Here is a 57671-nt window from a genome sequence, read left to right as displayed (position 1 = left end):
AATTAGCGAAGAAAGCGATTTCGGGCACATTGATATTGAACTAAATAAAGCGATGAACGAAAGAGTTCAAAACTATTTAGAACAAACTGTGTTACCTAACCTTGCTCGCTCTATGCAAGATTGGATTGTAACTTCTAATAACGAGTTCCTTCAAAGTCAATCGTACTTAGAAGAAATCAGTGAAGGACTTAATTCTTTATGTGGAGAAAATCGAATACAGTTAGAATGTGACTTTAAAGTGCTCGATGATTGGCGTAGAGATACGGATAGAATGACAACTAGAATACAAATGGAAGAAGTGAATATCTTACGCCGATTTACACCAGCACAATTTTTACTGAAAAGTGCCGGTAAATTATTTGGAGTTCTTCCTAAAAATAAAACAATGCTATATAACAAATACACACAGTATTTAGAAAATGAAGATTATACCGATGTAACTGCTTCTATTATGAACAAATTTTTCTTGCAGTTTGAGCTATTTGAAAACGCACTGGAGCGGGATATTACTATGTTCTTCAGAAATCCATTTGGTACGTTAAAACAAGCTGTAGAAGACACACATTTAGAAATACAAGAAAAACAAAATACACTACATAAAATGAAATCAAGTCCTGAAGTTTATCATGATCCTATAACGCTCTTTGAATTGAGATTACGCCAGTATGAAGTAATCGTAAATATGGATAAGGATAATTCCTATACAGATTCAACTTTAGAAACAAGCATAGATGAAATATCCACCTTTTAAATTTCTCATATAGTAGTAAATAAGAACAAAAAAGCAGCCAATATTGGCTGCTTTTTTACTAAACTCTTATGTGAAGGTAACTGATGACATATGCCCGATTGTTGAGAACTTCCATCAAGCTCCCCACTGATTAAAGTTTCACTTTATATCCCAAATCACATCATCGACCTTTGCTTCCACGCGAATTTGCTGAATAAATTGTTGTCTATCGTTTTCGTTACGAATTAGTTTATGTATATACCGCCGCTTACTTAACAAATTCCGATAACGTTCTTCCGTATGAATGACATTTCGGCATTTTACATCTTCATATATAACTTTGAACCAATCATGCCCTTTTAACTTTTCAATATGACGAGCAAATCTTCTTTGCTTTCGCTTTTCTCGTCCTTCTATGCTTTCTAACGCTTGTTCCACAATTTCCTCTGCTATATTTTCTCCTACAACTTTTACAATTCCAACTGTTCCGCGAGCGATAACCTTTGTAGCATCTGCTGCCGCTTCTCCTAGTGCAACTGCTCCTCGTACGACCCCAGCGAGAATGTGACCAATAATATCTTCCATAGCTTCTCTCCTTCTAATTTACTATTTGTATTCGTTTAAGAGGATAATATATTGCAACCAAACTTCCTAATACATCATCTTTATCAATTAGCCCTAGCCCATTACGACTATCTCGGCTCACTAATCGATTATCCCCCATCACAAAGATTTTATTTTTTGGAATAATTATCGGGCCGAAATCCTCTGTTAAATTCATCATAAGTTGTTTTGCTTGCTTCTTATTTTTTTCCAAATATGATTCCTTTTGTAATTGACTATTGATATACAACTGATCATTTTTCATTTCAATTTTATCTCCAGGTAAACCGATAATACGCTTCACATAAAAATTATCTGTTTTTATCACAATTACATCACCATGGTGATAGCTATCAACTTTCCTTGCTAACTTATTTATAATGACTTTATCCCCTTCATAAAGCGTAGGCTGCATGGAAGCTCCTTGTACCGTCGTCGAAAAAAATACAAATACTTTCATAAAAAAAGCAATCATACATGCAATCACCAATACTTCAATCCATTCCCGAAAGCGACTTTTCTGTCTCATGCTTATCTCCTTTATCCCTTATGTACATATATTATAGAATACTTTTGTAAATAAATTCTATATTATCAGTAAATTACATATACTATCTACAATAAAAATAAAACATTCTATATATACAAATTATTTAACTAAAAAAAAGAACTACTAATAAGCAGTTCTTCTTTCATTTCTATATAGATGGCAAATATTCATCCATCAACTTTATCCGGCATTAACGAACAATAATACTCCCCCCTCAAAATTCGATGAAAGCATTTTCCAGCTCTAGCGGCTAGAATCTCCGGTCGTTTCGCCCCCTCGGACGAGGCAAAAAGCGCCTCTCTGCCTTGGTCGCGGGCGCCCTGCGATTCTGAGCGAGTCGCTTCCGCTTTTCTAAAGAAGTTAGGTGGGAGATAAACTGCCCGTAAAGCCCGATTGGTGAGGTCTAATAATCATTGGGGAATCAAGAAAATCCCAATGATTAAAGTTTCACTTTATCAAATCTTACAATTATATTCTGAAAAATATCCTTATATATAGTTTTTTGATATAATGTTTCTGGTCTTTTTTATTTGATACATAAAATGCAAGGAGGATTTATTTTTATTATGAAAGTTATGCTAAAAAACGAACGAACTGGACAAATTAAACAAACAAAACTAGGGTTTAGCTGGACTGTATTTTTCTTCGGCTTCTTTCCAGCACTATTTCGCGGGGATTGGAAATGGTTATTAATTATCTTAATTGCAAGTGCATTCACATTCGGTTTTTCTAATTTAGTTTTCTGTTTTATTTATAATAAGTTATATATTAATGACCTTTTATCTCAAGGTTATAAACCTGCTGACGAATATAGCTTAGCTGCTTTACAACAAAAAAATATCATGGCAGCATAAATAATAAAAAGTAAGCAAGCTGGTTATGTACCAGCTTGCTTTATTACATTCCAACATAAATAATACACATTTGCGCTCCAATATATGTTGCCCAAACCCAAAGAGGATCATATTTTATATTCCTTCTTCCGATATCAGTAACACCAATAATAAAATCGGAGATGGCAAACAACAAACCTCCAAACGCTGGAATCCACCATATTCCACCGTTCAAATAAGCAAGTGCAAATGCAAAACATGCCATTCCACTAACCCAAAGCCCGTATACAAGTGCTCCTATTGTAAATAACTTATCTTGCTTATTATTTCGAATAAAAAAGAACCAACCGATAATTAAGAATAACCCGTATCCTACTAAACTAAACCATAACCCCGTCCATGAAATACCTGTTTCTAAAAAAGCTGTCACATACAAGCAATGTGCAATAGCAAATGTCGCCATTCCGCCAATTAAACGGTGCCCAAATGGAATCAAGCCTGCCATAAATAAATCGCCGATTGTTGATAAAAGCATACCGATTGCAACCCACTGCCGATAAGGTGTCACAGGGTCTTGCACCCACATCCATGTCGCAGCTCCAGTTAATGAAAAACTCAGGAGTAAACGTATAAATAAAGGTAATGGTTCGTTTTTCTTTGTTTGATTTGATTGTCTTATTGCATAAATTGTACCGAACAGAAATAAAGTTACTTGTCCAATCAGCAGTACGTACATTTCATTCATATTTTTCTCCTTGATGGATTAATATTTCTATGTTATTCGATATAAAAACGTCATTTTCCTTCCTTCTATCTACAAGTTTCAACAAAAAATATGTGTGTTTCTATTACTCCATCACTTTCTCAAAAAATCCATTTCATGTTTCCTATCCTTACATATAGAAAAGAGGCTCTTACTGAGCCTCTTCACACTGCTTTTGTATTTGCTCCGTTTTTTGCACTATAGGTGTACGATTCACCACAATGATTCCAGTCGCTACACATGCCAATCCAAACAATACGAAGGAATGAATTGCTTCACCTAAAATTAAGCTTGATAATATTACACCAAACACTGGAATGAAGAACATGTACATCGATACTTTTCCAACTTTGTTGTATTTCATCACTGTATTCCAAATACAAAATCCTGCTGCTGATAAAAAAGATAAGTACAGTAACATAAGCAACGTTTGCATATGAAATGTAAATGGCATGAATCCATCTTGTAAAATCCCGATGAATAATAAACCTAAAGAACCAATAATCATTTGATATGCAGTCATGTAGCCTACATCCATCGTTTTACTGCCTTCTTTCGCCAAAATGTTACCGTACGAGTACAGCATTGCCGCAGCTAACAATAACAATTCACCAATGCCAAAGTGCAAATCCATATTTCCTTTTGGAATGTTTACAAGAATGACACCGCAAAAACCGATTGATACACCAACGATTTTTCTCATATTTAATGAATCATCTTTATATAGAAAATGTGCTAATACAATTTGAAAGAATGACGATGTTCCAGAAATAACTGCTCCTTCAATCCCAGTACTATAGCTCAAACCGATATAAAAACAAACATATTGTAAAAACGTTTGAAACAAACCAATCTGAACAAGTTGCTTCGCTGTACCTTTTTGGAAAGATACATTTTTTCCTAATACTTTAAAAAAGAATAAGAGCATAACTCCTGCTAGGAAAAAACGATAGCCAGCAAATAAAATTTGTTCACCTACTTCATGAGGTTGAATATCTAACTGTACATAACTTAATTTAATAAATGGAAACGCACTGCCCCATAGAAAAGTTGCGCTTAATGCCGCAACAAATACACCGAGCGGATGTGTAAAAAATCTTTCTGTCTTCACTGATGTCTTCCTTTCCGTACTTTTTACGAACAATATCCATATATAACAAAGCGGAGTCAAAAACACAAGTATTTTCACTTCTACTTATTCAAGTAATACTTAACTTCCTTGCTTCTTCCTCAATCTTAAGGTGGGTACTTACTCTCAACGAATAGCGGAATAAGTAAAAATCTTTTCTTATAAGGAAACATATGTTACAATCTAGAATAATAATAAAGTAAATAACTACACAGAATGTGTTTTCTAAGAAATGCTGCTATCCGTATGGATGGCAGCTTTCGTCGTTTTATAGGGGTTTCGATGATGATTCTTTTTCTCAATGAGAGGAGTGAAACGAGATGAATTCACAAATAAAAATATTTTCAACGCAAAAGAAAGTTGTAACTTAAAAGAATGCTGCTATCCAGATGGATGGCAGCTTTCGCCGTTTTATAAGGCTATCGATGATGATTCTTTTTCTCAATAGAAAGGAGCGAAAAACTATGAATGCTGAAATAAAAGCATTATTAAAACAAACGGAAACACCACCTTAAAAGAAAGCTACTATCCATCTTTCACTGGTTTCCATAATAAATTTTTTCTCAATAGAAAGGAGCAATAAGTCATGAATTCTGAAGTAAAAGCATTATCAAAACAACAAGTAACGCCAACTTCTCTATCCTGGTTGGAAACATTCCAAAAACATTATGAACTCATTTTTGCAATCACATCTGGAATTTTTATTTTGGCAGGTTGGTTACTAACAAAGAATGACCTCACAACTGCTGCAACTATATTTTACGTATTAGCTTATATAATTGGAGGTTATGCAAAAGCAAAAGAAGGTATTGAAGACACAATCGCAGAAAAAGAGCTGAACGTCGAAATGCTCATGCTTTTTGCAGCTATTGGCTCAGCAATTATTGGCTACTGGACAGAAGGTGCTATATTAATTTTTATCTTCGCTTTAAGCGGAGCTATGGAAGCTTACACGATGAACAAAAGTCAAAAGGAAATTTCCGCACTGCTCGACTTACAACCAGAAGAAGCACTGCGTATCTCTCGTGGAGTAGAAGAACGTATTTCAGTCGAACAGCTGCAAATTGGTGACATCATTTTAATTAAGCCAGGTGAACGCATTCCCGCAGACGGCATGATTCACACTGGTGAAACAAATATTGATGAAGCTGCCATTTCAGGTGAGCCAATTCCAAGTGAGAAGAAACCTGGTGATGAAGTATTCGCAGGAACTGTTAACTTACGAGGTGCTATCGAAGTAGAAATCACAAAACATAGCGATCAAACGTTGTTCCAAAAAATTATTCGTCTCGTGCAAAATGCACAAAGTGAAAAATCTCCTTCACAACTTTTCATTGAAAAATTTGAAGGAACATATGTGAAAGGCGTACTTATTGTTGTAGCACTCATGATGTTTGTTCCTCACTATACTCTTGGCTGGAGCTGGAACGAAACATTTTACCGTGCGATGATTCTGCTCGTTGTCGCTTCTCCATGTGCACTCGTTGCAGCCATTACACCAGCTACGTTATCGGCAATTTCAAACGGTGCACGCCATGGAATCTTATTTAAGGGCGGTGTTCATTTAGAAAGACTCGCTTCATTAAAAGCAATCGCCTTTGATAAAACAGGTACATTAACACAAGGAAAGCCAACAGTAACAGATGTATATACGCGTGACGGAATATCTGAAAAAGAGTTATTACACATTACAGCATCTATTGAAAGTCATTCTACACATCCTTTAGCAGCATCAATTGTTAAATATGCAAAACATGCATATGACATGACATTAACAAAACCAGAAAACGTTGAAGATGTAACTGGATTTGGCTTAAAAGGAACACTGCAAAACGAAGCTTACAAAATTGGGAAAGCTGATTTTATGAGTAAAGAAACAAAATCATTCCATAACGACATTTCAACGAAATTAGAACAAGAAGGAAAAACTGTTGTATACGTAAGCGATGAGAAAGGTATTCTCGGTCTTATTGCCTTAAAAGATACACTGCGCCAAGAAACAATTGCAGCAATTCGTGAGCTTCAAAAACTTGGTATCGAAGCGGTGATGATTACAGGTGATAATGAACAAACAGCAAAGACCATCGCTGCTGAAAGTAATATTAAAGAATACTACGCATCTTGCTTACCAGAAACAAAAGTAGAAGCAATAAAAGAATTGAAAAAGAAATATAGTACAGTGGCAATGGTCGGTGATGGCATTAATGATGCTCCTGCATTGGCAACAGCGAGCATTGGAGTTGCCATGGGAGAAGGAACTGATGTTGCTTTAGAAACCGCAGACGTTGTCTTAATGAAAAATGAACTTTCTCGCTTAGCACAAGCAATTCGCTTATCAAAACGAATGAATCGTATTGTAAAGCAAAATGTTATCTTTTCATTGACAGTAATTATGCTGCTCATTTGTTCAAACTTCCTACAATTTTTAGCACTTCCATTAGGTGTCATCGGTCACGAAGGAAGTACTATTCTCGTTATTTTAAATGGGTTACGATTATTAAAAGCAAATAATTAAAAGGGTTCCAATATGGAACCCTTTTTTTAATGATAACCGTTATGTCCGTTTGCACTGCTGCTCGTTTTATGTTTTGGCTGTGAGCTGCTGTGTTGTTTACGTTGGTTTTTGTCGTTTTTACTATTACCAGTCTTATTTTGACCCATGAATAATCCCCCCTATTCCCTCTTAGTATGAAACAGAAGGTTACTTTTGATTACGGGAATTATTGTCACTCGTTCGATAATAATTCAAAAGTGCGTTAATTTCTCCACCAAGCAAAATCACCCAGCCAGTTAAGTAAAACCATAATATTAAAATAATAATAGCACCGAGGCTACCATATGTATTCGAATAATTTGCAAAGTTATCGACGTAGAATGCAAATGAATACGATGCCACAATCCACCCAATTGTAGCAAATAATGCTCCTGTCATTACTTCTCTTCTCTTTACATGACGATTTGGGGCAAATTTATACAAAAAGCAAAATAAACCAAATAATACGAGAAAACTTAATAATAATCGAACAATACTCCAAACAAACGAAAATTCATGAGATAAACCTAGAACTTTAAAAATCGCTGATCCAATTATTTGTCCAAATACAGGTAAAATTAAAGCAAAGACAATCATAAAAATCGTTGCTAATGTTAATACAACTGACAATGCTCTTGTTGTAATAAATGAACGTGTTTCAGTAATATCATAGGCACGGTTAAATGCCTTCATCACAGCATTTACGCCATTCGAAGCAAAATATAACATTGCAAGTAAACCAAACGATAATAACCCACCATTTTGTTCACTCACTATTTTATCTACATTTGTTTCAATTAAACTCAATACATCTTCAGGAGCATAATTCTGTAAGAAGGATAATACATCTTCCGTCTCAATTGGGATATATCCAAGAAGCGTTATTAAAAAAACAAGTGCTGGAAAAAGAGAAAGCAAGAAGAAATAGGCAAGCTGCGCTGCTAAGCCTGCCACATCATCTCGCATTGTTCGATCATATAAATCTTTCCCAAATGTGAAAACATGATGAGTTCTTGCTTTTTGTAAAAATGTTTTCATCTTTTTTAAACGCTTTTCTTTTCTTCTTGATTTTGTTTTAGCTCAATAAACGCTTCTGATTTCTTCTCTTCTACAATAGATTCCTTTTTGTCGCTATCTTCTGCTACAATCAGTTCTTCTTCCGTCTTTAACTCTTCTGTCGGTACAACCGCTTGAATTTCAATTGTTTCTGGTTGTTCTTTCACATTATTCTTCTTCTTGTTAAAAATATCTTTCGTCTCTTTTAATGTTTCAACAACAGCTGGCGTTAACTTTTTAATTTCTGCCACTTTTGCTTTTACAACATTAAAATCAGCAATTTCGCGCCCTTTATCTGTAACTGTTTGCATCTTTTCTTTTAGCTTTGCATTTTCACCAATTTCAATCATTTTTGTTTTCGCTTTTCCTGCTGTATACTTCACTTTTTCACGATTTTCTTTCTTTAACATAGAAACCGCCACACCTGCTGCCACACCGATTGCAATATTGCGTACAATATTTCCCTTCTTTGCCATATTCCTTCACCCTTTCATCTATTTTGTTAGAAAGTTATCTCGCTCAAACGGACAATGAAACCTTAAAGGTGATAGCCTTGAGGTATCTCCCCATAAGAGCTCGATTGGTTTAACTAACCATAAGTAGCAATGCTCACTAATGGAAGTTTCACATTATACTTTCTGAACTAACATCCTTATATTCCTTGCTCATTTCGAATGAACGCTAGCAATTTTGCACATCCTTCTGTTACAAGGTCATATACTTCTTGAAAGTTCCCTGTAAAATATGGATCCGGAACATCTGTCCAGCCACCGTCTGGAACAAAATCGGATAGTCTGCCAATATAGCCGCCTGCTTTTCCTAAAGCCTTTAAATCGTCTAAGTTTTTATTGTCCATTGCAATTATGTAATCAAACTTTGTTAAGTCTTCTTTTTCTACTTGACGTGCTTTAATTCCTTCAAAAGATACTTCATTTTCTGTTAAAATTTTTTGTGTGCCGTGATGAGGCGGATGCCCGATATGCCAATCTCCAGTTCCAGCCGAATCAACAGTAATCGCTTGTTCTAATTCTTCTTTTTTTACAAGCTCACGAAAAATTGCTTCTGCCATCGGAGAACGACAAATGTTTCCTAGACAAACAAATAAAACTCGAACCATATTTGTTTCTTCCCTTCATGATGCATTTGTTATATTTAGTATAAACAATCAACAATTACTTATAAAGGAAATAAGCGCTAATTTAATATGATTTCAAACTTCCGTTAACGAAAATGATAAAAAATGTTAAGATAAGTCTATGTTACTTTAAAGGGGGGTACTTCCGTGGATTTATCCGTAAAAACGCAAGAAAACGTTGAATATATGGTAGAAGCAATTAAAGAAAAATTACGCATGGTAAACGCTGGAGCAATGAGAGCTTCAAACTTCAATGAAGATATGTATGAAGATTTGCGTGACATTTATGAACACGTTATGAAGCGCGAAACATTTAGCATTAGTGAAATGCAAGCTATTACAGAAGAATTAGGTTCATTAATTAAAAAATAAAAAGGCAACGAGGAGCATCCTCATTGCCTTTTTATTTTTTAATTATCCCTGCATTTCCTTTTTAATTCTATCCGTTAATTCTGCCATGCGCTTACGGCTTTCTTCACGCTCACGTTTGTTTTGTTCTTCAATTTGTTTTGTTTCTTGAACACCTTTAGAAATAATATTCCAAGTCTCTTCAAGAGTTTCCATCTTAATACTTGAAGAACCCGCCAATTTTGCTACTTCTACACTTTGCGTCGCGATATTTTGTGCATTTCTCTTCAATAACTCGTTTGTACGACGGTCAAGTTCTGCCATTGAATCCGCAACAAGCTTTTGACGTTTTGCATTTACGGCTTGAATAATACCATTTTTAAAAATAGGAATTGTCGTAATAAACGCTGTATTAATTTTCCCTATTAACTTGTTGTTACCACGTTGAATCATTCGAATTTGAGGCGCTGTTAGTAATGCAACCATACGCGCTTTTTCTAAATCGTCAATACGCTGCTCTAAAATTTCTACAGAGTTTTTTAATGATTCCAGCTCGATTCCTGCAAGTTGATCATTGTTACGAACACGCTCTTCATACATCGGAACTAATTCTGTTTGCAGACGCTCAAGTAGCATTTCACCCGCAACAACGTATTTCTCTAAATCTAAATAATATTTTAAGTTTTGCTCATACAAACCATCTAACGTACCGATTGAACGCTTCATTTCATCTTGGTATTTCGTGATTTCCACGTATACTTTATCCATTTCGCGTCCCATCGTTTGATACTTATTAAAGATTTGTTCAATCATTTGATTTCCTTTTTTAAATAAACGAGAGAAAAAACCGCCTTTGTCTTCAACGAAATCTTTACTGTCAAACTTGTCCATAATTTTCCCAAGCTGTTTTAATAACTCACCGGAATCTTCTACTTTAGATAATGTCATCGTATGTAAAATTTGATCAGCAAATCGGGAAATCTCTACAGATGGCTCTTTTCCTAGCTCGATTAATTCCAATTGATCTTTTATATCCACCGCATTATAGATGCGCTGCACTTCAGGGTCTTGTCTTAACTGCAGGCGAATATCTTGCGATGTTTGTTCAGTCAATTCTGTTGTTGTTGGGTCTAGTACAATCGGATTCATATATGTATCTTCCTTCCTTTATAAAAATGGACGAAATATCCCTTTTAAAGTATTTGATAAATTTTTATAGGACGATGGACCGTGAAACTCTACATCAAAGCTCACTTCTTCTAACCAATGTGAATCAAATGCTTCCGCTTCAATGTACTGCTCAATATCATTACGTCCTGTCGGATTAAAATGTAAAACATCGACACCAATGTGATTTAAAAAGAGCATCAATATCGCATCAGAACGCGTAAGTTCTCCACTTTTTTCATTGTTAAATATAACTATCTTCGGAACCTCTTGGGAATAATCGAATTTCTCAAGCTGTTCAAGTATATTCGGTGGAATTTGTGAAAGCTGCGCAAACACATATAAAGCTGCATCTTGTTCTGTTTCTATTCCCATTCTTTTGTAAAGCTGACTCTCACATGTATGAATAATCGCTTCTGCAATGCCGTATTGTAAGCCCTCCGGTAAGCGTTTGTGCGGCCACCAATGACTTTGAATGATTCTCTGTGCATTAAGCTTTCCAGAACGATCTAATGCATCGCGATAATGAAATTGAAAATTAGCTTTCTGCTCTTTCGTAAACGGAAATTGATTTACTAACATACTGTTCTCATACGATGTTAACACTTTTAATCTTTGAAAATACTCTTTCCCATTTTTAGAAACACCAGACACCTTTGCAAATAACGATGGAATATAAATATGTTGCTTTTCTACAAAGAATGTTGGTCTTATAAATGCCTTCTCTTTCGTGATGATAAAGAGTTCATCATATGTTGTCTTTAATGTACGCGCAACTGGCGTATATGACCTGAATTGCCACGGTTTATATAAGAGCGAATTATCATGATGAAGCACTTGCTCAATTTCTTTCGATGCTTGATATGCAACCGTTGCAACGCGCTCCCGTTTTTTATCTGGAAATGGTTCTAATGAAATTCGACTTGGATGTGAGATTACAAATGTCCGATTCTCTTCATCGATTTTTTCAAATCCATCTTTTCCTTCTGGATGATAATACAATACGTCACACCCGAGCATAATAAGAAAGTATAAAAAGTAAGTTTGGCTTTCCGACGCATCACCATACCATATAATTTGGGGCATTTGTACTTTGTAATCCTTTTGTGAAAACCATTTTGAAACATAATTTTCACTTAACTTAATCATATCAATTAAAAAACGGCGGAAACCTTCTGTTTTTAACGATTGATTATGCTGTTTTTCGTACAGCTTTAAAATTGAAATAAAAGTTGTGTGTATGTAGTGTTGTATGTCTGGATGATCAACTTCAGGCAACAAACGTTTTCCTGATAAATGAGCAACAAGTCGATTTACAGTTAAACCGCTTGGTGCTTGTTGATGTAATGAAAAAACTTCTTGAATATCACGAAGCTTCTCTGAAGGAATAACTTTATTTAAATTTTGTTCATGAAGTACAGTGATATTCTCATTTTGACCGTAATCAAATAACCGGTTATAGTATTCATTCACATCATTCGGTACACCAAGAATGCGGCATCCGACATAACTAAAATGCAACTCATTCTCTGTAAGTTCATAATGCGGACGCTTTGCTAACTCTACTCCAAATTGCTTCAATTCTTCTTCCACGTTTAATACATGTGGATGAAGTGTAAAACGTGAAAACACACTAATTCACCTCCAAACGAAACATTTATAAAAAATGGGCGCTCGTATGACGAGCAAACCCATTTAGTCTATTAACCTATTAATCTTCTTTCTTAGAAGCTGCCACCTCTTCACGAGTTTGGCGAGATGTTTTCATATAATGTAAAATAAATGTAGCACCAAATGCAATAACTAAAATCATAAAGAACATCCAATGCGGCATTTCAATATGAAATACAGAAAGGAACATTTTTACAGCAATAATTGCAATTAATATATACGCTGTCGTTTCAAGCTCTGGAACACGTTCTAGTAATCTTAAAAATACACCTGCAATACCACGCATCATTAAAATTCCAAGCATTCCGCCAAGAAGCAGAATCCATACTTCATTTGAAACACCAAATGCCGCAAGAACGCTATCTACAGAGAACGCGATATCCATTAGTTCGACCATTACAACCGTTCCCCAGAACATGCCAAACATTCTAAATAGCACACTATCTTTCTTCATACCATGAGCTTCTTCGTCTTCTTCATTTCCTTTAGATTTATCAATGAAGTGTTTCAAAGAAAGCCATGCAAGGTAAAGAGCACCAAACACTTTTACCCACCATAATTTAATTAAGTACATACCAATTCCGATGGCAATAAAACGGAATGCATAAGCACCAATAAGTCCATAAAATAATGCTTTTTTACGCTTTTCTTCTGGAAGATGTTTTACCATAACAGCTAATACAAGTGCGTTATCAGCAGATAGCAATCCTTCCAAAACAACAAGCGTACCAATTAATCCCCAAGATACTGGATCTGTTAATACTTTTACCCACATATCTAGATCAAAGAATTGGGCATACGTATTAAGGATTCCATGTAAAATCTCCATATTGTTGTTGACTCCTATTCTGTTTTAAATTTCTAAAAAGCGGAAAAGAAGGAAACGAAATTCGCTTCCTTCTTACGCATCCAAGCCGTACGCTCTTACAAGCGCACCTAATCCACCTTGGAAGCCGCTTCCGACAGCATTAAACTTCCACTGTCCATTATGACGGTATAATTCACAAAAGACAACTGCTGTTTCGATGGAGAAATCTTCCCCTAAATCATAGCGAAGCACTTCTTCATTTGTTTCTTCGTTAGTTAAACGAACAAATGCATTGGCAACTTGTCCAAAGTTTTGGCGGCGCCCCTCTGCATCATAAATCGTAACTGTAATAGCAATACGATGTACATCCGCTGGTACTTTATTTAGATCAACAACTAATTGTTCATCATCGCCTTCACCTTCTCCAGTTCGGTTATCACCTGTATGTGTCACAGAACCACAAGGAGATTGTAAATTGTTATAAAAGATAAAATCTGTTTCTTTCGTACACTTACCCTCTTGATTTAATAAGAACGCAGATGCATCTAAATCGTAATCAGCTCCGCCGTCATATTGTTTAATATCCCAGCCAAGACCAATAATTGCTTTTGTAAGGCCTGGGCTTGTCTTACCTAAATCAATTTTTTGTCCTTTTTGTAACTGAATAACCATATCCATCCACCTCTATTTACATAGATTCTTTACTCTACATCTAAACCAAAGTTTTTACATAAAGCTGCTAACCCGCCTTGGAAACCACTGCCAATCGCATTAAATTTCCAATCGTTGTTATGGCGATATAATTCACCTACTACAACCGCTGTTTCAATCGAGAAATCTTCACCTAAATCATAACGAATCAGCTCTATGTTTTTCTCTTCATCTAAAATGCGAACGAAAGAGTTAGATACTTGTCCAAAGTTTTGACGACGACCTTCTCCATCATAAATTGTAATTGTAAAACAAATACGTTCAATATGCGCAGGAACATTTTTCAAATCAACTTTGATTGTTTCATCGTCCCCTTCGCCTTCTCCTGTACGATTATCACCTAAATGCTGTACAGAACCACTTGCTCCAGTTGGATTGTTATAGAAAACAAAATCTTCTCCTCCGCCAACTTTACCGTTTGCACCAACTAAGAAAATACTTACATCTAAATCAAAATCAGCTTGTCCATCATATTTATTTGTATCCCAGCCAAGACCAACAATTACTTTTGAAAGACCTGGGTTTGTTTTCGTTAAATCTACTTTTTGTCCTTTTTGTAATGAAATAACTGCCATATAAAGCGCCTCCTTAAAAATTATTGATAACGCGTTACAATTTCGCTTAAGTTTTTATCTTGCGTTCCTTCTCCGATTGCAGAGAATTTCCATTCACCGTTATGACGATACATTTCACCGGCAATTAAAGTTGTCTTTCCACCATAATTATCCGTTAAATTATAACGTGCTAACTCTTCATGAGTTTGCGGATTTTGAATACGAATATACGCATTGCGAATCATTCCAAAATCTTGACGACGGTTCACACAATCATAAATATTTACAACAAATATTAAGCGATTCACTCTAGATGGAATTTTTTGTAATTCCACAAAGATAGTTTCATCATCGCCTGCTCCTTCACCCGTTAAATTATCACCTGAATGAATAATACTTCCGCAAGAAGATAATTTATTTCCAAAGTAAATAAGGTCATTTTTATGTAAAAAACGATCATTTTCAAGCATAATTACAGATGCATCACAGTCAATATTCGGCTTACTCCCAAACAATGAAGATAAAAAACCACCTGATTTTTCAATCGGATCCCAGCCCAAGCCAACTTGTAACTTTGTTAAACCAGGTTTTCCTTTCGTTAAGTCGATCTTCTGTCCTTTTTCTAAAATGATAGGCATGAAGTCTCTTCCTTTCTACAAATTACTTTCCACTTAGGAAAATATTGTATTCCTGCTTTATATTGTAGCATTTTTCATAGATTGAGAAAAAGAATAATTTTTCAATTATACGAAAACCTATATTTGATTTCATCGTACTGATGTAAGAAGCAGGAATTTATTGAACAATCTATACACAATTTTTTATTTAAACTTTTACATTGTAAGCGCTTTCTATTATATTGATTATAGGTAGGATAGCACCGGTGGCTATCAAAGCATATGGCGAAGGCGGGGCCAATGCTGCAGGTGGGATAAAAGAGTTATCCTTCTCATTTATTATACAAACCTAATTTTCTAACAGCTCAAAATGTTGATTAACAAAGCCATGGTAGCAGCTATATACCTTATAAAAATTTAAAAAGAGTGAAATCCTTTTGTGCTTGGATTTCACTCTTTTTTCTTTTAAATTAAAATAAATCATTTGAACTACTTAATACGCTTTGCCCCAATACACCATATGCTTCGCATCTTTCTCACAGCATACACATTGTTTAGCTAATTCCTCTTGTTCAAATGGCATACAACGTGATGTAACGCCTGCTTCTTCTTTCAACTTTTCTTCACAAGCAAGACTTCCGCACCACATTGCTTTAATAAACCCTTGCTTTTCTGCTGCAACTCGTTTCATTTCTTCAAAAGTAGTAGCTGTATATGTTTTTTCTTCACGCAGTGCTTTTGCTTTTTCAAATAAAGACTGCTGAATATCATCAAGTAATGTTGTAATACGTTCTTCTAATTCGTTTATAGATACAAATTCTTTCTCTTTTGTATCACGACGCACAAGAACAACTTGATTTTTTTCAATATCTTTCGGTCCTACTTCTAAGCGAATTGGTACTCCCTTCATCTCATATTCATTAAACTTCCAGCCTGGTGTTTTGTTGCTTGCATCCATTTTCACACGCGCAACTTTTTGAATACGAGTCTGAAGCTCAGCTGCCTTTTCTAACACGCCTTCTTTATGCTGGGCAATTGGTACAATCATCACTTGTGTTGGCGCAATCTTTGGTGGTAATACAAGTCCGTTATTATCGCTGTGTACCATAATAAGACCGCCGATCATTCTCGTTGATACACCCCAAGATGTTTGATGTGCATACTGCCATTTCCCATTTCGATCTAAAAACTTAATATCGAATGCTTCTGTAAAGTTAGTACCAAAATTATGTGATGTACCTGTTTGCAGTGCCTTACCATCATGCATTAAACTTTCGATTGTATAAGTTGCTTTAGCTCCTGCAAACTTTTCCTTCTCTGTTTTCTGACCTTTTATAACTGGAATAGCTAAATACTCTTCACAAAACGACGCATATATATTTAAAATATTAAGCGTTTCTTGCTGTGATTCTTCCGCTGTTTCGTGAATTGTATGACCTTCTTGCCATAAAAATTCAGTTGTGCGTAAGAATGGACGCGTTGTTTTTTCCCAACGTACAACGGAACACCATTGGTTATACAACTTTGGTAAATCATTATACGACTGAACAATTTTCGAGAAGTGCTCACAGAATAACGTTTCTGATGTTGGACGAACACAAAGACGCTCTGCTAATTCTTCACTTCCTCCATGTGTAACCCACGCTACTTCTGGTGCAAAACCTTCCACATGATCTTTCTCTTTTTGAAGTAAACTTTCTGGAATAAACATTGGCATATACACATTTTCATGCCCTGTTTCTTTTAGCTTTTCATCCATTACTTTTTGAATGTTTTCCCAAAGGGCATATCCATGCGGACGTAAAATCATACATCCTTTTACACTTGAATAATCAATAAGCTCAGCTTTTTTTACGATATCGGTATACCACTGTGCGAAATCTTCTTCCATTTTTGTAATGGCTTGTACTTGTTCTTTTCCCATCTACTTTTCCTCCTTCAAAAAAATAAAAAAAGCCCGTGTCCCTATAATAGGGACCGAGCTTTTGTCGGCGTTACCACCCTGATTCATATACAACATGTATATGCTCTCTTGTTTGATAACGGGAATATCCCGCTGCATATGCAGAACTCAAAGGCAGGTTCCATATTGTCTTTTAAGAATCTCTCAGCCACTGGATTCTCTCTCTGCAAAAAGATTGAACATGTACTAATCCTTTATCATCGTCATAACGATATAAATTTGTTGATTATCATAATACACACTTTGTTGTAAAGCAATAGTTAATTTTCTGATTCTTATATATTCTTTTCATTTTGTTTTGTTTTATACTTGCATTATATATATCTATCTCGAAAAAATTTCACGATCTGATGAATTAACATCCCAATAATTGTTCCAATCAGAATAAAAAAACATAGGAAACCATATGCCATACCTTCCCATCCACCAATGAAAAACAATGTGAATAAAAAACAAACGAAACAAATTATAATCACAATAAGTCCAAAGGTAAAGTCAAACGAACGATTTGGAAAGCTTTTTCGTAACATGAATGAAATGAAAAAAACAACAACTGTCGTAACAATACTACTCATTAAAAAAATTCCCATTATCTTCCCTCCCATAAATACATTATATGTTAATTGATCAAAAAATTTTAAAAATACTTTCTTCTAAACGGGAGTATTTATAATCAAGTATTAATAGTAATATATAAAAATAGGTTTTAGAACTTTCGGAGGTATTTTCTATGAACAAGTCCCTACCAAAACATGTTATTGTTTTATCTTTTGATTGTTTATCGGCTTTAGATTTTCCTATATTACAAAACCTTCCTCACTTCCGTTCTTTACTAAAACGTGGTGCATACGCTGAAAAAGTTGAAAGTATTTATCCATCCGTTACATATCCAAGTCATGCAACGATTGTGACAGGAAATTATCCTGCAAAACATGGTGTTGTAAACAATACACTGCTGCAACCCGGTAAAGAATCACCCGACTGGCACTGGTACCGCCGTTCTATTAAAGGAACGACCCTTTATGATGAAGCGCGAAAAGCAAACTTAAAAACAGCTGCACTTCTATGGCCTGTCACAGGAAAAGCAAAAATTGATTACAACATGCCAGAAATTTTCCCAAATCGGCCATGGCAAAATCAAGTACTCGTCTCATTATTCAGCGGGAGTCCATTGTATCAACTAGAGTTAAATCAACGTTTTGGTCATATCCGGAATGGTTTGTCACAACCGGAGCTAGATGATTTTGTCCTCGCTTCTGCAGTACACACAATTCAAACGAAAAAACCAAATCTTATGTTTGTTCATTTTACTGATTTAGATACACAGCGCCATTACCATGGATTTTCTTCTGAGGAAACAGTAGCAGCGATTCATCGCCACGACAAACGTCTAGGTGCAATTGTTGAAGCGTTAAAAGAAAGCGGTATGTACGAAGAAACAGCCATCATTGCACTTGGGGATCATAGCGCATTAGATGAACATAAGGCCATTCAATTAAATGTCCTATTGCGTGAAAAAGGGTTCCTTACTGTGAATAAAAAAGGGGAAGTAACAAACTGGAAAGCTTATTGTCAAAGCTGTGACGGTTCAGCATATGTATACGTAAAAGATAAAAATGATACAGAAACAATTGGAAGTTTACACCGTTTACTGCAAGAAATTATGCAAGATAGGCAAAACGGCATAGAATTTCTATTAACCGATGAAGAAGCAAAAGATTGCGGAGCTGATGGGAATTGCCTCTTTATGCTTGAAGCTCGAGAAGGGTATTATTTTTTAGAAAATCATACTGGAAACCTTATAAGAGAGATTACAAGAGAAGATGTAACCTCTAATAAAAAATATACGTTTGGTACCCATGGCTATTCTCCATCAAAACCAAATTACGAAACTATTTTCGTGGCAGCCGGTAAAGGAATTCGTCAAGGCGCCATTATTCCGCACATGCGACTTATTGATGAAGGTCCTACAATTGCAAGATTGCTTGGGTTACATCTTGGTGAAACAGATGGAATTGTTATAGAAGAGTTATTAAAATTGTAAATTTATGTAAAAAATATATAAACATTTAGTTCGTTTCTCTTTTTTATAAACGCCTTTTTGTACAATAACATTAGATTAGTTGAGGGAGGAACATATATGAAAAAAATGTCCAGGCAGGAAAAAAGCTGGATATTATATGACTGGGCAAACTCAGTGTATTCACTCGTTATTACAACTGCTGTATTTCCAATCTACTTTAAAGCAGCCGCTAAGGAAATTGGACTTGCAGGTACAACATCAACTGCATATTGGGGGTATGCAAATTCCTTTGCGACACTTCTAGTGTCTATACTCGCTCCTATTCTTGGTACGATTGCTGATTATAAAGGATTTAAGAAACGTTTCTTCACATTCTTTTTCCTGTTAGGCATTATTTTTACAGGTATGTTGGCAGTAGTGCCAACTTCGCAGTGGATTCTCTTACTTTGCTGCTATATGCTCGCTTTAATTGGATTTGCAGGATCAAATATTTTTTACGATGCTTTTTTAATAGATGTGACGACAGAGGACCGAATGAACCGTGTTTCAACACGCGGCTTTGCCCTTGGCTATATCGGAAGTACAATTCCATTTATCGGCTGCATGGCTCTTATTATTCTTTCCCAAAAAAGTATCATCCCATTATCAGTCGGCGTGGCAAGCCAAATTTCATTCGCAATTACAGCGCTTTGGTGGGGACTCTTTACAATTCCTATGTTAAAAAATGTGGAACAACGCTATTATATCGAACGTGATCCAAATCCTGTTGTGACAAGCTTTAAACGCCTTGCTTATACATTTAAAAATATCCGTCAATACCGAACAGTTTTTTTCTTTCTCCTTGCCTATTTCTTCTACATTGATGGAGTCGACACAATCATTACAATGTCAACAGCATATGGAACAGACCTTGGGATTAGTGCAACAAATTTATTAATTATTTTATTTGCTACACAAATCGTCGCCTGCCCATTTGCATTATTATATGGTAAGTTGTCTGAAACATTTACCGGCAAGAAAATGCTATATGTTGGTATTATTATTTATATTATTATTTGCACGTACGCTTATTTCCTAAAAACAACGCTGGATTTCTGGATTTTAGCGATGCTCGTTGCTACTTCACAAGGCGGTATTCAAGCGTTAAGCCGCTCCTATTTTGCAAAGCTCATTCCGAAAGAATCTGCAAACGAATTCTTTGGATTTTATAACATATTTGGTAAATTCGCAGCCATTATGGGGCCGGTTCTCGTCGGTGTCACAACACAATTAACCGGTAAAACAAACGCTGGCGTGTTAAGTATTATCATATTATTTATTATCGGTGGATTTCTATTAACACGCGTACCAGAGAGCTCTTCTGCTTCTGTAACAGAACCTTCTCAAAAACCAGAGACATTATAATCAAACGCTCTCCCATATAAATGGGGAGAGCGTTTTTATCTTTTACCCTTCTTGTGTTTGTGTCATTTTCATTCGAAGTACCGGTAAAACAGCTGCTAAACCTAATACCGCCGCTATGCTAAATACGATTACGAGCGAAGTTGTCTCCTTCAATATTCCTCCTAGCGAAACACCGATTAACAGCGTGCTCATGAATAGCGGTAATACCGTTCCATTTACTCGACCAATCATGTTCTCATCTACAAGTTGAATCATAAACGTTCCGACTACGATATTGACACAAGCTAAACAAATTCCTGTTATAAAACGCATGCATACTGTAATCCAAAACGAAGTCGAAAATCCTTCTACAACAAATGAAACAGCTAAAATGATTATTCCAAAAACAAGCAAGTGCTTCTGCCTTACTTTTGCAGCAACCATAGCTGCCACGCCGCCCCCAATTAACATTCCAATGCCATCCGCTGCAGTTAAATATTGAACAGCTTCTTTCTCCATTCCTAACCGCTCCACAACGAGAAAGATTTCAAGCGGTTGTACTAAACCTGATGCCAAACCAATAATCGAAAAAGTAGCCGCCAACATTCGTAAAGGATTCGAACGTAGCACATACAACCAACCTTCTTTTATATCATTCCATAATGAAGATTGCCTCACCTCTTTATCTTTCATCCACCCTGGCAGAAATGAAAGACAAAGAGCTGATAAAGCAAAAATAATGATTAAGCTGTAGAGTGATGCAAATAAACCGAGCTGTGTATATACGAATGTTCCTACAACTGGACCAAAGATCAAGAACAATGCTTGTAAACTTTGAGATATAGCAATGGCTGCACTAACATGTTCCTCTTCAACATGATGTTTAAAAACGCGTGAAGTTGCTGGCTGTGAAAATTGGCTGACGACCGCTGATACAAATGTTGCAGCAAATAACGCTTGCCAATACCCAATATTTAACAAGAAAACAATCATAACGATAGATAGTGCACTTAATATATCCCCTGTAATCATTGTTCGCTTTGGATTCCATCGATCAGCCAAGGCACCTCCAACAAATGAAAAGATGAATATAGGAGCATATTCCATAACAGACAATATAGAAACAGCAACAGGATCATTATTTGTCTGCTCCATAACAAAAAACAAAAGCGCCATATTTCGGATCCAAATCGCAAATTGTTGTAAAATATCAGAAGCAATTACAAGCAGAAACACTCGATTTTTTAACAAAGCATTCATCAATATCTCCCCCTTTATTAAACCGACCGTTCAGTCTAATTTGTTTCAAAAGAAAAGCTGCTGACATTACGATCCAGCTGCCATTCCCTGTAATAAAACATCAATTGCCTTTTTATAAATCCGTTTCATTTCCCCTGCATTCATTTCATAATATAATGGTCCAAGCCCAGCTAACAGACCGTTCACAACGTACATGAGATCATTTACATCGTCTTGGCGAAATTCACCTGATGCCATTCCTTCTTCAACTAGCTTCTTGAAAATGCTATACGATTCACGAGTTAAGGCTATCATTTCATCCATTATATCTTTCCTTACAACTTGACTCGTTAGAAATTCTTCAATTGTGCTAGAAATTGGGTTTTGGACATCTTCCACATAATATTCAGCAAGGCCATATAGCTTTTCCGTACTTGTATGATACTGTTTTTCTTTTTCGGCCCACTTTTCCAGCCAATCATATGTATGCTGCTTCACTACAAATAAAAACAATTCTTCTTTACTTTTAAAGTGATAGTAAATACTGCCCTTACTCCGCTCAGTAACTTCACAAATATCTTCCATAGATGTTGCTGCATACCCTGTTTTTGAAAATAGTTCTTCTGCTTTATAAGCAATTTCTCTTTTAATTTCTTCAGCACTCTTTCTCATTATTGCACCTCACTAAACCGACCGTTCAGTCTAATTTTAATGAAATTACATCTTCCTTACAAGAGGCAATTTTCTTATTTAGGGTCATTATATAGAACTATCTTTCTACACTTAATTGCTACTTTTCAAGAACGCTGGTACTGGGCCTTATAGTATAAGATACAATTCTGTTAGAGATATATGCATTTTATTCTCTTTTTTACACCAGAACCTAAATAACTGTTCTTTTTCCATACTAATCACACACCTTTTGTAAAGTAATAATATCGGTATGTCCAAGATTTATACAAAAAGAAGTTCCTCTTTTCTGAAAAATGAATATAAATTCAATATTTATAATAAATATCCTAAATAGATTTTATATTTCTTTTATTTATTCCTTTACATATGCATGAATCATTTATTATAACAGTTTTCCCGTCTAAAATAAGATGTTTCGACAAAAGAAAGTAGAAGTATCTTTGTAATAGTCTTCCCATATAATCGATGTGTTAATCAAAGGAAAACTGTATTATTATTTTCTTTCTACTAACTAATACAGATTCAAATAATGGGCACAATTGCTATATGCCAGGTGTAATTTATTATCTATTCAAGATTCTGTTTATTCAATCTTTCTAAAAATAAAAAAATCTTATAACTCATAAATATGCAAGCTATAATGAGGGCGTCAGGAGATAATCTATTACCTGCAGAGAAAATATCAAACCAGGTTCTGGTGCAAAAATTCTAAGCTTCTAAAATTGGACATACTGATACGCTTCCTTTTGTAATCAGAAAAGGAGTTTTATTTAACATAAAACTGGAAGCGTTACCATCCGAATCTTATATTCTGATTTTTGGAACAAATGGAATTGCAGAAAATAAAAGCCGGAACATATTTTGAATTGGACATTCTAATAACTTAGATTCAACTGCAGTTAAAAACAATACATTATGGGGGCCTAGTTGTTAAATACAAAAGTTGTTTTGATGTGATTGAGCCAATATTCCTAAGCCTTAAAAAAAGACGTAAGAATAAGATACAAGGAGGAATCATTATATGAATGGGAATACTGCAAAAAAAATAGAATTTCAAGCTGAAAATACTGCAGTAAAAAATGAGAAATATCCAGACCCTAAAAAGTGGAATAAACAGGATACTACCTGGGCATTGAGTCTTTTTGGAACAGCAATTGGAGCAGGAGTACTCTTTTTACCAATTAATGCAGGTTCAGGTGGTTTATTATCATTACTGCTAATTACCATACTTGCATTTCCTGTTATGTATTACTCACATAGGGCGCTTGCTAAAATGATATACGCTTCCAATTCTGCTGATGAGGGGATTACAGGTACAATAAGAGAGTATTTCGGAAATAAGGCAGGTATAACTTTTAACATTGTATATTTCGTCTCAATTTATACGATCGTACTGATGTACTCGGTTGCACTTACAAATACTGCAAGTAGTTTTATCGTGAATCAATTGCACATGGCGGAGCCTCCAAGGGCCATTTTATCGCTTGTATTAGTACTCGGTCTTATAGCTATACTAAATTTTGGTCAAGATATCACTGTAAAGATAATGAGCATGCTAGTATATCCTTTCATAGCTTCTCTACTTTTTATCGCAATATCTTTAATTCCAAAATGGAATACGTCAATGCTTAGTTTTTCAAGTGTTTCTAATGCTTCAACAGGCACAGGATATTTTGGAACGATATTGATGATACTACCAATCATAGTATTCTCGTTCAATCATTCGCCTATGATTTCATCATTTGTTATGAAACAGAGAGCTACCTATGGAATAGAAGCTACTGATGCCAAATGTGCTCAAATACAAAAAGCTTGTTATATCATGACATTCGCTGTTGTTATGTTCTTTGTTTGGAGCAGCACATTGAGTTTAACTCCAGCTGATCTTATAAAGGCAAAAGAAGAGAACTTATCAATTCTATCATATCTTGCTAATGAGCTTAATTCGCCTGTAATCACTATTGCAGCTCCTCTTATTGCTTTTATGGCTATAACAAAGTCCTTCCTTGGCCATTATATAGGAGCATATGAGGTAATGCGTGACATGATTATCAAGGTCGGTAAAAAACGCGGAAAAAATATGGGAGAAAAAACAGTTAAGACAATGATCCTTACTTTTGTCGTATTAACATGCTGGTATGTTGCTTATGCAAATCCAAGTATTCTTGGAATCATTGATGCCCTAAGTGGTCCGTTAGTTGCTGCTATCTTATGTCTATTACCAATGTATGCGATCCATAAAGTACCAGTACTAGCTAAATACAAAGGGAAAGCGAGCAATGTATTTGTCATTATTATAGGTATACTTACTGTCCTAGCAAGTATTAAGTCATTATTCTAATTCACTATTGTTGGTTCTGGTGCAAAAATAGTGGGCAAAGATTCCTAGCGGAATTGAATTTTATGTTGTTCAACCAAAGAAATCATGGTTAAGATATATCTATTTTTGGACAAACTTCTCACATTGGGGAGTTTGTCCTTTTTTGATTATATGCATAACTTCTATTCCAGCAATCATTTTTTTAGCTGTTTGCAATGATTTTAATCCAAGCATATTAGGGTACCGCCCCATGTCCATCAAGCTAATATCTTGAAATATCCCCAAAACGAAAATTTTATATCACTACAACAGTTATTTATGAGAATTTAGTGCATTTTTTACATTCTGGGGAACAATCAATTTCTTAAGTTGATGAGTATGTAAGGTGACCCCTATTTAAGAAAACATCTTGTCAATCCAATTATGAATTGCATACAGTTTCCCTATTTTTAACGCCACCTTAAATAGAACAACACCTATCCCTATTAAAGCAAATGCAATTATTTTCCCTTTATTTTTTACTTTCGGTTTTTTTCCATTCTATATTCCCTCATGATATCCATTTATCCTTATTAATTGATACCAATTCCCTTATTAATCAAACGTTTGTTTAATACATTTCACAAGACTTTACCCCAACTAATCAAACGTTTGTTTAAATTTCAAAATAAGAAATGCGCCCTTTCAGACGCATTTCCATATTCACTTCAATCGCCACCACAACTTCCACCATCTCCACCAAAAGAACTATCGCAATCTCCTGAACTATCACTAGACCCTGCGAAAAATAACGGTGCACTATACACTGTACTATCTGTTGCATCGGATTTATATTGCTTCCGTACCCGTTTTCTTTCATTAGATGCAATTACTTTTACAATAATCCAAAACAATACAATAAAAAGCACAGTGCCTACTAATAATTCCATTCTAAAATCCCCCTTTTACTACTCAATTATTTGTAGAATACGATTTATATTCTCCAAAGAAATGAAACGAGATTCTCGTAATATCTCTTTTCCACTATGAAATAGTAAAACAGTTGGTGCAGTAAACACTAAATACTGTCCTGAAATTTCCCTCATATCCTCTAATGAAACAACAACTCTTTCCACATTCGAATGATGTTCGAGTAATTGTGTTATTTTTTCGAGCATAACGTCGCATACACCGCAATCTTCAGTTTTAATAAATAATAATAATAATGGTTGTTGTTCAATATATGTTGTTAGTTCTTCTATATTTGAGAATTGCTTCATACAAATCCCTCTTACATGAATTTTTGAAATATCTTTTTACGATATATACCAAATACTGCTGTTTCTTTTAACTTACGTATTTCCATAACTTGCTGAAAACGAAGCGATTTTGCTGTTAATTCCTCTTGCAGTCGTTCTCGTTCCATACCATCGTGACAGCAAGCAATTAAGTCCTCAATTTTTAACATATCTTTTTGTAACTGCATTTCTTCAGGAATCATGCCAGCATTTTTTAAGATTTTATAACTTATACGAAGCTCTTCCGGTATCATTGACAAATCTTCTAATTCAAGAGGCTTTCCTTTCCCTGGAAGATCTTCAAAATCACCTTTTTCCACTGCTTGACGAATGCGTTCTTCAGCAATAATTGAAAAGATATCCATACCATCACATCCTCGGATGTATTCAAGTTCTTTTCTATATTTTATGTTCAAAGATTAATTCATGCTTAAAGCTTTCTTCCCCATGTAATTATAACTATTGATAAAGCTTGATTTACTTACCTTCGCTCCCTTACCTCTTCGAAGAGGATCATTGAAGTATACATAGTTATCATCATATCCAGTTACTAACACTGCATGCATATCAAAATCAGCATTTATAACTTTACCAGATAAAGTTTTCCATGTTTTTGGTGCTACTGGATACGAAAAAGATGCTGTAATCCATGTTACAACCGGCTTTCCTTCTTCTAATAAACGCTCAATTCTAGAGAAGTCAGAACCAGTTAAATTAATACCGCTGCTTGTATAACGATCTAGTACAGTCTTTAATGGTGCTGGATCAATGGAATATCCTCTAGAAGCACCTGTTACATCACCAACAAAACCAACTGCAGGATCTCCCCATGTATAGATTTGACCATTCGGTCCTGTTTGAATTGGTGTTCGATCTACTGGCAATTGCATAGCAAGTGTCATTTTATTCACATTATAGCCGTGATACTGTAACATCATTGTCATAGAAACTACTTCACAGCCATTCTTCAATTCAGGATTTTGGAAGATTTGCGGTGCGTCTAAATATGCATAACCTGTTTTCATAACTCCATCTTCATACAAGTAATACCACTTGCCGCCATCCCATATCCAGCCGGTTGCCATTGCACCGGTGTTCTGTAAGTAATACCATTTCCCGCCATTCCATAACCAGCCGGTTTGCATAGCGCCATTACTCGCTAAATAAAACCAATTATCTCCGTACTTTAACCAACCAACTGCCATCGCTCCGCTATTATGTAGGTAATACCATGTATCTCCATCTTTTGCCCAACCTGTTGCCATTGCACCGCTGTTCTGCAAGTAATACCATGTACCTCCATCTTTTATCCAGCCGGTTGCCATTGCACCGCTGTTCTGCAAGTAATACCACGTACTTCCATCTTTTATCCAGCCCGTCGCCATTGTTCCGTCGTTCTGTAAGTAGTACCATGCATCTCCATCTTTTATCCAGCCGGTTGCCATTACTCCGTTGTTATTTAAGTAATACCGTGCACTTCCGTCTTTTATCCAGCCGGTTGCCATTGCTCCGTTGCTATTTAAGTAATACCATGTACTTCCATCTTTTATCCAGCCGGTTGTCATTGCTCCGTTGCTATTTAAGTAATACCATGTACTTCCGTCTTTTATCCAACCTGTTGCCATTGTCCCGTTGTTATTTAAGTAATACCGTGTATCTCCATCTTTTATCCAGCCGGTTGTCATTGCCCCATCATTTTTACTTAAGTAATACCACGTATTTTGATCCTTAATCCATCCTACTTGGCGTACTCCTGTTTCTGGATGAAAGTAGTATCGTTTGTTGTCAATATCCTTCCATCCTTTTGCCACCTCATTATTTGTATAATAATACCAATTATTATTTTCTTGAACCCACCCATTCTTAACTTGCTCCTGAGAGTTGGAACGCTCTACTTGTTTTTTTGAAGTTTCTTCAGTTGTTTCGTTTTTCACTTGGTTAGATGGGGTCGATGTAGCCTGCTGCTTTGATGATTTATCTTCTTCTGATACACCTTGCTCCTGTTGTACATCATTCTTTTTCTCAACAACTTTTTCATTTTGTGTCTTCTCTACTACTTCCCCAGTAGTATTTCCTTGTTTACTCGTATCGTTTGTTGTTATCGTGGAGCTTTCTTCTTGCTGTACAATAGGTGTTTGATCTACTTTCATTTCTTCTGCATGTGCGAAACTATTTATTGGAGATACTAATAAACTAGTAGCTACACATAGAGCTGCAATTTTTCGATTCATTTTTCTAAATTCTCCTCACTCTAATTTTTCATATCAACATATTAAAAGTATTAGCTATTAATATACTAATCAAAACTACTACTTTTCTCTAGACTTAATAGTAGCTCAAAAAACAGAAACATCCCCAGTCAATACCTGTTAATTAAAATAATGTTTGTCTATATCATACAACAAATATTGGAAAAGCGGTTAAAGCGTTTACAAAAAAATTTTATCCTGCATGAACGGGCAGCAAGACCCTCACCTCAAGATTCAGAGAGAAATAAAGAAAATCAGTGTGGGATAAAGACCCCCACACTGATGAAAACTTTACTTTATTTTATTCTTTCACACCATTCTTGCACTTTCCAAACTTGCGTCACCCATTCTTCATAAAAATCCGGTTCATGAGAAACAAGTAGCACCGTTCCTTCATATTGCATGAGAGCTTCCTTAAGTGCTTCCTTTGCTCGAACATCTAAATGGTTAGTCGGTTCATCTAAAACGAGTATATTACTTTCTGTTAACATCAATTCACATAAACGTACTTTCGTTTGTTCTCCACCACTTAATGAGCAAAGCTGCTGTCCAATATGTTCTTCTGTTAAACCACATCTTGCCAGAGCTTGCCGAATTTCTTTTTGCGTCATATCAGGCCTTATTGACCATACTTCCTCAAGCGGTGTTTGTTCTGAAGCAAACTCTTCTTGTGCAAAATAAGCTGGATTTACTCGCTCCCCTATTTTCACAATTCCGGTTAAAGGCTGCAAATGTCCCAGTAATGTTTTTAACATGGTTGTTTTTCCAATGCCGTTATAGCCAACAATCGCAATCTTTTCACCGCGCTTTACTTGTAAATCAATTGGTGGGAATAGAGGCTCTGTGTAACCAATTTGCATATCCTTTGCCTCTAAAATCCGGCTCACAGGATCACAGTGAACATGAAACATAAAACGCGGCTGCAATACAGAAATTGTTTTTCCGATCTTATTTATTTTTTCCAATACTTTTTCGCGGCTTTTTGCCTGTTTTGCTTTACGAATTTTATTCTTTTGAATAAAGTTCTTTAACCTTCCAATTTCTCTTTGCTGCCTATCATACGCCACTTGTAATTGCTGTTTATTTTGTTCATAGCTTGTTATAAATGTTTGATAATTACCTATATAACGTTTCATTCCTTTATGCTCTAAATGATAAATTACATTGGTAATTTCATTTAAAAACCTTTCATCATGCGAAACCACAATGTAAGCATGCTTATAATTTTTCAAATATCCTATAAGCCACTCAATGTGCACGTTATCAAGATAGTTTGTTGGTTCATCAAGCAATAAAACATGCGGCTCTTCTAATAATAATTTTCCTAATAATAGTTTTGTTCGTTGGCCGCCGCTTAGTTTTTCTACCTCACGATCCATACCAAGTGCTAAAATCCCTAATCCCGCAGCAACTTCCTCTATTTTCGCATCAATATGATAAAAATCCGAATGCTCTAGTATACTTTGTAACTCTCCGTATTGTACTAACAATTGCTCAAGGTTATCCCCTGCTGTCGCCATTTTATCCGCTACTTGCCGCATATTACGCTCGATATCATACAGGTGGACAAAAGCTGTTTGTAAATATTTCATAATAGTTGTTCCGGCTTGTAAATCAATATGCTGCTGTAAAAAACCGATATTTACATGAGGAAACCATTCAACCCTTCCTGCATCAGGAAGTAACTCTCCTGCTAATATACGCAGTAATGTAGATTTCCCTGCTCCGTTGCTTCCTACAAGGCCAACGCGCTCACCTCGAAGTAAGCGAAAACAAATGTTTTGAAAGATTATTTTATCCCCGTACATATGGGTAACATTTTCAACTGATAACATGCTCATTTTACTCTCTCCTTTTCGCTTTACATACAAAGCCAAACGAGAGAACAGCGTGATAAAAACAATATTCAATTAGCTGAACATAAAAATGGGTAAGGCGAACACACCTTACCCATTACAATTTATTATTGTAAAAAAGGAATAAGGTTCTTTATCTACTGTCTTCTGTTTGGCTTTTAATCAAAAATTGGGCAGACTTCTCCCCTATCAAGCCAAAACCATTTGAAGAACAGTTGATAAAGTCATCTTATCCTTTCACTCCTTTTGAAATCATTATTTTCTCATAATAATAGTATAAACAAAGCTCTTATATCATATTCTTCATTTTTCTTTTTGTTCCTGCATCCAAAAGAAAAAACTCTTAACAAATTAAATTTGTTAAGAGTTTTTTCTTTTATTTCCTCATATAAGGAGCCAATATTTTTAATATCTCTGTTTTATCTTCTTTTAATTCTACTGACGTTAACATGTCCATTGTTCGAGGTCGCGGCAAATTCACTTTGACTTCTCCAACAATTGTTGATGGTTGCTGCGACATAATGAAAACACGATCTGATAACAAAATGGCTTCATCTAAATCATGCGTGACCATAATGATAGTTTGCTTTCCTTTTTGCCATGATTCTAGCAGCCAGCTATGCACTTCCATTTTTGTAAATGCATCTAATTTCCCAAAGGGCTCATCAAGCAGCATAATTGGTTTATCACATAAATACGTACGTAAAAAACTAACCCGCTGCCGCATACCACCTGATAAAGCATCCGGATAATGATTTGCATATTCATCAAGTCCAAATTGCTCTAGTGCCTCCATCCCAGCTTCTAATCGTTTTCTTTTTGACTGCCCTTCAATTTCTAAAGGTAGCACAATATTATGAAGCGCAGAACGCCACGGAAGCAGAAGATCTTGCTGCGGCATATAGCTAACAATATCTCGATTCATAACAGACTGATTTTCGTAAAATACATCTCCCTCATTTGCTCGTTCAATTCCAGCAATAATGTTTAATAATGTACTTTTTCCGCAACCACTTGGCCCAACAAAGGACACAAATTCTCCATCCTGAATTGAAACATTCATATGTTCTAGCACTGTTTTCCCATCAAATGTTTTCGTAACGTCTTTTACTTGTAATCCGCTCATTTTTCGCTTGGAAGGAATTCGTTTGTAAAGGCAGCCTTTACATCAATTTTCTTTTTAATGACTTTATTATCATATAAGAAATTCATATAATTGCTCCACACTTCTTCCTTCTGTACTCCCCACGCTTTCGCATCATCTTGATATTTCGTACTTAACCATTTTTGACTTTCTTGTACTAACTCTTTATTAATATCAGGTACATTTTTAATTAAAATATCCGCCGCTTCTTTCGGTTCCTTAATTGCAAAGTTGTAACCATCTGTTGTTGCTTTCATAAATTTCTTCACAAAGTCTTTATCTTGTTTTGCGTGTTTTTCACTCGTAATAATAACAGGGCTGTAATAATCTAATGCTGGATCTAAATCTTTTACCATAATAGTGTTTAGTTCAATGCCTTTTCTCTTTGCTTCAATACCATCCCAGCCATAATAGATCCACTCAAAATCAGCATCGCGGCCGATAGATTTAAAGAAATCAGTTTGTCCAAGTACAACATTCTTTACTTTACTATAGTCTGCTTGTTGCTTATCCATAATCGTTTTCAATGTTGCTTCTTCTGCTGGTCCACCCCAGCCGCCATATCTTTTTCCTTCAAACGCCTTTGGCGATGTTATATTATCTTTTTTTAGAGATGCAAACGCAGATGTATTATGTTGAATAATTGCACCAATTGATACAACTGGAACGTTTTCTTCACGTGCTATTGTTACGTTTTCTTGGTAGCTTACACCAAAATCGGCTTTTCCAGATGCAACCATTTGTTCAACAGAAGTATTATCACCCGGCTGAATAATTTCTACATCTAATCCTTGTTTTTTATAGTAATCTTTCGTCTTTGCTACATATAAACCAGTATGATTTGTATTTGGGAACCAATCTAATACCACTGTTACTTTTTTCTCTTTACTCTCCGCTTTCTTTTCTGCCGAGCAACCTGCAAATGAAAATAGTAGAGAAGCTGCTAATAGCATTTTTAATCCTTTTTTCATTTTCCCTCATCCTTCCTGTAAATCCATGGTGCTGTTAGTCTTGCCACCAATTCAACAATAAAATACAACAATAACGTTACACTGACAATAACAGCAGCTATTCCAAATACACGTGCTGTTAAAAAGGATTTTGTCGCCCTTGTCAGCATAACCCCTAGCCCTTCACTTGCACCAAGCCATTCTCCAATAATAGCTCCCATTACGCTATACGTAACTGCAATTTTTAATCCAGAAAAAAAGTATGGCAATACTGCTGGAAATTTCACTTTTTGATATACTTGCCACTTACTTGCTCGCATTGTTTGAAGCAATTTTAGCATTGCTTTATCTACCGTTTGAAAACCTTCTAAAATGCTAAGTGCGATTGGAAAGAAGCATACGAGAATAACAACCATTACTTTTGGCAGCATTCCATAGCCAAACCAAATAATAAATAAAGGTGCTAGCACGACAATCGGAATCGTTTGTGAAATCACTAATAACGGATTAATTAAAACACGGAATAATGGGATGACATCCATAATAATTGCAATACTCGTGCCAATTACAATCGCAAAGAATAATCCGATTAAAACTTCTTGCAGCGTCTGCATTGTATTCGGAAGTAGTAAATCTTTCATTTGTATAAGTTCACTTACAATCGCAGAAGGCTTCGGTAAAATCCACGGTTCAATATGAAATACTGACACAGCCCCTTCCCATATTGCAACGAGGAGGAGAAGCCAAATTGTTGTAATCGCTATATTAGATCGTTTCTGTTTTTTCATATTCTTCACGATACTTCCATACTTTTTCATCAATCGTTACACCTGTGCTTGGACGATAATGAATTTTAATAGAAGTAATGACTTCTTCCGCCCCATCATCTATGCAAGCTTGCTGCGCACGTTTAATAATATCAAGAAGCTCATCTAATTCCCCTTCCATCGTTGTTTCCATCGCACCAACCTCATAGCGTACACCAGATTGCTGAACAACCTCAATCGCTTTATCTACAACTGAATATACATCTTTCATCTTTGCTTGTGGTACTACTGAAAATGAAATCGTAACTTGCTGTGACATACTAAATTCCTCCTTATATAAAATAAAATTTGTGTAAAAAGAAAAGGCTTTCCTGCCCCAGGGCAGGAAAGCCTTATATTCAAGTTACCATAGAATAACATATGCTACGATTCTTGATACAACTCCCTACGCTGGCATTATCCAGATCAGGTTAAGGGTCGATGTATTGTTACATCCTCTCAGCCGTACGGGCTCCCCTGTTCCAATTCGTTTTCATTGTAGCACGTATTATTTTTGTGAACAAACAAAATTAAATTTTTCCATCTAATGATACTGTCCTCAAGTTCGTCTTCATATATTCTATTGTACTCACAAATTAATACGGAAAGGTGGAATTTGTATGGGCATTCGCTTTATCAAGATTTCTTCTATTTATTTTGTCATCGGCGTCTGTATGGGAATGTATATGTCAATGTCTCTTAATTTTGCATTAAAAAGTGTACATGTACACTTACTGCTTCTTGGCTGGGCTTCAATGATGGCAGCTGGCATTTTATATCATATCTTTCAAGAGGCTGGTCAGTCTAAACTAGGGAAATTTCACTTTTGGCTACTTAATATTGGACTGCCAATTATGATGATTGCGCTAGCCCTTGAGATCTATGGACATCATGCCGCTATTCCATTTGTTGCCGGCGGTAGCATTCTTGTTGTTCTCGCTATTATTATCTTTTCTATTAATATTTTTACGCATATCAAAGAAAATTCATAATGAAATTCTTTGCAAAGTAAAACTTGCATCGGTCGTGGTCTTATTGCACCGAAATATCGGGATAACATATATGAAAAAGCAGAAGCGGTTAGCACTTCTGCTTTTTTATGATATTTCAGCTTTTAAATTCTCCAATAAGCTCTCGCAATTCATAGGCAAGCACATTTAAACAACTTGCTAATTCTGCTACTTCTTGAACAGACATTTCCTGTTCCCTCATACCTACTTCTACATAGTTTGTATTCTCGACATATGTCTTTGCAATATTTGAAAGATCATTTACTAAATGAACAATATCTTTACTATTTTGCGAAATCAGACTTGATGTTCCTGATACTTCTTTTACTTGTTTTGTCACAGATTGTGCTGACTGTAAAATTTCTGCAAAAAACACTCCGCTATTTTGCACAAGAGAAATTCCCGATTCCACTTCTTTTGACCCTTTTTGCATCGAAACAACGGCTTGTTCAGTTTCAATTTGTGTTTCACTAATAAGTTTAGAAATATCTTTAGCGGATGTTTCCGTTTGTTCTGCTAATTTCCGCACTTCTTCTGCCACAACTGCAAAACCTTTACCAGCCTCTCCAGCACGCGCTGCCTCAATAGAAGCATTCAAGGCAAGTAAATTTGTTTGATTTGAAATACCTGTAATCACTGTAACAATATCACTAATTTGTTTTGAACGATCTTCCAGCGAATAAATAATAGAAGATAAATCTTGGACCGCTTTCTGTATTAAATTCATCTGCTGAATAATTTGTTCAATTGCCTTGTTACCTTTAACAGAATGATTCTCCATTCCTTCAGCTGCCTCCGCTACGTGCCCTGCAGCTTCTGTAATTCCTTGCATCTTATTACCCATCTCATTGACAATTTCTAGACATTGCTGTACAGAAGTTTGCTGAGAATGAGCACCCTCGTTTAACCCTCCAATAGAGCTTGCAATTTCTTGTACAGCCCTACTATTCTCCTCTGTACTTGCTGAAAGCTCCTGCGAAGAAGATGAAACTTGTTCTGAGGTTTCTTTTACCTTCTCAATAATTTTTCTGAATTTTTCAATCGTATTATTAAAATACGTATTAATAACCCCTATATCATCTGAACGCTCTCTTAGTTGTATACTTAAGTCACCATCTCCTACTTTTCGCAATCCTTCACGCAACTCTTTTAACGGTGCTAAAGAACTACGAACAATAAAGAATTGAATTAAAGTCGCAATAATGAGAAAAATAGAGATAAAAATCAAGCTTTGAATGATAAACTTTTGTTTCGTACTTGCAATAATAGAAGCATCTACATCTACCCCAACAATTGCAGCAATTTTTTGACCCTCGCCTATAATTGGCTCTAATATTGTGACCCAAGTCCCAACATCATCTTCATATACTGCGGATACCTGCGGTTTTTTTGTCGACATTACTTTTTCATAAGTTTCCATCCAATATGAAGGCTGCTTAGCATAATCTCCTGCCTGTAGTTTCGTGGCCTTCGATAACTCCGTGGTCATTCCTACTACTTGTAATTCTCCCTTGTTATTTGTTTTTACACCAGTAACATACAGATGACCTATAGTTTTTAATTCTTTTGATACATCACCTAACTGCTGAATTAACGTTTCTTTTTTCACTCTTTGCGTCGTTGGGTCTTTTGCAAGATCCTCAATCAATCCCGTGTCTAGTTTGTGGACTACCATATCCCCCGTATCTACGGAGTGCTTTTCATATATAGACAACATACTATTCTGGAAAATATTAAAGTTTAACGCGCTCATACTGCCAATAAGCATTAAAATAACAAGGATTGTTAACAATACGTTTTTTTGTAAAAACGATAACTTTGACCAATATTTTTTTATAATCATTTTATCCCTCCCAAAAAAAACAAATTAACATAATATAAAAATATTTAGAATATTTAAACCAAAAAATAGTTAAAAAAAGAGACCAATGTATGAAAAAGCATTGGTCTAAACCAACCCTATCAGTCCGGTAACTGGCTAGCTTAGTCTATTTTGACCTTAGCCCCTATAGTTTTGCGACCTTATGTTTCCATAAGTTTGCCTTTCTCGATGAACGAGTTGAACGATATGGGAGTTTTATGAGAATTACACAATTCTCTGTCTCAGATTACAACATCTAAATCATTTTGTCCATTTATTTGCACATATAAATATTAATTCCACAATAATTCTTTTGTAAAATAATTGTAACAAAGAAGAGCGAATCAGGTTTTGGATATGCTATATAATAAAAATGGCTATTTTCAGAGATTTATTTTATTATTCATTATTTAATTTTCGAATCATTAAACAAATTAAGTTATTTGATAATAACAATTGATTATTCTCCCGGAGGTACTACACTATGTTCTGGCTACAGTTCATCATCTTGTTACTCTGCATTTTCATCGGTGCACGCCTTGGAGGTATTGGCCTTGGCGTAATGGGAGGCGTCGGGATGACAATCTTTGTCTTCTTCTTCCACTTACAACCAACCTCCCCGCCAATCGATGTTATGCTTATGATTTTAGCAGTTATTACAGCCGCTGGAGCACTACAAGCTGCTGGGGGGATGGACTATCTTGTTCACCTTGCAGAAAAAGCACTCCGTAAAAACCCTAAACGTATTACGTTCTTTGCCCCAATCGTCACTTATTTATTTACGTTTTGCGCAGGGACAGGTCACGTTGCCTATTCGGTTCTTCCTGTCATTGCTGAAGTATCACGGGAATCAGGAATTCGACCAGAGCGTCCACTGTCAATCGCTGTTATTGCATCGCAGCAAGCGATTACGGCAAGCCCAATTTCAGCAGCAACCGTTGCACTTCTCGCTATGCTTGCTGACTATAAGATTACACTATTAGATATTTTAAAAATTAGTATTCCATCTACCTTTATCGCTTGTATGGCAGCTGCTTTCGTCGCGAGCAAAATGGGGAAAGAGCTAAACGAAGATGAAGAATACTTAAAACGATTACAAGAAGGCATGATTCCAAAACTAGAAGAAAAGAAAGAGTTTATTGTTCCAAAAGGTGCAAAACTGTCTGTTATCCTCTTTTTGCTTGCAACAGTTCTAGTTGTGCTTCTTGGATCTTTTGAAGCGTTACGCCCTAGCTGGATGATAGCCGGAAAACTTGTACGCCTTTCTATGCCAAACACCATTGAAATGGTGATGCTAACAATCGCTGCACTGATTATTATTTTTTGTAAACCAAATGTGGAAAGCATCGTGTCTGGTAACGTCTTTAAAGCAGGAGCAACAGCAGTTGTTGCGATTTTCGGCATCGCATGGATGGGGGATACGTTCTTTAACGGTAACTTACAAATGATTCAAGGTTCCATTCAAGGTCTCGTAACGAGTGCACCGTGGTTATTCGCAATTGCACTATTCGTGCTATCAATCTTGTTATATAGCCAAGCCGCAACGGTACGTGCGTTAATACCACTTGGATTAACACTTGGCATTTCACCAGCACTATTAATCGCGATGTTCCCAGCTGTAAACGGATATTTCTTTATTCCAAACTACGGAACAATCGTTGCGGCAATTAACTTTGACCGTACAGGTACAACGCGTATTGGTAAATATGTATTAAATCATAGCTTTATGATTCCGGGCCTTGTTGCAACAATAACATCAATTGGAATTGGAATGCTCCTCATTTCACTGATGTTTTAATGAAGAAAGAGCTAGCCTTTACAATGGCTAGCTCTTTTTAATCAAACGTTTGTTTAAATATTTATTCAATAACTTCGATACTATACCCTTTCTCCTTCATTCCGATTAACACTTGCTCAATATGGCCCTGATCTTTCGTCTCAAGAGAAAGATGCAGCTGCGCATAACCTGGAAATACTTTCGTTCCAATCCTCTCTAAATGAATATGAAGAACATTTGCTTCGAAATCAGTTACAATCTGTAATACTTTCTGTAATTGCCCTGGCTTATCTTTAATCATTGTTGAAATATGTACAAATCGCCCTGCTTCAACCATACCATGTTCAATAATGCGCGAAATAAAATTAACATCAACATTGCCGCCACTCAAGACAGAAACAACCTTTTTCCCTTGCACTGGCACTTTTCCATATAATTGCGCAGCCAGTGAAGTAGCACCTGATCCTTCCACAAGCAACTTATTACGCTCTAGTAACATGAGCATCGCCCGAGCAATTTCCATTTCATCGACGCAGAAAATATCATCCACATAGCGCTGCACAAGCTGAAAAGTGAGATCCCCCGGTCTTTTTACTGCAATTCCGTCTGCCATCGTTGGTGTTGACTCTACCGTTATCCTTTGTTTTTCAGTAAGAGATTGTTTCATACTAGGACACGCCAACGCCTGTACACCATAGATTTTCACAGATGGCTTTTGTTCTTTAATTGCCATCGCAACGCCCGCAATTAAACCACCACCACCAATGGGACAAATGACCGCATCAACATCATCAATCTGCTGCAATATTTCTAATCCAACTGTTCCTTGTCCAGCAATAACAAGCTCATCATCAAATGGATGTACAAACGTCGCTCCTGTTCGTTCCTTTAAATCAAGTGCATATGCTAACGCTTCATCAAATACATTCCCTTGCAATTCAACATTAGCTCCGTAACGCTTTGTCGCAAGTATCTTACTAAGTGGTGCTCCTTTTGGCATCACAATCGTACAAGGAATACCAAGCATATTGCTAGAATAAGCTACACCTTGTGCATGGTTACCAGCTGATGCTGCCACAACTCCTTTTTGCAATTCTTCTTTGCTAAGTGAAGTCATTTTATTATAAGAGCCACGTACTTTAAAAGAACCTGTCTTTTGTAGGTTTTCTAACTTTAAATACACTTCGTTATGAGATAGTTCGCTAAATGTACTAGAATAATCTAACGGTGTTGTATGTACAATGCCCTTCATTTTTTCATGAGCAGCTATAATACTTTGTAACGAAATCATATTGTCGCCTCCGAAACGATATATATTCATACACGTTAGTTTAAGCCTCACAGTTTGTTTTATACGACAAAAAGAACCATTTCTTCATGCTAGAAATGGTTCTTTCAAAATGGTAGTGATTTTCACGATATATAACAAATTTATTTATTATTTTTTCACTTGTTCAGCTAATCTCTTCGTACTATTATAAGGAGAATCTGCTAAGCTAATCGCAGAAATAACAGATACCCCATTCGCACCTGCTTCAAGGACAGAGGCAGCATTTTCAATTGTAATTCCACCAATACCGACAATCGGAATTTCAATGCCACTTTCACGGAAAAAGCGTAATCCCTCCGTTCCTTGTACTGCTTTTGCATCTTTTTTCGTATGTGTTGGAAAAATCGGCCCTACCCCTAAATAATCTGCACCATTTTCAATTGCAAAGCGTGCTTCTTCTATTGTATGAGCGGATACACCGATCATTTTATCTCCCATTTTTTCACGTACCATCTTAATGCCCTCATCATCTTGTCCAACATGAACGCCATCTGCATCTAATTCTAGTGCTAATTCCACATCATCATTCACAATAAATGGAACATGATATTCTTTACACAAAGACTGAAGCTGTCTTGCAAATGCATATCGTTCTTCTCCCGTTAATGCTCCATCACCTTTTTCACGATATTGAAAAATTGTAATTCCACCATCGAGTGCTTCTTTCATGACTTGTAATGGATCTTTGCGGCAATTGTTACTCCCCATAATAAAATATACTTGTAATAACTCGGACATATACTGTTTATCGATGCGCGCCATTTCTCTCATCCTTTCTTAACGAACTTCTTCGACATTCCCATATTGTTCAACGTCTTTTGCAGTAACATTTGCTAACTGATTAAGAAATTCAATTTGGAAACTTCCTGGTCCTTGTTCAGCTGTTTTGTTTGCTGCTATTTCTGCCGCTACACCATAAAACGTTACTGCTGCGACTGCTGCTTTTACATAGTCTCTTTCGACTGCTGCAAATGCGCCAATCACAGATGTTAATAAACAGCCCGTTCCTGTTACTTTTGTTAAAATGGGATGACCGTTACGAAGAATGAATGTTCTTTCTCCATCTGTTATAACGTCTTCTTTTCCAGTAATAACAGCAACAGTATTTAGCTGCTCTGCTGCTTGTTTCGCAATGGAAACAACATCACCGTTTCCTTCTCCTGCATCAACACCTTTAATCTCCCACTTCTCATCAATCACATTTGCAATTTCCGCCGCATTGCCGCGGATAATTGCTAGTTTCACTTCACTTGGGATATGTCTCGCAACTTCTGTTCGATACAAAGTTGCACCAGCGCCAACAGGATCAAACAAAACTGGTACATTGTGCGCATTTGCTGATTTCCCAGCAATGAGCATCGCTTCTACTTCTTCCGGGCGAAGTGTTCCCATATTTAAAACAAGCGCTCCAGCAATACTTGCCATTTCAGCTACTTCTTCTTTCGCATATGCCATCACGGGCGATGCACCTAATGCAAGTAAACCATTAGCTGTAAAATTTGTCACAACAACATTTGTAATATTATGAACGAGCGGATTTCTTTCTCGTACTGTTTCAATTACTTGTGCAATTTCTTTGATTTTCATATTTGTCCATCTCCTTTTCTAATAATGGGAGATATAGCCAAAAAGACACTTTGCGCATGCAAAGTGTCTTAATATATACTTTCACACTCTCCCTACGCTGGCATTATCCAACAGGTTCAAATGGTCAACGACAGATTAGCCGTACTCTCAGTTTGCATCCGCAAACTCCCATGTGTTTTCTTATTCATCTAATTCAGAGTCTACTCTTATTCTATCAAAATCACAAGTTACATTTTGTTATGAAAATTCTTCTCCTCTTAACTCATCAAAGATGTAAAGTGTTTCATTACTAACAATAGATTCGAATCTTCCGAATAACTGAATCCAAAAAGGATGTATGCTATAGTTAACTTACGGAAATTCGAAAGGATGTTTGAAATATGGCAAAAAGTGTTGTAATTGCTGAAAAACCTTCTGTTGCACGTGATATTGCACGTGTGTTGAAGTGTGATAAAAAAGGAAATGGTTATATTGAAGGCAATAAGTATATCGTTACTTGGGCTTTGGGGCATCTCGTTACATTAGCAGATCCAGAAAGTTATGATGCGAAATACAAAAATTGGAATTTAGAAGACCTTCCAATGCTGCCTGAACGCTTAAAATTAACAGTGATCAAGCAGACTGGAAAACAGTTTAATGCCGTTAAAAGTCAACTGATTAGAAATGATGTAAATGAAATCATCGTGGCTACAGATGCAGGAAGAGAAGGAGAATTAGTCGCTCGCTGGATTATTGATAAAGTTAAAATGAATAAACCTATTAAGCGTCTATGGATTTCATCTGTTACTGATAAAGCAATTAAAGATGGCTTTGCAAATTTGAAGCCTGGTAAAGCATATGACAATTTATACGCTTCAGCTGTCGCACGTTCGGAAGCCGACTGGTATATCGGTCTTAACGCGACACGTGCATTAACGACACGATTCAATGCACAACTAAATTGCGGTCGTGTGCAAACGCCTACCGTGGCGATCATTGCAGGCCGTGAAGACGAAATTAAAAACTTCAAAGCACAAACATACTACGGTATCGAAGCCCAAACAACAGACAAGTTAAAATTGACTTGGCAAGATGCGAAAGGCAATAGCCGTAGCTTCGATAAAGAAAAAATCGATGCCATAGTGAAAAAACTAGGCAAACAAAATGCCACTGTCGTGGAAATTGAGAAAAAACCTAAAAAGTCGTTTTCTCCTGGTCTTTATGATTTAACAGAACTACAACGTGATGCGAATAAAATCTTTGGTTATTCCGCAAAAGAAACGTTAAATATTATGCAAAAACTGTATGAGCAGCACAAAGTATTAACATACCCTCGCACAGATTCACGCTACATCTCATCCGACATCGTGGGGACACTTCCAGAACGTCTGAAAGCTTGCGGTGTAGGTGAGTATCGTTCTTTAGCTAATAAGGTCTTAACTAAACCAATTAAAGCTTCTAAAGCGTTTGTTGATGATAGTAAAGTAAGTGATCACCATGCGATCATTCCAACAGAAAGTTATGTAAACCTTTCAGCTTTCACAGATAAAGAACGTAAAATTTATGATCTAGTTGTAAAACGTTTCTTAGCAGTTTTATTCCCAGCTTTCGAATACGAACAACTAACGTTACGCGCAAAAATTAACGATGAAAACTTCATCGCACGCGGCAAAACAATTGTTAACTCTGGCTGGAAAGAAGTATATCAAAATCGCTTTGAAGATGAAGATGCAGTAGACGATTTAAAAGAACAGATTTTACCTCGCATCGAAAAAGGCGATACATTAAACGTAAAACTAATTGCCCAAACAGCAGGGCAAACAAAGCCGCCTGCACGCTTTAATGAAGCAACATTACTTTCGGCAATGGAAAATCCTACAAAGTACATGGGCACGCAAAATAAACAACTTGCAGACACGTTAAAATCAACTGGTGGACTAGGTACTGTTGCTACACGTGCTGATATTATTGATAAATTATTCAATTCGTTCTTAATCGAAAAGCGCGGCAAGGACATTCACATTACATCAAAAGGCCGTCAGTTACTTGATCTAGTACCAGAAGAATTAAAATCCCCTGCACTAACTGCTGAGTGGGAGCAAAAACTTGAGGCAATTGCGAAGGGTAAATTGAAAAAAGATGTATTCATTTCAGAAATGAAAAACTACACAAAAGAAATTGTTTCTGAAATTAAATCGAGCGATAAAAAGTATAAACACGACAACATTTCCACAAAAACTTGCCCGGACTGCGGCAAACTAATGCTAGAAGTAAACGGCAAAAAAGGAAAAATGCTTGTGTGCCAAGATCGGGAATGCGGCCATCGTAAAAATGTATCCCGCACTACAAACGCACGCTGCCCTCAGTGTAAGAAAAAACTAGAACTTCGCGGTGAAGGAGAAGGTCAAATCTTCGCATGTAAATGCGGCTATCGCGAAAAGCTTTCTTCATTCCAAGAACGCCGTAAGAAAGAATCTCATGGAAAAATGGATAAACGCTCTGTACAAAAGTACTTAAAACAACAAAAAAAACAAGAAGAACCTCTAAATAATGCATTCGCAGAAGCATTAAAAGGGCTGAAGTTTGATAAATAACACACCAAAAGGAGTTGAATGAAAAGGGATGTAGATGCCCTTTCATTCAACTCCTTCTTTCATGTCCAATAATGTATCGGCGCTTCGACACAATATAAAGTGAAACTTTCATCAGTGATGCTTTTCTCACTGATGGAAAGCTCTCACCAATCAGGCGCATGCCAGCCGTTTTCTTCCCCGCTCTTCTCCAGCCTTTACTGCCCGTTCATGCGGGATAAAGACCCTTCAACGATGTTCGACATACTTAACCTACACTCGCTCTTCATAAACAAAAGGTTCCTGCCCATCGGCAGGAACCTTTTTCTATTAATGAATTAACTTACTTCCTTTTGCGTTTTCTACAAACTTACTGCTCGACTTATTAATTGGCTTTTTCAAGAGCAGTGCAATAATAAGCATGACAACTACCCATACACCCAATGCGAGAAGATCTTTCCATACAATATCCCACAGCATACCGCCAACTGTCTCACGGATGATTCTAATCGCATACGTAAACGGTAAGAATGGATAAATAGCTTGGAAGAATTTCGGCGTCATCTGAATTGGAAATGTTCCACCTGAACCAGCAACTTGTAGTACGAGTAAAATAACCGCCATTGACTTTCCGACGTTCCCAAATACAGAAACGAGCGAGTAAACAATGCAGACAAATACCGCACTAATCAACATACTAAATAGAACAAACCAGAATTTATCTACTACATAAGTACCTAGTAAAAACATATCGCCCATCGCTACGATAAACGCCTGCGCAAGGCCAACCGTTAAGAACGTTAAGAAACGCCCAAAGTAAATGTGATAACTTCTATACTCCGCATCTTCCTCATGTACTTCTACCGTTAACAATGAAACCATAAGTAATGCTCCTACCCATAACGCTAACACTGTATAGAACGGCGACATCGCTGAACCGTAGTTCGGTATTGGATATAATTTATTCTCTTTTAAGCTTACTGGGTTTGCGAAGTAATCACTTTGTTTTTCTACGTCATGCTTTAACAAACGAATGATATCCTTTAAATCTTCTTGTGATTCAAATTCGCGAATTTTATTAGCAATTTCTGTTATTTTCTTCTGTGCATCAGGAAGTTCAGCTTTTACTTTTTCAACTTCTCCCTTGCCAAGAACCAAACCTTTCGATGCATCATCCAGTACTTTCTTCACATCAGGAAGACTTTTATTTGCTTCACTTAAGATTTGTGATGTATCTTTTGACATTTGTTTTGTACGTTCAATAGCATCATTAAAACTTGGAACAATTTCAGAATCATATCTTCCTAAAATGTCGCCTAATGCCGCTGAAGCATTTTTAGACGCGGCATTTATACCATCAACTACATCCTTTGCAGGTTTCTGTCCTTTATTCATTGCATCTAATGCTAAATTTGCCCCATCGATTCCTTTTTGGAATTCACCTTTTACTTTGTTCAATTGATTAATTGTATTTGGTATATTTGTTGTTTTATTTAAATCCCCGGCAATTTTATCTGCATCATTTAATACTGGAATAATTCCATCTATCACTTGTATTCCAGCTGTCAAACTTGCTTTTAAAGAATTCAATCCGTTTTTCGCAGGGTCTAAATTTACTCCCTCTTGTTTTAATTGATCCAATTTAGGCCATGCTCCTAAAATACCGTCGATAATAGAAATTCCATCTTTAGCCCCTTGATCTAGTGCATTGATTGCATCTTGTGACGGCTGTTGTCCTTGATCTATAGCCTTAATCGTATTATCAATCTTCTTACTTGTATTATCTAATACAGTTTTTAAACCTTTCAATCGATTAATATTATCATTAAAGATTGTTGTGTTAAATGTTTCATTAAGAGTTTGTAACAATGAAATGATTGTATCCACTTGTTGACTTCTAACATCAATTTGACTTTTAATGATTTGAAGATTTTGTTTTGTCGTTTCAGGATCAACGACATTATTTTGTTTTATAGCATTTGCCATTTGTTGTGTAGATTCTAATACTTGGCGAGTAGATGCTAAAAAGCTTTTTACAGTTTTCGATGATTCTGTTAATGTTTGCTCGTTAATATTCGCTAAATCTAAATTCCCTGCTGGATTTTTCAAGAACTCTGTAATTTGTACCGCACCATCTGCAGACTGTTTTAGAAATGCTAGATTGTTTTTAATTGCTCCTGGTGCAGCTTCTAACGTTTTCGTATTCTGTGTAAAAAATGCATCTAAATCCTTCGTCATTTGTTGTCCATCTCGAATGACATTCTCAACGGTCGGCAATGTGTCTTGCGCTGTTTTCACAAGTTTTTGTGCTGTATCGGCATCCGTTAATGCCGTATCAACCAAATTGTTAATCTCCGGAAACTGCGTTTCTAATTTAAAAACAAGTTCTTTTACTTTTTCGATACTTGGTAAATTCGTTTCTAAATCAATCCCAAGCTCGTTGAAGATTTTAAAAATCTCACCATTCGCTGTTTTTACGAAGTTTTTACTTATTTCCTGTACAACACCTGATGCACCTGATGATGTAATCTTTGGTGCAATCGCATTAACCTTTTCATTCACATAATATTGAAGTTCTGGTTTTTGCGGATTATCACTTAATACCGTTGCAATTTTTTCGGAGAAATCTTTTGGAATGGTAATACTTGCGTAATAATCACCATGCTTTACACCATCTATTGCTTGCTTCTCATCAACGAACTTCCAACCGAGGTTTTTATTCTCTTTTAGGGAATTAACGACTTCTTTCCCTATATTAATGTCTTTCCCTCTTAAATTTGCACCTTTGTCTTCATTGGAAATTGCAATCGGAACATCTTTCGTATTGCCATAAGGGTCCCAAGAGGCTTTAATATTAAACCACGCATAGAGCGAAGGTAAAATCGTAAGCCCCAATATGATAACGATCGCAGCCCAATGTTTTGCTACATTCCGTATGTCTGTCGTATAAATACGCCATATTTGTTTCATATTTTTAATCACCTAATCATATATTTTTTCTTTTTCCCAAATTCATACATACATTTTGCCATTATATCACCGTTTATCGAGATTTTTAAATTAAAATAAGCAACACTTTCCCAGTAAGCTTTATACGTCATTATATAATGAACACATGTAAATTATAACACTGACTGACCGTTTTGGTTTTACGTTCAATAATTAAAATCATATATAAAATGTAATAAAAAAGCAACCATTCCGCATTCTACACGGTGGTTGCTTTTTCATTACACGTTAATTTGAACTTCTACACCAAAATGATCTGATACTACATTTCGGTTCATACCATTAAAAATCACTTGTGAGGAAACAACCTTCACAGGATGATTACTTAAAATAAGATCGATACGTAAATTATTCTTATTTTCATCCCAACCAGCAATCTTTCCTTGCACAGTTGTTCCTTCGTCTTTTCTTTCTGCTAATTCATACGTGTCGTATAGACCATTTTTTACGAGATAGTCATATCCCTCATTCTGCGTACGTGCATTGTTGTTGAAGTCACCCATTAAAAACGACAACTCATTATTATCTACATGATGCAATAAATGATCTACTTGCTTCTTAAACGGCTCTTCTTCATCAATCCACCAGCCAAGATGACAAGAATAAATTGTCACCGGTTCATTATTATAGGAAATTGTTGCGCTTACAATTTTTCGTGTTTTCCAATACGTTGTATCCGTACTGTCTGATACGAAAAACGAATTGCTCTTTGTAATGGAATGCTTTGTTAAAATTGCTAAACCTTCTTCATACACATCGTATCCAATATGAGCAAAATCCCATACAACGTCATATTTTGCCGCTCCAAGCTTCTCTAACTCCACTTGTAATAAACGTACAAAATTATCTTCTTTCATGTTCCCGGATACATTTCTTGCCTCAATTAATTGACTTACCTCTTGCAACGCTATGACATCATAGTCATTTTCTTGAATCGTTTTTGCCAAATAATGAATCTTTGCAAGTTGCTCATCTTCTTGCCATGAATGACAATTTAAAGTTAATAATTTCATTTGCTATGCACCTAAAATATCTTGAATGTCTGACTTTAATACATCAGCTTTCGGACCGTAAACAGCTTGTACCCCTTTATCTTTTACAATTAATCCAAGTGCCCCATTTTTCTTCCAATTCGATTCTGGTGCAACGATATCTAAATCTTTTACTGTTACGCGTAAACGCGTCATACAGGCATCTACATCGGCAATGTTATCTTTCCCGCCTAATAGCTCGATAACCGCTGTTGCTAATGAACCTTCTTTTACATTTGCTGCTACTTCTTCAGCCCCATCTTCATTATCAATGTAGTTACCCGCACGTCCTGGTGTTGGTAAATTGAACTTTTTAATTAAGAAGTTGAAGATTGTAAAGTTTAATCCAAAGAATATAGCTGATACAACAACAAAGTTGATAAGATCTCTTGTTAATCCTGCCTTAACGATCATTGGTGTACGAGTTAATAATTCAATAAAACCAAACGCATGGATGCGTAAATGAATAACATCTGCTAATGCGAATGCTACACCAGTTATAACTGCATAAACAACATATAGTACTGGTGCGACAAACATAAACATAAATTCAATCGGCTCTGTAACCCCAGTTAAAAATACTGCTAATGCTGCTGAGAAAAACATTGGTTTATATTTATGACGTTTCTCTGCATCTACATTGCGGTACATCGCAAATGCGATACCAATTAATGATGCAGTTGAACCGATAACTTGTCCTACTTTGAAACGTGCTGGAACAACATTATTTAATAAATCATGATACGCTGTCATATCACCCTTATTTATTAAGTTATTTAAGTCTGTAATCCACGCAAGCCATAATGGATCTTGTCCTGCTACAACTTGTCCTGCCTTGGCACCTGTTAAGATTGTGTACGAGCCGCCAAGCGCTGTATAGTTCATTGGAATCGTTAACATATGATGCAAGCCAAATGGTAATAATAAACGTTCAAGTGTCCCATATACAAATGGTGCAACAATTGGTGCACTATCCTTTGAAGCTGCAATCCAACGTCCAAATTCGTTTAATCCACTTTGGATGAATGGCCATACGAACGATAAAATAATAGCAGTGATTGTAGAACCAACGATTACTACGAATGGTACGAAGCGTTTTCCGTTAAAAAACGCTAATGCTTGTGGTAATTTATTATAGTTATAATATTTATTGTATAACGTAGCTCCTAAGAAACCTGAAATAATCCCTACAAATACTCCCATGTTAAGTGCTGGTGCACCAAGAACAGAAGTAAAGTAATCTTTTACCAGTAAATCTCCCGCTAATAAGGAAGAGACTTTCGCTTTTGAATCCGCTAACATTATAGCGTTTACACCAAAAATCGCTCCTGTAATTCGGTTTGTTAATATGAATGCTAGCAATGCTGCAAATGCACCGCCTGCACGATCCTTTGCCCAAGATCCCCCAATTGCTACAGCGAATAAAATATGTAAGTTTACAATAATTGCCCAACCGATATCTTCCATAACTCTAGCAATCGTTTGTACTGCAGCTACATCACCAGCAGACATACCGATTAGCTTACCAATGGAAATCATTAAACCAGCAGCTGGCATAACCGCAACTACTACTAATAAAGCTTTTCCAAACTTTTGCCAAAAATCGAAAGATGCAAGCTTCTTCATCCTTTGTTCCTCCTTTTTCTAAATTACAATCCCTCATGTATAAATAATAATTGCTTATCCCCTTACGAAAACATTTTTTACGCAATCGTTTTCATAAATTCATTTTAATAAAAGCGTTTTCATATTGCAATAATAATTTTATAAAAATTTGTCTTTTTTATAAAAAAAAGATGCTTATATAGCATCTTTTTTAATAAGTATAATAAACTCTTGTTTCATATGGCTTTAAAGTTATTGTTGTAATTGCATCATGCTCTTCTACTTCATAGTTATTTAAAAGCAAACGATTGCATTCTAGCTTATATGCAGCCTCATCATATACAGCTTCACTCTCTGATAAATTGCTGATTACAACAACTTTTTCATCACTTAACGTACGTGTATACGCATAAATTTGTGGATCATCTTCTAAAAGTAAGTCGTACGTTCCATAAGTAAACACTTCATGCTCTTTTTTCAATGCAATCATCTTTTTATAGAAATTTAAAATGGAATTTGAATCTGTTTGCTGCACATCTACATTAATTTCTTTATAATTTGGATTCATCCCAAACCAAGGCGTACCTGTTGTAAAACCGGCATTTTCCATACTGCTCCATTGCATTGGTGTACGTGAGTTATCACGGCAAGATGCCCAAATAATCTCCATAATTTCTTGATGAGGTGTCCCCTCTTCAATCTTTTGACGATATAAGTTCTTAATCGCCACATCGTCATAATCTTCAATACGCGGGAACTGAACATTCGTCATTCCAATTTCTTGACCTTGATAAATGAACGGTGTGCCTTGCATAAAGAAATACATTGCCCCTAAAGCTGTTGCACTTTCGCGCCAATATTGTTTATCATCACCCCAAGTAGAGACAATACGAGGTTTATCATGATTTTCCATATAGAGCGCATTCCATCCTTTATTTTCTAAACCTTTTTGCCACTTCGTTAAAACTTTTTTAAGCCCTACAACATCAAGTTCTTTTTTCTTTTCTGCATCCCATAAGCTTAAATGCTCAAATTGGAATACCATATTAAACTTCCCTTGCTCTTCTCCAACCCAAAGCTCAGCATCTTCAATTTTCACACCATTTGCCTCGCCGACAGTCATAATATCATAATTGGCAAATGTTCTTGCTTTTAACTCTTCTAAAAGCGGCTGAATACCATCAACATTCATATGTTTATCAAAAGAAGGTACATACTTGAGCCCTTTTGGATTCGGCATGTCTTTAAACCCTTCTTCTTTTTTAATATGACTAATCGCATCAACACGGAAGCCATCAATTCCTTTATCAAGCCACCAATTCACTGTGTCATATAACACCGCACGTACTTCTTCGTTTTGCCAGTTTAAATCTGGTTGCTTACGTGAGAACAGATGTAAGTAATATTGATCAGTTGCTTCATCATACTCCCAAGCAGATCCATTAAAAATACTTTCCCAGTTATTCGGTTCTTTTCCATTTTTTCCGTCGTGCCAAATATACCAATCACGCTTTGGATTATCCTTGGAAGAACGCGATTCAATAAACCACGGATGCTCATCACTTGTATGATTAATAACTAAATCAATAATAATCTTCATATCACGTTTATGCACTTCTGCTAATAGTTCATCAAAATCAGCCATCGTACCAAATTCGTCCATAATATCTTGATAATCACTAATATCATAGCCGTTATCATCGTTTGGTGATTTATACATTGGACAAATCCAAATTACATCTATACCAAGTTCTTTTAAATAATCTAGTTTTGAAATAATACCTTGCAGATCTCCAATACCATCGCCATTTGAATCCATAAAGCTGCGCGGATAAATTTGATAAGCTACCGCTTCTTTCCACCACGTTTTATTCATAATTTCTTCTCTCCTTTTGCACAAGTTGATGCAAACGTTTTCGTAAAGATATCATAACAAAATATGTGAAATTTGTAACGGGTTTTTTATCGTATATTACCACTTTTACTCATTTAATATGTTTACTGTTCCCTTTCTGATACATAAATGTCTATACTTTTTATCTCGCTATTCGCTGGCAGCCCCCCTCCTCAAGATAGAGAGAAAAATGAAAAAGATCGGGAGAACAATTTCTGGCATATACCAAATTGGACGAAATTCCCATACAGTTCATTTTAAAAATCCATTGCTTACATATAGCAAATCCATTATCTTTAAAAAAGTCTATTGTAATATTTAAAGTAATAGGGAGGATTTATGTTAACATCTTTAAAAATTAAAAAGTTATGCACCGCTATGCATAACCAAATTTTTGATATTCGTTATAAAGCAATGATAGAGCTACACGACATAACAGAAAACAAAATACCCATTCCAGTACTTATAGATCTCGTTTATGCTGCAAGTAAACAATATCCTAATCCCATAGATGAACAAGATGATCCAAGTTTTTGTATCCTTTCTTTCGTCAATCGATACCCAAACGAAACAATCATTGAACCAATATTAGAGTGTTTTTCCGATTTTTCATCACGAGCAAAGGAAGTTGCTCTTGAAACATTAGTAAAAATTGATGAATATAAAGGAATTCCTGCATTTTTGAAATTAGTTAGTATATGTGAGGATGAACAAGTAACCATTCCTTTCTGGTTATTGGAAGAATTAGATGACATTGCTCATCACATTTTCCCTCAACTTTTAAAGGAAATTGATGAAGGAGAAAAAGGGGTTCATATTCTGGCTTTATTATTACAACTGTTACTTCATAAAAAATACATATTAACACCATCCGATCAAGCAATGTTACAACATATTTTGCCATCAAAAGCACAGTCAGTATACAAAGATTATCAATCATTTGAGAAAGAATACTATATAGACAAAGTATATCAGCAATGGAATGAGATGTATCTCCCAATTCGTTCTGAGTTAAGCATATACTGCGGCATTATGGGATTTTTATGTGATACATACACAAGGGAGCTTCTCGAAAATTTCCTATCCCTAAAAGATGATTGGATCGCATGTAGTGCTCTTATCGCATTAACAAGAAAAGGAATCGAGCAAGAATTGGATTTATATGAAACATATGCAAAATTATCTGAGACTCGGAGTTTTCTATTTTTACAGTTACAACTTCTAGAACGAGAAGACTTGTTCCCATTACAATATAAAACACAAGAACAACTGGTATTAGGACAAATCGAAGAAATGTTGTTAGAAGGAACCTTCAAACATTTGCCTAGTACACATACAATTTGGAAAGAATGCGAGCAACAAGATGAAAATGGCATCGATTGGATATATTATGTAACAAAGTTTACAAGTGAACAAATGCCCTGGAAAGAAAAAGGAGAACTTACTACCGTTGCTCGTGTGCAAAAACAAAACTTAACAAGAGAATTAACAATAGAAATAGAAGCATTCACCGGATACGAAGAAGCTCATAAATATTCTGTTAAAGAGCATATAGAACGCGCAATTGAATTTGGCAGCAATGATGATGAAATTGCAATAATCAATGAAGAAATGATTTATCAATTTACACCTTCATTTGATTATCTCCGTCTCATTAGCTCTATTATACTAGCAGGATTTTCTATCTTTTATTTTAAAGACAAGAACCTAGTAGAAATCATGTTGATTGCCGCACTAGCTACCGCTTTAGTTTGGATTATTCAAAAAAACTATCGCGAAGTAAAAGCAACATTTGTTCATTTAAAACACGGTTACATTGAATATCAAACAATATATGATGCATGGAAAATCCGCACAAGTGAAATTGCTGCGATTACTTTTGAAAAAAGAAAATTCCGTAAAGGGGAACGCTTAGAGAAGCTCGCTTTTACTACAGACTATATAGTCTTTTATGATAAAAACCAACAAGAGCTTTTAGCAATTCCTTTATACCTATTGAATGAAGAACTGCTTTTCAATTGGATAGAACATGTCGTCCCACACGCAGCTGTTACAATTGATTAAAGAACAAATAAAGTGACACTTTCATCCGTGCAAAGTAATATAAAATAAGGTAGCGCATGAGCGCTACCTTGTTTTGGTAAACCTTTTGCTGGATTCTTATCAAACTTCAATACACCTACAGATTTTTCTTCACCATTAATTTTTGTATACGCTGCATCATCTATAATGGCAAACATATCAGCATATGAGCGGTCATCACCAATAATAATATTTCCTTCATACTTTAATTTACGACCGTCATAACACCTTTCGTTTACAACAAAATAAAAAGGAAGAACGATCATCGTTCTTCCCTATACCATAAACTGTGCAATTGTCTTCTTTAATTCCGCTGCCCGCTTCTCTAAATCTTTTGATAGCCGATCAATGAATATCATATTTTCAGATTGCTTCATTGTTACGCGAGCAACTTCCTGTGCTCCTGCAGAAGTTTCTTCAGCAATTGCTGCTACTTCCTTCGTTTGTATACCCGTTTCATGAATATAATTCATCTGTTCATTCATATAACTACTAATTTTTTGAATCGCATCCACTACTTCCATAATGCTTGCTGTCATTTCTTTTAAAATAACTTCTGTTGCTTCGCCGCGTTCTGCCTCTTCTTTCGCTACTTTCACTTGCTCTTTCATTTGTAGAGAAACATGGTTCACTTCGTTTTGCATATCATGCAATAACTTTGAAATATTTTGTGCTGAACTTGCACTTTCATCTGCTAATTTTCGTACTTCTTCAGCAACAACTGCAAACCCTCTTCCATGTTCTCCGGCACGCGCTGCCTCAATTGATGCGTTTAAGGCTAACAAATTCGTTTGGCTAGCAATTTCACTCACTAATAAGACAATATGCCCTACTTGCTTCGTGTGATCTTCTAGCTTTTGTACACTTTTCATCGACTGTTCATTTTCTCTTGCTAACATTTGAATCCCTTCAATAAGTGACACAAAAACACGTGTACTTTGCCCAAGCGCCTGCACCATTTGCGAAGATAATTGATCTGATTGTTTTGCTTTTTCTTCTACTTCACTTGCAATAGAAATTGTGGCATCAACAGTAGAAACAATCGTTTGAATAGAAGCAGCTGATTGCTCAGCTCCTACGGAAATTTCGGTGAGTGTTTCCGATACTCCTTGTGCTTGTTTCGTCGCCTCTCCTGTTTGCTCTCGAATTTGCTGTACTTGATTGTGTGTGTATGCAAACGTTGTATCAATATTTTTCACCATTGTCCGTAAATTTCCAAGCATCGCATTAAAAGCAACACTTAAAGAACGGATCTCATCATCTGCTTTTGGAAGAGAAACATCTTCACGAATATCTCCATTCGCCGCTTTATGGGCAGCTTCTTCCAGCTTTCGAAGTGGTTTAATAAGAAAATCTGCTGCAAAATATGCTAAAATCCCTGACCAAATAACCCCTAATATCATCACAATAATATTGTACATAGTTTGATTTATGTATTCATGAACATAATCATATACAACATAAATAAACACCAAACTTGTTGAATACGTAATAAGCGCTAAAATCGTCGTAAACAACACTAGCTGTATACGCAATCCAAAGGAAAAAGGCTTCTTTTCTTTCTCCATCCTAAGCTTCCCCCTATCTAAATGATATAAGTATCTTCTATATGTTATTATCTATATTTTTCATATAAAAAGATATATAGATTCATAAAATAAATAATTAAATTTTAAAATAAATAATTACACCTCTATTCCTTTCTATCAATGATCCTATATAACACACCTAAATATTGCTGTTTACAGATTTTATATACGACAATTTATCCCGCTATTCGCGGGCAATAAGATCCCCCACTTTATAATCCCTTTAAATTTTTAACAAAAAATAAAGGAATATGACAATTTATGACTAATTACCAAAAACAAGGTATTTTTATACACCTGAATTTCATTGGAGGGGGATGCATGATACAAGTTCAAAATCTAACAAAATCTTTTGGTTCCTTAAACGTGCTCAAAAACGTCAATTTACACGTGCAAGAAAAAGAAGTTGTTGTCTTAATTGGTGCAAGCGGTTCAGGGAAAAGTACATTATTGCGCTGTTTAAATTTCTTAGAGATGTATGATGATGGAGAAATTTCGATACAGGGAGAAAAAATCCATCCAAAACATACAAATCTAAACAAAGTCCGCGAAGATGTCGGCATGGTTTTTCAACATTTTAATTTATTTCCTCATATGACCTCACTAGAAAACATCATTGAAGCTCCTATTCACGTCAAGAAGTTAGACAAAACAAAAGCAACAAGCATTGCCTACGAATTGTTAGGAAAAGTCGGATTGCAAGATAAGGCTAACGTAATGCCCGATCTTTTATCAGGTGGCCAAAAACAACGAGTCGCTATCGCAAGAGCACTCGCAATGAATCCGAAGATTATGTTATTTGACGAACCTACCTCAGCTCTCGATCCTGAACTCGTCGGAGAAGTACTACAAGTTATGAAAGACCTCGCAAAAGAAGGTATGACAATGATTATCGTCACGCATGAAATGGGATTTGCCCGTGATGTAGCTGACCGCATCATTTTTATGGATGACGGACAAATCGTAGAAGATGCACCTCCAGAACAGTTTTTCACCGCTCCGTCAAATCAGCGTGCGAAGCAATTTTTACGAAACATTATATAAACATTGGAGGGGTTTTTATGAAACGAAAGATGTTTAAAGTAATAGCAGCGATTACATTATGTGCTTCTTTAGTATTAAGTGCCTGTAGTAAAGAAAGCAGCACTACATCAACAGACGGAAAGAAAGAATTTCGCTATGCAATGAGCGGTTTATATAAACCATTTAACTATAAAGAAAATGGCAAGCTTGTCGGCTTTGATGTCGAAATTGGTGAGGCACTTGCTAAAAAAATGAATATGAAGGCTGTTCCTGTAACAAATCCTTGGGAAACACTCATACAAGGTCTGCAAGCAAAAAAATATGATGTAATTTTAGGAAGTATGGCTATCACAGAAGATCGTCTCAAAGCGGTTAATTTTACGAATCCATATTATCGCTCTGGGGCACAAATTTTCGTTTCAAAAACTAACACATCAATCTCCTCTGCTGAAGATTTAAAGGGGAAAAAAGTAGGTGTCGTAAAAGCAAGTACATTCAAAACACTTGTTGCCAAGCAGACAAATCAAATTACAGAATACGATAGCGACATTACCGCTCTTATGGATTTAGAACCAGGGCGAGTTGATGCTGTTGTCACAGATCAAATGGTCGGTCTTCGTATGATGAAAGAGGGAAAATCAAATATAAAAGATGCTGGTAAACCATTATCTCTTGATGAAATGGCCATTGCTGTTCGCAAAGATGATAAAGAATTAATGCAAAAATTAAATAAAGCATTAGATGGAATCATTCAAGATGGTACATATGAGAAAATTAGTAAAAAGTGGTTTGGTCGTAACATTCTAGGCGAGAAAGCAAAATAAATTTTTATACATGAGTAGTGCCCCGCACCTTTCCTTAGGGCATTGCTATCATATTCATAAAATTAAAATCAACTCATATAGAGGTGATACTAATGATCGATATTTTCATATCTACATATCCAACGTTCCTAAAAGCAATTGTTCTGACATTACAATTAACAATAACCTCCTTATTGCTTGGATGCCTAATTGGATTGTTATTTGCTTTTTTTCGTATTTCCAATAGTAAACTCTTAAATGGAATTGCACATGTATACATTGCCATTATTCGTGGTATACCGTTAGTTGTACAAATTATGATTCTCTATTTTGGAATTACATCTGTTATTGTGTTATCACCTTTTTGGGCTGGCGCTATTGCCCTCGCTATTCATAACGGCGCCTATATTACCGAAATTTTCAGGGGTTCCATTCAGTCTGTAGACCGAGGTCAACTCGAAGCAGCTCGCTCTTTAGGAATGACATACCCATTAGCAATGCGACGTATTATTTTGCCTCAAGCATTTCGTTTGTCTATTCCGCCTCTAGGCAATCAGTTCATTATCGGCTTAAAAGACTCTTCACTCGTTGCCTATGTAGGAATGTCCGAGCTATGGGGATCCGGGCTTTCTGAAGCTGCTGCCAACTTTCAGCAACTTGAAACATATATTGTCGTCAGCATCTATTACCTTGTGCTGGTTCTTCTATTTACATACCTCGTTCATCTTCTTGAGAAACGATTAGCACGAAAAAATATGAATCATACACAACCCGCTAAGCAAAAAGAAATCCCTATGTAAAAAGCACGAACTCTTCATGAGTTCGTGCTTTTATCTTTATTATATAAAAATCACTGATTCTAATACCGAAATATATTTTAGCCGTTTTTTACATTTTTTACTTCTTCTATACTTTCCTCGCGATATTCAATATTCGCAGGATCTAATCCATTCCCTAAGGAACCGTATAGATGAGCTTTATGCGGATCAATTAACTCGCTACCTTGGTGGTACACACGCGGTGTATTCCAAAGCGCAGCTAAAGCTTTCCCCATCGGCATTTCATGATAGCGCTCTGGCCACATTTCTTTAATTTTCTCTTTTACTAATGGATAGTATTTTGAGCTCATACCTGGGAACAAGTGATGCTCTGTATGATATGAGAAATTAAAATGTAACACGTCTACCCAGCGCGGCACTGTTACTGATAAACAGTTGGCAAGCGGATCGTTTACAGGAACAATCGGATTCAAACGGTGATTTGTTGCGATATATCCCATTACAATAGCGTTTGCAATTAATAATGGAATAACGTAAGCAAAAAACCATTTTAAAGGTCCCATAATAAAAAATAAACTAATCCAAACTGTCCATGGTAAAAGAAGCTGAAGCCATACAGATTTTTGAGTTG

General features: G+C 36.0%; 50 protein-coding genes, 3 pseudogenes, 3 riboswitches and 1 other annotated feature (1 of these 57 running past the window's edge). Of the genes and pseudogenes, 14 read left to right on the top strand and 39 right to left on the bottom strand.

Annotated features, from left to right (window positions below; genetic code table 11):
- A protein-coding gene (locus tag AB1284_RS00450; RefSeq protein ID WP_429752513.1) for a dynamin family protein crosses the window boundary here: on the top strand, positions 1-751 show its 3' end. It extends 2048 nt beyond the left edge of the window; only the last 751 of its 2799 coding nucleotides appear in the window; its start codon lies beyond the left edge, outside the window; its stop codon occupies positions 749-751.
- A gap of 138 nt (positions 752-889) precedes the next feature.
- Here the strand turns inward: AB1284_RS00450 and AB1284_RS00445 are convergent, their stop codons facing one another.
- Complete coding sequence (locus AB1284_RS00445; protein ID WP_429752515.1) at positions 890-1315, bottom strand: hypothetical protein; 426 nt, start codon at positions 1313-1315, stop codon at positions 890-892.
- Between the two features lie 13 nt (positions 1316-1328).
- A complete protein-coding gene (lepB, locus tag AB1284_RS00440; RefSeq protein ID WP_429752517.1) occupies positions 1329-1862 on the bottom strand; it encodes a signal peptidase I in 534 nt (177 codons plus the stop codon).
- Between the two features lie 587 nt (positions 1863-2449).
- Here lepB and AB1284_RS00435 point away from each other — a divergent pair.
- A complete protein-coding gene (locus tag AB1284_RS00435) occupies positions 2450-2737 on the top strand; it encodes a hypothetical protein (RefSeq protein WP_429752519.1) in 288 nt (95 codons plus the stop codon).
- 43 nt (positions 2738-2780) lie between these two features.
- On the opposite strand, the gene AB1284_RS00430 is transcribed toward AB1284_RS00435, so the two are convergent.
- Positions 2781-3461, bottom strand: a complete 681-nt coding sequence (locus tag AB1284_RS00430; RefSeq protein WP_429752521.1) for a lysoplasmalogenase — start codon at positions 3459-3461, stop codon at positions 2781-2783.
- A gap of 169 nt (positions 3462-3630) precedes the next feature.
- A complete protein-coding gene (locus tag AB1284_RS00425; RefSeq protein ID WP_429752523.1) occupies positions 3631-4590 on the bottom strand; it encodes a DMT family transporter in 960 nt (319 codons plus the stop codon).
- Positions 4591-5194: 604 nt separating this feature from the next.
- On the opposite strand from AB1284_RS00425, the gene AB1284_RS00420 reads away from it, so the two are divergent.
- The gene (locus tag AB1284_RS00420) at positions 5195-7123 is read left to right on the top strand and encodes a heavy metal translocating P-type ATPase (RefSeq protein ID WP_429752525.1); all 1929 of its coding nucleotides are present in this window, start codon (positions 5195-5197) and stop codon (positions 7121-7123) included.
- Between the two features lie 186 nt (positions 7124-7309).
- On the opposite strand, the gene AB1284_RS00415 is transcribed toward AB1284_RS00420, so the two are convergent.
- The 3 genes from AB1284_RS00415 to AB1284_RS00405 all read right to left on the bottom strand — a co-directional run bounded on the left by AB1284_RS00415 (position 7310) and on the right by AB1284_RS00405 (position 9314).
- Entirely contained in the window at positions 7310-8179 is an 870-nt protein-coding gene (locus AB1284_RS00415; protein WP_429752527.1) for a YihY/virulence factor BrkB family protein, read from the bottom strand.
- Positions 8180-8184: 5 nt separating this feature from the next.
- Positions 8185-8673, bottom strand: coding sequence for a DUF4075 domain-containing protein (locus AB1284_RS00410; protein WP_429752529.1), 489 nt, complete (start codon positions 8671-8673; stop codon positions 8185-8187).
- 176 nt (positions 8674-8849) lie between these two features.
- Positions 8850-9314 (bottom strand): low molecular weight protein-tyrosine-phosphatase, encoded by a 465-nt coding sequence (locus AB1284_RS00405; protein WP_336483808.1) that lies wholly within the window; start codon positions 9312-9314, stop codon positions 8850-8852.
- Between the two features lie 165 nt (positions 9315-9479).
- On the opposite strand from AB1284_RS00405, the gene AB1284_RS00400 reads away from it, so the two are divergent.
- On the top strand, positions 9480-9704 hold the full coding sequence (locus tag AB1284_RS00400) for a DUF1128 domain-containing protein (RefSeq protein ID WP_098311126.1): 225 nt from the start codon (positions 9480-9482) through the stop codon (positions 9702-9704).
- A 42-nt stretch (positions 9705-9746) separates the two neighbouring features.
- Here AB1284_RS00400 and AB1284_RS00395 read toward each other — a convergent pair whose 3' ends face one another.
- The 8 genes from AB1284_RS00395 to AB1284_RS00360 form a co-directional block, all read right to left on the bottom strand.
- Positions 9747-10829 (bottom strand): toxic anion resistance protein, encoded by a 1083-nt coding sequence (locus AB1284_RS00395; protein WP_429752531.1) that lies wholly within the window; start codon positions 10827-10829, stop codon positions 9747-9749.
- Positions 10830-10847: 18 nt separating this feature from the next.
- Complete coding sequence (locus AB1284_RS00390) at positions 10848-12479, bottom strand: YceG family protein (RefSeq protein ID WP_429752533.1); 1632 nt, start codon at positions 12477-12479, stop codon at positions 10848-10850.
- Between the two features lie 79 nt (positions 12480-12558).
- The gene (locus AB1284_RS00385; protein ID WP_336483812.1) at positions 12559-13347 is read right to left on the bottom strand and encodes a TerC family protein; all 789 of its coding nucleotides are present in this window, start codon (positions 13345-13347) and stop codon (positions 12559-12561) included.
- 72 nt (positions 13348-13419) lie between these two features.
- Complete coding sequence (locus AB1284_RS00380; RefSeq protein WP_429752535.1) at positions 13420-13998, bottom strand: TerD family protein; 579 nt, start codon at positions 13996-13998, stop codon at positions 13420-13422.
- A 29-nt stretch (positions 13999-14027) separates the two neighbouring features.
- On the bottom strand, positions 14028-14612 hold the full coding sequence (locus AB1284_RS00375) for a TerD family protein (RefSeq protein ID WP_429752537.1): 585 nt from the start codon (positions 14610-14612) through the stop codon (positions 14028-14030).
- A gap of 20 nt (positions 14613-14632) precedes the next feature.
- Complete coding sequence (locus tag AB1284_RS00370) at positions 14633-15229, bottom strand: TerD family protein (RefSeq protein WP_429752539.1); 597 nt, start codon at positions 15227-15229, stop codon at positions 14633-14635.
- A gap of 472 nt (positions 15230-15701) precedes the next feature.
- Positions 15702-17132 (bottom strand): proline--tRNA ligase, encoded by a 1431-nt coding sequence (gene proS, locus AB1284_RS00365; protein WP_429752541.1) that lies wholly within the window; start codon positions 17130-17132, stop codon positions 15702-15704.
- A gap of 45 nt (positions 17133-17177) precedes the next feature.
- Positions 17178-17381: a binding site (T-box leader), on the bottom strand.
- A 104-nt stretch (positions 17382-17485) separates the two neighbouring features.
- Positions 17486-17761 (bottom strand): YesK-like family protein, encoded by a 276-nt coding sequence (locus AB1284_RS00360; RefSeq protein WP_429752543.1) that lies wholly within the window; start codon positions 17759-17761, stop codon positions 17486-17488.
- A 140-nt stretch (positions 17762-17901) separates the two neighbouring features.
- On the opposite strand from AB1284_RS00360, the gene AB1284_RS00355 reads away from it, so the two are divergent.
- Positions 17902-19215, top strand: coding sequence for an alkaline phosphatase family protein (locus AB1284_RS00355; protein ID WP_429752545.1), 1314 nt, complete (start codon positions 17902-17904; stop codon positions 19213-19215).
- A gap of 96 nt (positions 19216-19311) precedes the next feature.
- Positions 19312-20598, top strand: coding sequence for an MFS transporter (locus AB1284_RS00350; protein WP_429752547.1), 1287 nt, complete (start codon positions 19312-19314; stop codon positions 20596-20598).
- A gap of 42 nt (positions 20599-20640) precedes the next feature.
- On the opposite strand, the gene AB1284_RS00345 is transcribed toward AB1284_RS00350, so the two are convergent.
- Positions 20641-21837 (bottom strand): MFS transporter, encoded by a 1197-nt coding sequence (locus AB1284_RS00345; protein ID WP_429752548.1) that lies wholly within the window; start codon positions 21835-21837, stop codon positions 20641-20643.
- Positions 21838-21903: 66 nt separating this feature from the next.
- Positions 21904-22488, bottom strand: coding sequence for a TetR family transcriptional regulator C-terminal domain-containing protein (locus AB1284_RS00340; protein ID WP_429752550.1), 585 nt, complete (start codon positions 22486-22488; stop codon positions 21904-21906).
- 1042 nt (positions 22489-23530) lie between these two features.
- Here AB1284_RS00340 and AB1284_RS00335 point away from each other — a divergent pair.
- Positions 23531-24850 (top strand): amino acid permease, encoded by a 1320-nt coding sequence (locus tag AB1284_RS00335; protein ID WP_429752552.1) that lies wholly within the window; start codon positions 23531-23533, stop codon positions 24848-24850.
- A 99-nt stretch (positions 24851-24949) separates the two neighbouring features.
- Here AB1284_RS00335 and AB1284_RS00330 read toward each other — a convergent pair.
- From AB1284_RS00330 to AB1284_RS00285, 10 genes and pseudogenes are all read right to left on the bottom strand, one after another.
- Positions 24950-25075: pseudogene (locus AB1284_RS00330) on the bottom strand (IS6 family transposase); the annotation flags it as partial.
- A gap of 461 nt (positions 25076-25536) precedes the next feature.
- Positions 25537-25758 carry a hypothetical protein gene (locus tag AB1284_RS00325; protein ID WP_429752554.1) on the bottom strand — a complete coding sequence of 74 codons (222 nt, stop codon included), beginning with the start codon at positions 25756-25758 and terminating at the stop codon, positions 25537-25539.
- Positions 25759-25776: 18 nt separating this feature from the next.
- Positions 25777-26088 (bottom strand): thioredoxin family protein, encoded by a 312-nt coding sequence (locus AB1284_RS00320; RefSeq protein WP_429752556.1) that lies wholly within the window; start codon positions 26086-26088, stop codon positions 25777-25779.
- Between the two features lie 11 nt (positions 26089-26099).
- Positions 26100-26471 carry a DUF1992 domain-containing protein gene (locus tag AB1284_RS00315; protein ID WP_429752558.1) on the bottom strand — a complete coding sequence of 124 codons (372 nt, stop codon included), beginning with the start codon at positions 26469-26471 and terminating at the stop codon, positions 26100-26102.
- 54 nt (positions 26472-26525) lie between these two features.
- Positions 26526-28337, bottom strand: a complete 1812-nt coding sequence (locus tag AB1284_RS00310; protein WP_429752560.1) for a C39 family peptidase — start codon at positions 28335-28337, stop codon at positions 26526-26528.
- 314 nt (positions 28338-28651) lie between these two features.
- The gene (locus AB1284_RS00305; protein ID WP_429752562.1) at positions 28652-30196 is read right to left on the bottom strand and encodes an ABC-F family ATP-binding cassette domain-containing protein; all 1545 of its coding nucleotides are present in this window, start codon (positions 30194-30196) and stop codon (positions 28652-28654) included.
- A gap of 391 nt (positions 30197-30587) precedes the next feature.
- On the bottom strand, positions 30588-31337 hold the full coding sequence (locus AB1284_RS00300; RefSeq protein WP_336483832.1) for an ABC transporter ATP-binding protein: 750 nt from the start codon (positions 31335-31337) through the stop codon (positions 30588-30590).
- Entirely contained in the window at positions 31334-32326 is a 993-nt protein-coding gene (locus AB1284_RS00295; RefSeq protein WP_429752564.1) for an ABC transporter substrate-binding protein, read from the bottom strand. Before AB1284_RS00295 ends, AB1284_RS00300 begins: the two co-directional genes overlap by 4 nt.
- Positions 32323-33123, bottom strand: coding sequence for an ABC transporter permease (locus AB1284_RS00290; RefSeq protein WP_429752566.1), 801 nt, complete (start codon positions 33121-33123; stop codon positions 32323-32325). The genes AB1284_RS00295 and AB1284_RS00290 overlap by 4 nt, the downstream gene beginning before the upstream one ends.
- Entirely contained in the window at positions 33071-33391 is a 321-nt protein-coding gene (locus AB1284_RS00285; RefSeq protein ID WP_429752568.1) for an MTH1187 family thiamine-binding protein, read from the bottom strand. Before AB1284_RS00285 ends, AB1284_RS00290 begins: the two co-directional genes overlap by 53 nt.
- Positions 33392-33497: 106 nt before the next feature.
- Positions 33498-33600: riboswitch (TPP riboswitch) on the bottom strand.
- 131 nt (positions 33601-33731) lie between these two features.
- On the opposite strand from AB1284_RS00285, the gene AB1284_RS00280 reads away from it, so the two are divergent.
- A complete protein-coding gene (locus tag AB1284_RS00280) occupies positions 33732-34103 on the top strand; it encodes a cytochrome-c oxidase (protein WP_429752570.1) in 372 nt (123 codons plus the stop codon).
- A 115-nt stretch (positions 34104-34218) separates the two neighbouring features.
- On the opposite strand, the gene AB1284_RS00275 is transcribed toward AB1284_RS00280, so the two are convergent.
- On the bottom strand, positions 34219-35958 hold the full coding sequence (locus AB1284_RS00275) for a methyl-accepting chemotaxis protein (RefSeq protein ID WP_429754382.1): 1740 nt from the start codon (positions 35956-35958) through the stop codon (positions 34219-34221).
- Positions 35959-36087: 129 nt separating this feature from the next.
- A riboswitch (cyclic di-GMP riboswitch) is annotated at positions 36088-36174 on the bottom strand.
- Positions 36175-36466: 292 nt separating this feature from the next.
- Here AB1284_RS00275 and AB1284_RS00270 point away from each other — a divergent pair.
- The gene (locus AB1284_RS00270) at positions 36467-37780 is read left to right on the top strand and encodes an anaerobic C4-dicarboxylate transporter family protein (RefSeq protein WP_429752572.1); all 1314 of its coding nucleotides are present in this window, start codon (positions 36467-36469) and stop codon (positions 37778-37780) included.
- A 61-nt stretch (positions 37781-37841) separates the two neighbouring features.
- Here the strand turns inward: AB1284_RS00270 and ilvA are convergent, their stop codons facing one another.
- From ilvA to thiM, 3 genes are all read right to left on the bottom strand, one after another.
- The gene (gene ilvA, locus AB1284_RS00265; protein ID WP_429752574.1) at positions 37842-39050 is read right to left on the bottom strand and encodes a threonine ammonia-lyase; all 1209 of its coding nucleotides are present in this window, start codon (positions 39048-39050) and stop codon (positions 37842-37844) included.
- Positions 39051-39197: 147 nt separating this feature from the next.
- Entirely contained in the window at positions 39198-39851 is a 654-nt protein-coding gene (gene thiE, locus AB1284_RS00260) for a thiamine phosphate synthase (RefSeq protein WP_429752576.1), read from the bottom strand.
- 15 nt (positions 39852-39866) lie between these two features.
- Positions 39867-40676 (bottom strand): hydroxyethylthiazole kinase, encoded by an 810-nt coding sequence (gene thiM, locus AB1284_RS00255; RefSeq protein ID WP_429752578.1) that lies wholly within the window; start codon positions 40674-40676, stop codon positions 39867-39869.
- A gap of 72 nt (positions 40677-40748) precedes the next feature.
- A riboswitch (TPP riboswitch) is annotated at positions 40749-40858 on the bottom strand.
- Positions 40859-41056: 198 nt separating this feature from the next.
- Between thiM and AB1284_RS00250 the strand changes: the two genes are divergently transcribed.
- Complete coding sequence (locus tag AB1284_RS00250) at positions 41057-43249, top strand: DNA topoisomerase III (RefSeq protein ID WP_429752580.1); 2193 nt, start codon at positions 41057-41059, stop codon at positions 43247-43249.
- A gap of 306 nt (positions 43250-43555) precedes the next feature.
- Here the strand turns inward: AB1284_RS00250 and AB1284_RS00245 are convergent, their stop codons facing one another.
- The 4 genes from AB1284_RS00245 to AB1284_RS00230 form a co-directional block, all read right to left on the bottom strand.
- Complete coding sequence (locus AB1284_RS00245) at positions 43556-46195, bottom strand: YhgE/Pip family protein (protein ID WP_429752582.1); 2640 nt, start codon at positions 46193-46195, stop codon at positions 43556-43558.
- A 260-nt stretch (positions 46196-46455) separates the two neighbouring features.
- Entirely contained in the window at positions 46456-47247 is a 792-nt protein-coding gene (locus AB1284_RS00240; RefSeq protein ID WP_429752584.1) for an endonuclease/exonuclease/phosphatase family protein, read from the bottom strand.
- A gap of 3 nt (positions 47248-47250) precedes the next feature.
- Positions 47251-48891 (bottom strand): PTS transporter subunit IIBC, encoded by a 1641-nt coding sequence (locus AB1284_RS00235; RefSeq protein ID WP_429752586.1) that lies wholly within the window; start codon positions 48889-48891, stop codon positions 47251-47253.
- 190 nt (positions 48892-49081) lie between these two features.
- Positions 49082-50746, bottom strand: coding sequence for a glycoside hydrolase family 13 protein (locus tag AB1284_RS00230; RefSeq protein WP_429752588.1), 1665 nt, complete (start codon positions 50744-50746; stop codon positions 49082-49084).
- Positions 50747-51103: 357 nt separating this feature from the next.
- On the opposite strand from AB1284_RS00230, the gene AB1284_RS00225 reads away from it, so the two are divergent.
- A complete protein-coding gene (locus tag AB1284_RS00225) occupies positions 51104-52828 on the top strand; it encodes a hypothetical protein (protein WP_429752590.1) in 1725 nt (574 codons plus the stop codon).
- Here AB1284_RS00225 and AB1284_RS00220 read toward each other — a convergent pair.
- From AB1284_RS00220 to AB1284_RS00210, 3 genes and pseudogenes are all read right to left on the bottom strand, one after another.
- Positions 52825-53067, bottom strand: a pseudogene (locus AB1284_RS00220) (lipoprotein BA_5634 family protein); the annotation flags it as partial. The gene AB1284_RS00225 and the pseudogene AB1284_RS00220 sit on opposite strands and share 4 nt — an antisense overlap.
- A 54-nt stretch (positions 53068-53121) precedes the next feature.
- Complete coding sequence (locus AB1284_RS00215) at positions 53122-54048, bottom strand: methyl-accepting chemotaxis protein (RefSeq protein WP_429761864.1); 927 nt, start codon at positions 54046-54048, stop codon at positions 53122-53124.
- Between the two features lie 15 nt (positions 54049-54063).
- Positions 54064-54249, bottom strand: a pseudogene (locus tag AB1284_RS00210) (HAMP domain-containing protein); the annotation flags it as partial.
- A 507-nt stretch (positions 54250-54756) separates the two neighbouring features.
- Between AB1284_RS00210 and AB1284_RS00205 the strand changes: the two are divergent.
- The 3 genes from AB1284_RS00205 to AB1284_RS00195 all read left to right on the top strand — a co-directional run bounded on the left by AB1284_RS00205 (position 54757) and on the right by AB1284_RS00195 (position 57061).
- Complete coding sequence (locus AB1284_RS00205; RefSeq protein WP_429752592.1) at positions 54757-55479, top strand: amino acid ABC transporter ATP-binding protein; 723 nt, start codon at positions 54757-54759, stop codon at positions 55477-55479.
- A 17-nt stretch (positions 55480-55496) separates the two neighbouring features.
- Positions 55497-56282 carry an ABC transporter substrate-binding protein gene (locus AB1284_RS00200; protein WP_429752594.1) on the top strand — a complete coding sequence of 262 codons (786 nt, stop codon included), beginning with the start codon at positions 55497-55499 and terminating at the stop codon, positions 56280-56282.
- Between the two features lie 92 nt (positions 56283-56374).
- Positions 56375-57061, top strand: a complete 687-nt coding sequence (locus AB1284_RS00195) for an amino acid ABC transporter permease (protein ID WP_429752596.1) — start codon at positions 56375-56377, stop codon at positions 57059-57061.
- Positions 57062-57138: 77 nt separating this feature from the next.
- On the opposite strand, the gene AB1284_RS00190 is transcribed toward AB1284_RS00195, so the two are convergent.
- On the bottom strand, positions 57139-57671 hold a 533-nt coding region (locus tag AB1284_RS00190; RefSeq protein WP_429761845.1), incomplete at its 5' end, for a fatty acid desaturase family protein.

It is taken from the genome of Bacillus sp. S2(2024) (assembly GCF_050474045.1).
Taxonomy (GTDB): Bacteria; Bacillota; Bacilli; order Bacillales; family Bacillaceae_G; genus Bacillus_A; species Bacillus_A yunxiaonensis.
The sequence above is the reverse complement of the archived record's forward strand: the minus strand, read 5'-3'. Positions and strand labels throughout refer to the sequence as shown.

Excerpts from the sequence above, each read along its gene's own strand:
- AB1284_RS00435 (WP_429752519.1), top strand. The coding sequence starts at position 2,450 with ATGAAAGTTATGCTAAAAAACGAACGAACTGGACAAATTAAACAAACA.
- AB1284_RS00205 (WP_429752592.1), top strand. The coding sequence starts at position 54,757 with ATGATACAAGTTCAAAATCTAACAAAATCTTTTGGTTCCTTAAACGTG.
- AB1284_RS00405 (WP_336483808.1), bottom strand. The coding sequence starts at position 9,314 with ATGGTTCGAGTTTTATTTGTTTGTCTAGGAAACATTTGTCGTTCTCCG.
- AB1284_RS00305 (WP_429752562.1), bottom strand. The coding sequence starts at position 30,196 with ATGAGCATGTTATCAGTTGAAAATGTTACCCATATGTACGGGGATAAA.
- AB1284_RS00315 (WP_429752558.1), bottom strand. The coding sequence starts at position 26,471 with ATGGATATCTTTTCAATTATTGCTGAAGAACGCATTCGTCAAGCAGTG.
- AB1284_RS00355 (WP_429752545.1), top strand. The coding sequence starts at position 17,902 with ATGAACAAGTCCCTACCAAAACATGTTATTGTTTTATCTTTTGATTGT.
- lepB (WP_429752517.1), bottom strand. The coding sequence starts at position 1,862 with ATGAGACAGAAAAGTCGCTTTCGGGAATGGATTGAAGTATTGGTGATT.
- AB1284_RS00370 (WP_429752539.1), bottom strand. The coding sequence starts at position 15,229 with ATGCCTATCATTTTAGAAAAAGGACAGAAGATCGACTTAACGAAAGGA.
- AB1284_RS00410 (WP_429752529.1), bottom strand. The coding sequence starts at position 8,673 with ATGGCAAAGAAGGGAAATATTGTACGCAATATTGCAATCGGTGTGGCA.
- AB1284_RS00360 (WP_429752543.1), bottom strand. The coding sequence starts at position 17,761 with ATGGGAATTTTTTTAATGAGTAGTATTGTTACGACAGTTGTTGTTTTT.
- AB1284_RS00395 (WP_429752531.1), bottom strand. The coding sequence starts at position 10,829 with ATGAATCCGATTGTACTAGACCCAACAACAACAGAATTGACTGAACAA.
- AB1284_RS00285 (WP_429752568.1), bottom strand. The coding sequence starts at position 33,391 with ATGTCACAGCAAGTTACGATTTCATTTTCAGTAGTACCACAAGCAAAG.
- AB1284_RS00225 (WP_429752590.1), top strand. The coding sequence starts at position 51,104 with ATGTTAACATCTTTAAAAATTAAAAAGTTATGCACCGCTATGCATAAC.
- AB1284_RS00340 (WP_429752550.1), bottom strand. The coding sequence starts at position 22,488 with ATGAGAAAGAGTGCTGAAGAAATTAAAAGAGAAATTGCTTATAAAGCA.
- AB1284_RS00290 (WP_429752566.1), bottom strand. The coding sequence starts at position 33,123 with ATGAAAAAGTATGGAAGTATCGTGAAGAATATGAAAAAACAGAAACGA.
- proS (WP_429752541.1), bottom strand. The coding sequence starts at position 17,132 with ATGGGAAAAGAACAAGTACAAGCCATTACAAAAATGGAAGAAGATTTC.
- AB1284_RS00310 (WP_429752560.1), bottom strand. The coding sequence starts at position 28,337 with ATGAATCGAAAAATTGCAGCTCTATGTGTAGCTACTAGTTTATTAGTA.
- AB1284_RS00280 (WP_429752570.1), top strand. The coding sequence starts at position 33,732 with ATGGGCATTCGCTTTATCAAGATTTCTTCTATTTATTTTGTCATCGGC.
- AB1284_RS00295 (WP_429752564.1), bottom strand. The coding sequence starts at position 32,326 with ATGAAAAAAGGATTAAAAATGCTATTAGCAGCTTCTCTACTATTTTCA.
- AB1284_RS00300 (WP_336483832.1), bottom strand. The coding sequence starts at position 31,337 with ATGAGCGGATTACAAGTAAAAGACGTTACGAAAACATTTGATGGGAAA.
- AB1284_RS00415 (WP_429752527.1), bottom strand. The coding sequence starts at position 8,179 with ATGAAAACATTTTTACAAAAAGCAAGAACTCATCATGTTTTCACATTT.
- AB1284_RS00195 (WP_429752596.1), top strand. The coding sequence starts at position 56,375 with ATGATCGATATTTTCATATCTACATATCCAACGTTCCTAAAAGCAATT.
- AB1284_RS00230 (WP_429752588.1), bottom strand. The coding sequence starts at position 50,746 with ATGAATAAAACGTGGTGGAAAGAAGCGGTAGCTTATCAAATTTATCCG.
- AB1284_RS00250 (WP_429752580.1), top strand. The coding sequence starts at position 41,057 with ATGGCAAAAAGTGTTGTAATTGCTGAAAAACCTTCTGTTGCACGTGAT.
- ilvA (WP_429752574.1), bottom strand. The coding sequence starts at position 39,050 with ATGATTTCGTTACAAAGTATTATAGCTGCTCATGAAAAAATGAAGGGC.
- AB1284_RS00430 (WP_429752521.1), bottom strand. The coding sequence starts at position 3,461 with ATGAATGAAATGTACGTACTGCTGATTGGACAAGTAACTTTATTTCTG.
- AB1284_RS00235 (WP_429752586.1), bottom strand. The coding sequence starts at position 48,891 with ATGAAGAAGCTTGCATCTTTCGATTTTTGGCAAAAGTTTGGAAAAGCT.
- AB1284_RS00215 (WP_429761864.1), bottom strand. The coding sequence starts at position 54,048 with ATGGTGAAAAATATTGATACAACGTTTGCATACACACACAATCAAGTA.
- AB1284_RS00320 (WP_429752556.1), bottom strand. The coding sequence starts at position 26,088 with ATGAAGCAATTCTCAAATATAGAAGAACTAACAACATATATTGAACAA.
- AB1284_RS00240 (WP_429752584.1), bottom strand. The coding sequence starts at position 47,247 with ATGAAATTATTAACTTTAAATTGTCATTCATGGCAAGAAGATGAGCAA.
- AB1284_RS00375 (WP_429752537.1), bottom strand. The coding sequence starts at position 14,612 with ATGGCAGTTATTTCATTACAAAAAGGACAAAAAGTAGATTTAACGAAA.
- AB1284_RS00420 (WP_429752525.1), top strand. The coding sequence starts at position 5,195 with ATGAATTCTGAAGTAAAAGCATTATCAAAACAACAAGTAACGCCAACT.
- AB1284_RS00445 (WP_429752515.1), bottom strand. The coding sequence starts at position 1,315 with ATGGAAGATATTATTGGTCACATTCTCGCTGGGGTCGTACGAGGAGCA.
- AB1284_RS00345 (WP_429752548.1), bottom strand. The coding sequence starts at position 21,837 with ATGAATGCTTTGTTAAAAAATCGAGTGTTTCTGCTTGTAATTGCTTCT.
- thiE (WP_429752576.1), bottom strand. The coding sequence starts at position 39,851 with ATGGCGCGCATCGATAAACAGTATATGTCCGAGTTATTACAAGTATAT.
- AB1284_RS00380 (WP_429752535.1), bottom strand. The coding sequence starts at position 13,998 with ATGGTTATTCAGTTACAAAAAGGACAAAAAATTGATTTAGGTAAGACA.
- AB1284_RS00385 (WP_336483812.1), bottom strand. The coding sequence starts at position 13,347 with ATGGAGATTTTACATGGAATCCTTAATACGTATGCCCAATTCTTTGAT.
- thiM (WP_429752578.1), bottom strand. The coding sequence starts at position 40,676 with ATGAAAATCAAAGAAATTGCACAAGTAATTGAAACAGTACGAGAAAGA.
- AB1284_RS00350 (WP_429752547.1), top strand. The coding sequence starts at position 19,312 with ATGAAAAAAATGTCCAGGCAGGAAAAAAGCTGGATATTATATGACTGG.
- AB1284_RS00335 (WP_429752552.1), top strand. The coding sequence starts at position 23,531 with ATGAATGGGAATACTGCAAAAAAAATAGAATTTCAAGCTGAAAATACT.
- AB1284_RS00200 (WP_429752594.1), top strand. The coding sequence starts at position 55,497 with ATGAAACGAAAGATGTTTAAAGTAATAGCAGCGATTACATTATGTGCT.
- AB1284_RS00245 (WP_429752582.1), bottom strand. The coding sequence starts at position 46,195 with ATGAAACAAATATGGCGTATTTATACGACAGACATACGGAATGTAGCA.
- AB1284_RS00270 (WP_429752572.1), top strand. The coding sequence starts at position 36,467 with ATGTTCTGGCTACAGTTCATCATCTTGTTACTCTGCATTTTCATCGGT.
- AB1284_RS00325 (WP_429752554.1), bottom strand. The coding sequence starts at position 25,758 with ATGGAATTATTAGTAGGCACTGTGCTTTTTATTGTATTGTTTTGGATT.